This window comes from Brevibacillus aydinogluensis (assembly GCF_961514395.1).
Lineage (GTDB): Bacteria > Bacillota > Bacilli > Brevibacillales > Brevibacillaceae > Brevibacillus > Brevibacillus aydinogluensis.
On the sequence record NZ_OY569118.1, the window covers coordinates 1,756,049 to 1,813,719 of the forward strand.

Genomic DNA, 57,671 nt, shown 5'->3' on the forward strand with positions numbered 1-57,671 from the left:
AAATCAAACCAGACGGCGAATACCCTCAGGAATTTCACGATTGGCTCAGAGCCAACAAGGTGCCCAAGCGGGAGCGAAGGAACCCGGAAGCGCTGCAGAAGCACTTTCAGGAATGGAAGAAGATCAATGCGCCTCGCAGGCGATCCTTGTTTGCCTTTCCCAGACTCAACCTCGATTTGGGAACCATTGTCGATCAGGTGAGGACAGTCAGCGAACTGCTGCAGACGCTGCAACAGGCAGGCGAGTTGATTCGTCCTCAGAAAAAACATCACGATGATATGATGTAAAGGGGGCGTACGTCCCTCTTTTTTGTTGACGAGAGGGTTTTCGAAGTCCCCCTGCATGCACACGGACATGAATTCACCCCGCAGGTTGTCTATACTGCGTCACAGCGGAATCGGCGGCGCATGTCCGCTTTTTCGTTGGAACATACTACGAAAAAAGCCGGAAAGGTAGAGGGAGAATGAAGCGAACATGCGTCGTGTTCACGGCGTTTCTGCTCCTGTATCCTGGGCATGCCATTGCTTTCAGTCAGGCAATTTCTCCCATCCATGTGATCATTGATGCGGGACACGGGGGGATTGACGGAGGAACCTCTTACGGAGGCCTGTACGAAAAGGACATCAATTTGGAAATTGCGCGACGAGTGTATCATCAATTGTCCGCCGAAGGGTATCAGGTGATCCTCAATCGCACCGGGGATTATGCGCTGAGTGATGAAAATCGGTGGTCCAAAACGTCATCCCGTCACAAGCGCGACTTGGCGCAGCGGCGGGGCCTGGCTGCCGCATTGGACCCGCAAATCATGGTCAGCCTGCATGTGAACTGGTCTACAAACCCAAACACGCGCGGGGGACTTGTGCTGTATCAGCAAAACCATCAAAGTTTCCTGCTTGCGGACATCTTGCAGCATCACTTAAACGAACTGTATGGCAAAAAGGATGAACCAAAAGCGGGAAAGACGTATTATTTGCTGCGCCACTCCATATGTCCGACTGTGATTGTGGAAATGGGATACATCAGCAATGCGCGGGATCGGGAGCAGATGACGCGTCCGGAAAAGCAGGCCGAACTGTCGAGAGCGATTTGTTCCGGCATTCGCGAATACTTCCTGCTGGTGGGCAGCATGCAGAAGGACGACCTCGAGAAAGCGTCGTGGACTCAATTTTGGAAAGATGTGTGGCAGAAGGGAAAGCAGTTGTGGGAAAAAATTCAGGCGATGTAGCGGCGGACGCACAGCACCGTGGAACGTCAATCAGCAGAGGGAGAGCAGTTGCTCTCCCTTTCAGCGTGTAGACAAAGTCCGTGGCGCATGGGTGATCGGGCCCGCTCGCTCTCTTGACGACCAGCAAAGTAGTGGATATTGTTCGCTACAAAACGCGACGCGGGCAGGGGACAAACATCTGGGCATTTCGACGAAGTGAGACTTGTGTCCCCTGTATTCCCCGCGTCTAGCGTTTTTCCGCTGTGCAGGTCGTCAAAGGAGCTCGCTTGGCCCATCACTCCATGCCGTGTACTTTTTCTCCACCTTCGGTTTGATTAATCTGCAGGCCTTTCGGCCTGACAACGATGAAAGATGGTTTTACATTCGGAACTTCGATCAAAAAAATACAGTTTGTCATCAGTCTGAAAAGGAGAGCAGCTGCTCTCCCTTTGTTCGTTCCCCAGGACGTCGCGTCAACCAATGGCTGGCAGAAGTGAATGCGGACTGCCCATCAGCGAATCGTGGAGGAATATGTACGGATGTGATCTGGATTTTGTCCATGCTGTTTTCTGTATATTGTCCATGTTCATCAAGGGCTTTCGTCCTTAGAATTAGCAATGAGAATCATCCTCAATTACTAGAGAGGTTGCTGAAAGGAGATTTACTGCACATGAAAAAGGGATTAAAGCGTGCAGGGACGGGGTTCGTCGCCCTGCTCATGCTGTTGTTGGCGGCTTGCGGTTCTGCTGACAAGACTGCCACGACGAATGTGAACAACAGCGCGGGTAATGTGGTGCCCGCCGGAAATACGGCTGAACAAACGACGAGAACAGTCCGCTATCTGGACAAGGATTACACCGTCCCGGCCAAAGTGGAACGGATCGTCATCACCGGAAGCCTGGAAGCGATGGAGGACGCCGTCGTGCTTGGCGTGCAACCGGTCGGCGGTATTACCATCGGGGGAAAATTCCCGGACATATTCAAGGAGATTACCGGGTCGACGGTGTCGATCGGCGAGAAGACGCAGCCGAATTTTGAGACGATTCTCCAATTGAAGCCGGATGTCATCCTGGGCACCTCCAAGTTCAAGCCGGAAGTCATGGAAAAGCTGGTCAAAATTGCGCCGACGTTTCCGTACTCCCACATTTCCACCAACTGGGAGAACAATCTCCGCCTTCTCGCGGAGCTGACGGGCAAACAGGACCTGGCCGAACAGGCGCTTGAGAAATACAAGGCGGATGCGGAAGCGGCAAAGGCACAGCTGGGCGAGAAGCTGAAAGGCAAAAAGGTTGTGGTCATTCGCTACAGACAGGGCAACATCAACATCTACCCGGAGAATGTATACTTCAACGACACGCTGTACAAGGATTTGGGCCTGGAAGTGCCGGAACCGATCAAAGCGGCCAAGGCGCAGGAGACCATTTCCCTGGAAAGGTTCAGCGAAATGAACCCGGATTACGTGTTCGTACAGTTCTCCCTGGATGAAAACGCGCAGCATCCGAAAGCGCTGGAAGAGGTGCAGGCCAATCCGATCTGGCAGAGCATCAATGCAGTCAAAAACAACAGGGTGTATGTGAACGTCGTCGATCCGCTTGCCCAAGGCGGCACAGCGTGGAGCAAAATCAACTTTCTGAAAGCTGCCGTGGAGAAACTGTCCCAGTAATCTTGAACAAGGCGTGTAAACGGACATGAGACGAAACTTTCCACTGCCGGCCCTGATTTTGGGGCTGTCACCGATTGCGATTGCAATCGTCATCCTGACATCCATTCTCTACGGCGCACGGAATATAGAGGCACACGTGGTGTGGGAGGCGTTCGTTCATTTTGACGCGGGCAACGTGAATCATCAGATTGTCATGCACTCGCGGCTGCCGAGAGCAATTGGCGCCATCCTGATCGGCGCATTCCTCGCCATGTCGGGCGCACTCATGCAGGGGATGACAAGGAATTACCTGGCGTCCCCTTCCATTATGGGCGTGACGGACGGTTCGGCGTTCGTCATCACTCTTTGCATGATCCTGCTGCCGGACGCTACGTCCCTGGACATGATCGCGTTTTCGCTGATCGGCTCGGCACTGGGGACGGGGATGGTATTCGGCATGGCCTCCCTGGTGCCAAACGGCATGTCACCGGTGCGCATGGCGATTATCGGCACTGTCATCGGAACGTTTCTGAGCAGCACATCGGCGGCACTTGCGAGTTATTTTCAAGTCTCGCAAAACGTCAGCTTCTGGTACAACGCCCGGCTGCACCAGATCGACCCCAGCATGATCAAGGTGGCCGTGCCCTTTGCCATCGTCGGAATCGTGACGGCCCTGCTCATCTCCCGCTCGATTACCGTGCTTAGTCTGGGCGACGAAACGGCCATCAGCCTGGGACAGCGGACCACCTTGATCAAGGCGGTCGCTACCGCCGCCGTCGTCATCCTGACCGGCATTTCCGTCGCGTTGGCCGGAAAAATCGGATTTGTGGGACTCATCATTCCACACGTGGCCCGATTTCTGGTCGGATTGGACTATCGCTGGATCGTCCCGTGCTCCGGCGTGCTTGGCGCTGTCTTTTTGGGACTTGCCGATGTCATGAGCCGATTCCTGAATGACCCCTTTGAGACGCCGGTCGGCGTTGTCTGTGCGCTCTTTGGCGTTCCTTTCTTCCTCTACCTGATCCGCACGAGAGGGGGGAAGAAACATGCGTAGGAGCATGGAACGGCGCTATTGGATGACGCTCGTCGCCGGCGCAGTCCTTTTGCTTGCTGTCGTCTATGTCAGCCTGACAAACGGCGTATTCAATCTGACCGTCACCGATGTGATCAAAACGTTGCTGCGCATTGATCCGGTGCCGGAGCACGACATGGTCGTCTTCGAGTTTCGTCTGCCGCGCATTGTCATCGCTGCGTTTGTCGGCTTTGGTCTCGGGATCGCCGGAACCGTCGTTCAAGGGATTACGAAGAACGGGCTGGCCGATCCTGGCATTCTCGGCATCAATGCGGGAGCGGGATTTGCCGGCGTCCTGTTCATGCTTCTGTTTGAAGGAAAAATGATTGGAGCAAGCCTGCTTTCCATCATGGCGATGCCCATGTTTGGCCTGGCGGGCGGGTTGATGGCTGCCGGTTTCATCTACCTGTTCGCGTGGAGAAACGGCAGACTGGAACCGGGAACGCTGATCCTCGTCGGCATTGCCGTCGGTTCAGGGCTGTCCGCGGCGACGATTTATCTGTCGCTCAAGATGAATCCGCAGGATTACGAGATGGCGGCGGTGTGGTTGACAGGAAGCATCTGGAACGCCAACTGGAACTACGTGCTGTCCATGATTCCGTGGTTTCTTTTGCTCGTTCCGGTCGTTTTCCGCAAAGCGCCGATCCTGGACGTGCTTCAATTGGGAGAAGAGAGCGTGAAAGGTCTGGGCGTGCGAACGGAAAAAGAGAAAAGCGTGCTGTTGATCGCAAGCATAGGACTTGTCAGCGCGTGCGTTTCCGTATCCGGCAGTATCGGGTTTGTCGGACTGCTGTCTCCGCATATCGCCAAACGGCTGGTCGGCTTGCATCATCGGCGCGTGATGCCGATTAGCGGACTGGTCGGCATGCTGCTGGTCGTCATTTCCGATTTTATTGCCAAAACCGTCTTTTCCCCAGCCGAACTGCCGGTGGGAATCGTCATATCCATCGTGGGCGTGCCGTATTTCGTCTATTTGCTGTTCCGGGCAAAAATGTAGGAGGTAACCGCCGTGAAGGGCACAATCATCACTGATCATATCGGAGAGAGGGAACTTGCGATCTATCTGCCGCCCTCGTATCCGGACGGTGCTGCCTCGTTCCCGGTCGTCTACGTGCACGATGGCGGCGATTTGTTTGCAGAACAGGCGGATTCTTCTTTGCGTCCCGCTGCTTCTCTGCAGGAAATCGAGCGGAAGTTTGCCAGCGGAGAACTGGCCGAACTCATCATGGTCGGTATCGCACCGGTCGACCGGATTCATGAGTACACCCCCTGGTTTGCCAAGGCCTTGTCGGAGCGATTCGCTGACTTCGGCGGCAGAGGGGCGGAATACCTCGCGTTTATCGTCGAGCAGGTGAAACCGCATATCGACAGCAGGTACAAAACCAATCGCCGTCCCGATCAAACGGGAATCATCGGCAAATCGCTCGGGGGTCTCATCTCACTGTACGCCGCGTACCTGTACCCCGGTGTGTTCGGCAAAATTGGCTCCATTTCCGGTTCGTTCTGGTACGAAGGGTTTGCAGACTACATGCGCGAGCAAAAGATGGCGCAGACCGGGCTGAGACTCTATCTGGACGTAGGAAGTTTGGAAGGAGAAGGGAAGCAGACCGTGCAGCGGGAAATGGTCGCGCGCACAAAAGAAGCGTATGCCATACTGGCGGCCAGTGGGTTAAACGGGAAACAACTGCGGCTGCATGTGGAGGAGGGCGGACGGCACGAGCTTTCCTGCTTCCGCAGCCGATTCCCCCAAGCGCTGTCATGGCTGTTTCAGAAATAGAAGGGAGTGAGTGCTGTGTTCGTGGAAACCAAGAACCTGATCGTGAAAGAAGGCACCTCTGATCTGGTGGTCGAGCGGTTCAAAAGAGAAGGGGCCGTTGAAAAATCGGAAGGATTTATTGATCTGAGCGTGCTCGTCAAAAGCAGCAAAAAAGGGGAAGAAGAAGTTATCATCATGATCCGCTGGGAATCCAGAGAGGCATGGAAAAAATGGGAGCTGAGCGAAGCCCATCTGGAAGGCCACAGGCAGGCGAGAGGCAAGCCGAAGCCGGATTATATCATCAGCTCCAGCCATCATCTTTACGATGTGAAAGCATTCAAGAGCGGCAGGAAACAGTCGGATCAACAGTGATAGGAAATATTTACCATACAGGATGCAGATGTTATCATAACATCATCTGCATCCTATTTTTTACAGATGAGGAGGGGGAAAAATGAGACGCGTTCCGCTCGCAGTCATGCTGACCCTTGCCGCGATACTGCTTTCATCATGTGCGGATAACTCCCCATCGCCAGATACAGAAAATACAGCACATGAAGCGGCAAGCTGGCCGTACCCATTTGTGGTTGTCGAAAACCGTGTGTATGTCATTAAAAATGATGAAAACAACGACGAGCTGGTAGCAAAAGAAAAGATCGGGGAACAAATTGGAATCGTGCAGGAGAAATACGAATATCCACGGGATGTAGAACCATCTTCACTTATCATTCACTCAAATTATCTGGAGGAAGGGACAAAGCTGTTCACGATCAAGGACGTTGATCCGAGTGTTCAGATTGCCTTTGAAAAAAGTGAGGGGGTATTCGTCAAGGCCACGGAGAAAAGTGCTGTTCCAAAAACGAACGAATAGCTGGCATGGGCGCTGCTCGCTCTCTTTACGACCGGCAGAGCAGTGGATCGGGTCCGCTCCAAAACGCGGCCCGGGCAGGGGGCAAACATCAGGTTATCCAAGATGTGAGACGTGTGCCCCCTGTTTCCCCCGCGTCTGCGTCCTACGCTTTTTTCCGGAAGAGGCTGATCACCGAGATCAGCAGCGCCAACCCGGAGAGCACCAGCGGCAGCGTGCTGCCGGTCGAAGAAGAACTGTTCTGTGCCGCCGGAGCCGCAGCCTGACCAGCTTCGTTGTTCCCTGAGTTCCCTGCTGCTTTATGCTCATCGGCATGGTCATCGGCGGTTTGGGCCGCTTCCTTAACCGCGACGGTAGGGGCCGGCGTGTCAGACCCTGCGGCACCTGTCCACTCGACGACCGTGCCATCGGCGTACGTCTGAGTTGCATTCCAAGTCAGCGTGCCCGGTTCGGCGGGGTTTTTGGCGGAGAGGCCGAACTCCATGAATTCATGCGGCTTGATCCCGTCGGCGGTGGCTGTCCAGGTGATCGCCTTGAACCGGCCGTCCGCGTCTTTTTCCCATTCGTAGGTCCAGCCGGGGGCCGGCAGAACCGTACCCACTTTTACACCCGCCGGGAATTCCAGCCGCACCTTGATAGTATTGCTGTCCTTTTCCACCGGGACGCGAACGGTATAGCGTTCATACGAGTTCGCTTTCGTTTCCTTCGGCCAGACCGTGACGTGGGCGCTAGCCGTTCCCGCGAAGGTCAGAAGCGCTCCGGCGACAGCGAGCGAGCTTGCCCATTTATTCCAGTTCATCTTCATCGTGTTTCTCCTCCTCCTGGTATAAACAGCGTGTCGGTGAATGCTGCATGTGTCCCATCGTGGAAGGCGGCGTCAATCCGATAGGTCCACGTTCCGTACATGGAAAACGGAATGTCCGCCTGATAACGCCCCGTACCTGTCCGCTCAGCAGGGATGGGCTGCCTGTTTATCTCCGCATCCGGCTTGGATACCTGCACCTGGACTTGCCGCGGCTCGGTCATCGGTGCGGGGAACTCGATGGTCATGATCTGCGTGCCGGGTGCCACTCGCGGGATCTTGACCACCACTTGCGCGTCAGCGGCAGGAAAGGTTTTGGCGTAGGACGTCACCGGCAGGGGATAGGCCGACTGGCTCATCCAGACGCCGGCCAGCAGGGCCAGTGCACCCGCCCGCCACTCCCAGCGCAGCAGCGCGGGCGACGTCAGGCGGCCGTGCTTTCGCCACCGCAGGGTCTGCGAGATCGCAAGCGCCAGCATCACGCCGGTCAGCGCCAGCTTGAGGCCAAGCAGCACGCTCCACGTCTGCCCCTTCCACAAGACTGCCCAATCCGTTTGCTGGACGGTCAAGGCAGCGCCGGAGAGCAGGGCAGTGGCGGACGCGAGCAGCGCCAGCCGAACAAAGAACCGGCGGAGCGCCCCCCACTCGATCGCGTCACCGCTTTTCCTCGCCCGGCGCATCGCCAGGACCAGGCCGGTCAGCGCCCCCAGCCAGAGCGCCAGGCCGAACAGATGCAGGATTCGGAACGAGGCGGCCAGCCACACCGGCTGAATGCCCCACGCGTGCCCGCCAAAGGCCAGCGCTCCCACGGCCAGTGCCCACATGACTAGGTACCAGCCTTCCACCATGCCCGGGACGGCGGCGAGCAGCATGCACACAAGCTGCGCCCCGACCATCACGAGGAAGGGGGATTGTCCGAGGAGCGCCCACTGTCCTTTTGCAAACACCGATGTCAGAGCGTTCCCCGGCAGGGACGCCAGGTAGAGAAGCCCTTCGGCAATCAATCCGACGACGATGACGATCCACACCGCCAGCCGCCTGCCTCCGGTTGCGCGCATGTCTGCGGGCCAGCCGCGTCGTCGGCCGAGCCAGGAGATCCAGTGAAGGCCGGCTGCGATCAACAGCGTTCCTTCCACGACGTAGCGGATCACCGCCAGAATGCGGTCGAGCAGGGCGGAAGTTCCATCCGATACGGGGGCGATGGTTCCGGACGCGGAACGCCCGACGGAGAACGTGAAAGACCCGTTGACCGGATGACCGTCTTCGGAGACGACGGACCAGACTGCGGTGTACGTGCCATCGGGCAGCTTCGGCGGTTCAGCCCGCATCCGGGCGGCGTTGCCCGCTGTGAGATGGGGGCCTGTCAGCGCAATCGAACGGCCGTGTTCATCGTACAGCTTGAGGTCGATCAGCCCTTCTTCCAACGGCTCGCTGAACTCCAGCGCAATCTCCCCGGGGCTGGATTGCACGACTTGTCCGTCTTGGGGGATGGTAGCCAAGAGACTGGCATGGGCAAACACAGGGGGAGAGCCCGCGCAAAGCAGCATCAACAGGATAAACCAGCACACAACCATTCGTTTCATGAGATTCACCTGACTTGAAAGTGTGGTCACACCTTTTTTACCCTACCAAGAAAACAGACAGAGGAGAATGGCTCACTCGGGCTATTATGCAGGCATGGAAAATGGCTTTTTCATGAACAAAACGTACAGGGACTGCATATGATTGACGCTGCCATGAGAGAGGGTGAGTTTCCCCAAAGCCGGCTTTGAATTCGCGCTGGTCCAGACTCGCTTTGTGCCAGCTACGACGCGGAAAATCAGTTGGAAGCCATAACGCTTGCGTCCGCCCTTGCAGCCGTCACCCAAAAAATCAAACTCATTGCCGCTGTGCTGCCCGGATTATGGCATCCGGGATGGTGGCCAAGATGATTTCCACGCTGGATCAGATCAGCCATGGCCGGGCAGCGGTCAATGTGGTCAGCGGGTGGTTCAAAGGCGAATTCCACGCGTTCGGCGAACCGTGGCTGGATCACGATGAACGGTACAGGCGTTCGGAAGAATTCATCCGCGTTCTCAAACAGATGTGGTCCGAAGAAGAGACCGTGTTTCGCGGCGATTTCTACCGGATTAACGGCGGTGCGCTTTGCCGGTCAGGCGTCGCCGGAACGGCAGGGGATGTGGGCGAATTTCGATTTTGTGAATCTCGTGCAGTACAATGACGGGTTCAAGACAGGACTCATCGGAACGGCGGAACAGGTGGCCGATCGGACAATCGAGATGAAAAAGATTGGCGTCGATCTTTACAAAACCTCCCTTCTTTCGTCAAAGGATTCGACAGACGGGCTGTCGAAATGTTGATGCAGGAAACGCAGCGCAGCAAATGCAGCCCGGATTTTTATCACGACGGAGAAAGGGAGGAATCGGGGATGGGCTATGATCCTGTTTTTCTGGGAGAACGGCACGAAGTTCCTCTGCCTGTGCTGCTGGGAAAAACGGCGGAAGACGCGTTGGAAAACGGGAGGGTGTACGACTTTACCCACTTCTCCATTGTGATGAACAAACGGCGAAAGTTTGCGGTTTATTCTGCTGCATGCGTGGATAAAAGCCGATTCGTCAACATACCGCGCACCAACCGGTTGTGGCATCTGGATGACCGCATCGGGGCAATGAATCAGGTCGGGCCGGAATACTATGCACAAAATGACTATGACAAGGGGCATCTGACGCGCAGAAGAGACGTATGCTGGGGAGAGCGGCACGAAGCGGAAAAAGCCAACCGGGACTCGTTCTGCTATGCCAATATCGTCCTGCAGCACCACAACTTCAACACGGGGGTGTGGAACTGCCTGGAGGATTGGATTCTGAACCGTATGGAAAGCGAGAAAAAATTAATCGTGTTTACCGGGCCGATTTTCAGGGAGGACGACGAAGAGTACTGCGGCGTGCAGGGCCAACCGGGCTGCCAGGTGAAAATTCCCTTTGGCTTCTGGAAAAGCGTGTTTTTCGTGGATGGGCAGCACCGGTTGAAAAGTTTGTCGTTTCTCATTCGCCAAAGTCCGGAGCGGTTCAACGACGCCTGTGAGTATCGGCGACTGCAGACGTATCAGGTGCCGCTGACGACCATTACCAGAGAAACGGAGCTGCTGTTCAAACACACGCTCTATGAGGCAAATCCCCTGTACTTCTGGCCGTACCGTCTGGCTGCCGCCGGCTGCTTGGTCACACCGGAGAGACATCTGATTACCCAACCAGCCGACATCATTATGGATCGGGAGTAATCAGTGACGGATTGAATAAAACCGGTCGTTTGTGGACTGTCCCCTGCTCTCACAGGGGCCGGTTTTTTGTCTTCCCGCCAAGGTTATCATCGACACGGGACAGGACGTCAAGATGTCATCCGCTACAATTCCTCAAGGATGTCCGTTGCAATCAGCGAATACCCCGACGGCCGCTTGGCTGCCGCGCGATCACCGGCGGACCCGTGGAGCCAGACGGCGAGACATGCTGCGTGGTCGGCGGGAAGTCCTTGGGCGAGCAATCCGCCAATCATTCCGGCCAGGACATCGCCGGCGCCGCCGGTCGCCATTCCGGGGTTGCCGGTCGGGTTTATATACGCGCGGCCGTCCGGTGCAGCGACTACCGTACCGGCTCCTTTCAGCACCAGCGTCAGTCGGTGGCGACGGGCATAGGAGCGGGCCAGCTCGATCCGGTTTTGCTGTATCTTGCTTGTCGTCACGTTGGCAAGTCGGGCCATCTCTCCGGGATGAGGGGTCAGGATGGTGGGGGTTTCGCGCTTCGGCCAGGATGAGAGGTCAGCGTCAGCCAGAATGTTCAAGGCGTCGGCATCCAGGACCAGCGGACTGTTCGTCTCCTCCCACAGCATGCGCAGCCAGTCCGCATCGCCGGGAAAGCGTCCCAGCCCCGGGCCGATGACGGTGACGCTGCGGCTGCGGACCAGTGCGATCAGCTTTGCCCGGGCTTCCGGCAGATTCCACTTCCCGGGAAGCCCGGCCAGCATCACTTCGGGTACATGTCCGATCAGCGCGGGGAGGAGTGCGTCGGGCATTACCCAGGTCACCAGCCCGCTGCCTGCACGAAGCGCTGCTTTGCTGCAGAGCAGCCCGGCCCCGCTCATCTCTCGGCTGCCTGCCACGACAAGCACGTGTCCGTAGGTTCCCTTGTGGGTGTCGGCTTGACGCGGCAATCGCGGATCCAGCCGGAACCGTTCGCGAAACAATTGTTCGCCGAGCAGGAAGGTTTGGATGCCGAATGTGTCGGCAAGTGACGGCCAGATACCGATGGGGCGTACGACGACCTCTCCCGCCTTGTCCAGGCCGCCTGTCTGAACCAGCCCCCGTTTGAGAAAAGCGAGGGCCACCGTGCGCACTGCCCGAATGCAGGGATCGTGGGGCACGCCGGTATCCGCGTCCAGACCGCTGGGAATGTCGGCGGAAATGATCGGCAGCCCGCTCGCGTTCGCTTCCCGGATCAGATCCGCGTAGGGGCCGCGCGGCGCGCCTTTGCTGCCCGTCCCCAACAGCGCGTCGACGATTCCGTCAAATGATCTCCAATCAACAGGGGAAGTGCCGTACACGATGGAGGGTATCCCCAATCGCCGCGCGATTTCCTGCTGCCGCGCGGCTTCCCCTGTCAACTGTTCCGGCGATTGTGCAAAAAGGAGGGTGACGTCTACGCCGTTTTCCATCAGATGCCGCGCCGCCACCAGTCCGTCGCCACCGTTGTTCCCTTTTCCGACGAGGATCGCCCAGCGGGGGGGTCGTTTCCCTTTGTCAATCCCGTGAGTGCGGGAATACTCCTGAACGTCGCGGGCGATGGCGCTGCCCGCGTTTTCCATCAGTACGGCGGCAGGAATGCCGATAACGTCGATTACATGCCGGTCCATCTTTTGCATCTCTTCGGCGGTTACCACATACATGGATCGCGGACTCCTTTCCCAAAACGACTTCGTGTGACCTCATCATACCACAGGGAAGGGGATTTGATGGTCGATTTTGCCTGTGCGGCGGGTTCTCCTGCAATCGGACGTCAAGGCAAGATTAAATCAAAGGAGAGTGGATCATCCCCGGCGGAAATAGCTGAAGAAAAGGAAAAAAATTCATTGACAGCATCGTGCGAGGCCGATAGTATAAGTATTAACAGAAAATAAAGAATAGACTGAACTAAGAACATGGTTTTATATGATAAAACATGACTGATTCCGCCGCCTGTGCATGGCAAATTTTTTTCTTTGAAAGAATGACAGCGCTTTCCATCGTGCACTGACGGGTGTTTGTGGACATGATGCTGTGCCTGTGCTGTGCCGTTATTGTAAAACATAGTTTTATATTATAAAACAATAAATCCATTCCTGAGGAGGTTGTCCTATGCCATTCCTGTCGCCAAAAGCAGAACACTCCCTACAGGCCAGGCACAATGTTCGCTGGACGGTCGTGGTGTGGTTGTTGATCGGCGGAATCATCAATTACCTGGACAGGGCCAACTTGTCCATCGCCGCGCCGGAAATGATGAAGGAACTGGGGCTGAGCAAAACCGATATCGGGCTTCTGGGAACGGTGTTTTCCTGGTCGTACGCGCTGATGCAGCTTCCTTCGGGATGGCTGGTTGACCGCTTTGGAGCCAAAAAGGTGTATTCCATCGCCGTGATCTGGTGGAGTCTCGCAACGATGATGACAGGTGCCGTGAGCAAACTGTCTTCCCTGATCGGTACCCGCCTGCTGCTCGGCATCGGAGAAGCTCCCTGTTTCCCGACGGCGGCCAAGATCACGTCGTACTGGTTTCCGAAAAAGAACGCGGCCTGGCTACAGGGATTTGGGACTCCTCGTCCAAATGGGGTCCGGCGATTGCGCCGCCAATCCTCGTGTTCCTGCTGATCAGCTTCGGCTGGAGGGCGCTGTTTTACATCACAGGCTTGCTCGGCATCGTGTTTGTGATCTTCTTCCTCATCTTCTACAAAAATCCGGAGAACAGCCGCAAACTGTCCCCCGAAGAACGTGCCTACATTCAGTCCGACGGAGCCGGAACCGAGCAGGGCATTCAGCAGTCCGGCATCAAATGGCGCACCCTGTTTACATACCGAAGCGTATGGGGGATGATTCTCGGCTTTTTCTGCACCATCTGGATCTGGAACATCTTTCTCATTTTCCTCCCTCTCTATCTGGTAGAAGTTCACCACATCTCACTGACGGAGTTGGGGATATACGCCAGCATTCCATGGATCGGCGGAATCTTCGGCAATATCTTCGGCGGGTATCTGACGAAAAAACTGGCGGACAAGGGAATCGCCGAGCCGATGCACGCCAAACGGATGCTGATCGGCATTTGCGCCCTGGCTGCCGCCGCCGTCGTCGTGATCATTCCATTCGTGCACGGCATTGGGACAACGATTACGCTGATGACATTGGCTGTCTGCTTTATCTCGGCGATTACCGGCAGTGCGTGGGCGCTTGCCGGAGATATCGCTCCCCCGTCAATGGTGGCGTCGGTCGGTTCGATTCAAAACTTTGGCGGTTATTTTGGCGGCGCGTTCTCCCCGGTTGTTGCCGGAATGATCGTTGATACGACCGGTTCATATGCGCTCGCCTTTATATCGGGAGGCGTGATCGCCGGATGCGCAGCATTGTGTTACTGGTTGCTTGTCAAAAAACCGATTGGGGAAAAGCAGGCCTGATCGATCGTTTGCATACATCTGCATACATCGCGTGAGGAGGATGGATATGAAGCCGCATGTGTATGTAACTGTGCCGATTCCGCCGCAAGTGGAAGCGTATCTGGCGGAGCACTGCGAATACCGCAAGTGGGAGGGAGAGGCCCCGATTTCCCGCGAGGAGCTGCTGCGGGAGATTGCCGATGCGGAAGGGTTGCTGACAGTCGGCGGGCGGATCGACAGCGAACTGTTGGACCATGCGCCCAGGCTGAAAGTCGTCAGCAATATCTCCGTCGGCTACAACAATTTTGACCTGGCAGCGATGAAACGGCGCGGCGTGATGGGGACAAATACGCCGCATGTACTGGACGAGACGGTGGCAGATCTGGCGTTTGCGCTGATCCTGTCCGCTGCCCGCCGCATCCCCGAGCTGGACCGGCTCGTCAAGGACGGCAAATGGGAGAGGAAGCACGACGAGTGGCTCTTTGGGCTGGATGTGCACGGCAAAACGCTGGGCATCATCGGCCTGGGCCGGATCGGCGAAGCGATCGCCAGGCGGGCTGTACACGGCTTTCGCATGAATGTGCTGTACCACAATCGCCGCCGTAAACCGGAAGCGGAGCAAACGCTGGGGATCACCTACTGTTCCTTGGAAGACCTACTGCGGCAGTCCGATTTCGTCCTGCTGATGGTCCCGCTGACCGGGCAGACGAGGCGCATGATGGGCCGCGAACAGTTTGCGCTGATGAAACCGACCGCGATTTTCATCAACACGTCGCGCGGTGGGACGGTAGACGAGGCCGCCCTGATCGAAGCATTGCAGGAGAAACGGATCTGGGGTGCAGGACTCGACGTCTTTGAAGAAGAGCCGACGCCGCCTGACAATCCGCTGCTGCGCATGCCCAATGTCGTAACGCTGCCGCATATTGGCTCGGCTACACGCGAGACGCGGTTGGCCATGGCAAAGCTGGCGGCGCAAAATCTCGTTGCCGCACTGCTCGGGAAACGGCCGCCCAATCTCGTCACCGAATGAAGGTGTGGCTGCGAGCATGAAATAAAACTTGGTTTTGTCATATCAAACAAGCGATGCTAGGTGGGATGTCAAGTGAAAAAACGTCTGTTGTCCCTGTCCATCGCGGCGGCGGTGCTGCTCTCCGGCTGCGGAGCGCAGCAAACGACAGGCAGCGGTTCGCCGGGGGCAGGGAGCGGTGCCAAGACGCACACGTTGAAAGTGGCCAACTACTTCGCGACCGACCATCCGCAGAACGTGGCCCTGCGCGAAAAGTTCAAACCGATGGTGGAAGAAATGTCGGGCGGCACGCTGAAGGTGCAAATCTTCGACAACAGCCAGTTGGGGGCGGAGAAGGAATTTTACGACGGGGTGCGCAACGGCACCATCGAAATGGGAATCCCGGGCTTGATCATGCAGGCGGACATTCCCAAGCTGGCTGTGGGTGAGTGGCCGTTTTTGTTCAAGGATTTTGCCCATGCCAAAGCCGTCTTTACCGGCCCGATCGGCGAAGAGCTGACAGAAGAACTGGAGAGCAAACACGGCGTGCATCCGCTGGCGTGGAGCGCCAACGGTTTTCGGATGTTCTCCAGCAACCGGCCGATCAGCAAGCTGGATGATTTCAAAGGACTGCGTCTGCGCATGCCCAACATCCCCAACTACATTCGGCTGGGCCAACTGCTGGGGGCCAATGTGACGCCGATGCCCATCTCCGAAGTGTTTACGGCGCTGGAACAACGTGTAGTAGACGGACAGGACAACCCGATCGCCACCCTGAGAGCCTCAGGCTGGTACGAAGTTCAGTCGGATGTGCTGGAGTCCCGCCACATGTTCAGCCCCAACCTGTACATCATCAACGCGAAATTGTGGAACGAGCTGACGCCCGAGCAGCGGCAGATCATCGAGCAGGCCGCAAAAGCGTCGGCCGACTACGAGTGGGAGCTGATGGAAAAGAGCTACGAAGCGGACAAAGCCTTTCTCCAGGAACACGGCATCCGCTTCACGACGCCTGACGATTCGTTCCGGCAGGCGATGGAAGCCGCGGCTCAGCCGCTCTATGACGAAATCTATCAGACGTATCCGTGGGCAAAGGAAATGGTAGAAAAAATCAAGGCTGCGGCCAAGTAGGGCGGGCAGGCTGACAAGAGAGGGGGAGGTTTTGTGGAAAACGTCCTGCACTTCTTGAATCGGGTGCTGAATGGCGTCACTGCGGTTTCGCTGGCAGTGATGGCCATTCTCGTATTCGGCAACGTCGTGCTGCGGTATGTCTTTAATTCGGGCATTACCTGGTCCGAAGAAATGTCGCGCTTCCTGTTTGTCTGGATGACGTTTTTGGGGGCCATCAGTGCGTTGAAAGACAATGAACACTTAGGAGTAGACATATTCGTCAAGAAGCTGTCGCCCCGGATGAAAAAAGCGGTGTTTGTGCTGACCAACGGGATCCTGCTCTACGTGCTGTGGCTGGTATTGGACGGCAGTTGGAAAATGACGCTGATCAACATGGACAGTATGGCACCGGCGACGGGATTGCCGCTCGCGTGTGTGTACGGCATCGGGATTGTCACGAGCATCTCAATGGCGGCCATCATCGTGTGCAATCTGTACCGGGTGCTGTTTGGCAAGCGTTCCGTCGAAGAATTTATCCGCGCGCGGGAATCGGAAGAGGAGCTGTTGGTGTCGGGTCAACAGCAGGTGATGTCGGAGGTGTCTGGTAAATGACGCTGGGCGTGTTTCTCGGGTCACTGCTGGGAGTGATGGCACTGGGGATGCCGATTGCGTTTGCCCTGCTGTTCAGCGGCGTCGCCCTGATGATTTACCTCGACATCTTCGACAGCCAAATCATCGCGCAAAACCTGATCAACGGTGCGGACAACTTTCCGCTGATGGCGATTCCGTTTTTCATCCTCGCCGGAGAATTGATGAACGCCGGGGGCATCTCCAAGCGCATCATCCAGTTTGCGCTGGCGCTCGTCGGACACATCCGCGGCGGATTGGGCTATGTGGCGATCCTGGCAAGCATCATGTTTGCCGGGCTGTCCGGGTCCGCCGTGGCTGACACGGCCGCACTCGGCGCGATCCTGATCCCGATGATGGTGCAGGCGGGGTACGACCGCAACCGCTCCACCGGGTTGATCGCCGCCGGCGGGATTATCGCTCCTGTCATCCCGCCCAGCATTCCGATGATTATCTTTGGCGTGACCAGCGGCCTCTCCATTACAAAACTGTTCATGGCGGGCATTGTGCCGGGACTGCTCATCGGGGTCGGCTTGATGATCACCTGGTGGGTGATCGCCAGAAATGGCCGGTTTGAGACATACCCGCGCCGGTCGCTGAGAGAAATCCTGGCCGCGGCCAAAGGGGCAATCTGGGCACTCCTGCTGCCGGTGATCATCGTCGGGGGGCTTCGCGGTGGTGTGTTTACACCGACGGAAGCCGCGGTTGTCGCCGCTTTTTACGCCCTGCTCGTCGGCTTGGTCTTTTACCGGGAGTTGAAGCTGTCCCAACTGTACGACATTCTGGTATCCGCCGCCAAGACGACCAGCGTCGTGATGTTTCTCGCCGCAGCGGCGATGGTGTCCGCCTGGTTGATCACGGTCGCCAATATCCCGGCAGCGCTGACCGACTTCCTGGGACCGCTGGTTGACAATCCGCTGCTCCTGCTGATTGTGATCAACGCGGTGGTTCTGCTGGTGGGCACAGCCATGGATCTGACCCCGACCATTTTGATTTTGACGCCGGTGCTGATGCCTGTGATCGAACAGGCCGGGATTGATCCGATCTACTTTGGCGTCCTGTTTATCCTGAACAGTTGCATCGGCCTGCTGACCCCTCCCGTCGGCACCGTGCTCAATGTCGCCTGCGGCGTCGGGAAGATCGGCATCGAAGACATCATGAAAGGCTTCTGGCCGTTTTTGCTGGTCGAGGTCGTGATTCTCGTCCTGTTGATCCTGTTCCCTGCACTGGTGACGGTTCCATTAGAGTGGTTGACGTAAGGAGGAGCGAACATGCAAAAGTGGAAAGTCGTCGTGACCGATTGGGAGTACAGCGATTTGCGGTATGAAGAAAGCGTGCTGGACAGCGAGCGGTTCGAGCTGGTGCCGGCGCAATGCCGCACGGAGGAAGAGGTGATCGCGGCATGCCGCGATGCCGACGCGCTGATCAACCAGTACGCGCCGATTACGAGCAAGGTGATCGACAGCCTGCAGAAATGCCGGGTGATCACCCGGTACGGCGTAGGGGTCAATACGATTGATCTCGAGGCGGCGACAGACAGCGGGATTTGTGTCGCCAACGTGCCCGATTACTGCATGGACGAAGTGTCCGATCACGCCCTTGCCTTGCTGCTCGCCTGGACGCGCAAGGTGGTTGTCGCCAATTCGCATGTAAAAAGCGGCGTCTGGGATTACAAAGTGACGCAGCCGATCAACCGCCTGCGCGGCAAAGTGCTCGGCTTGATCGGGTTCGGAAAGATTCCGCAGGCGCTGGCGGAGAAAGTGAAGCCGCTCGGGCTGCGCGTGATCGCCCACGATCCGTATGTGCCGCAAACGCTGGCGCAGGCAAAGGGGGTGCAGCTCGTCTCCCTTGATGAGCTGTGCCGGCTGGCCGACTTCATCTCCGTCCATGCTCCGCTGACCAAAGAGACGAAAGGCATGGTGGGCAGCGAGCAGTTTGCCGCGATGAAACCGCACGCGGTCGTGATCAACACGTCGCGCGGGCCGGTCATTGACGAACGCGCGCTAATCGACGCCCTGCGCACAGGCCGGATTGCCGGAGCGGCACTTGACGTGGTCGAGCGGGAGCCGATCTCCCCGGACAATCCCCTGCTGACGATGGAACAGGTGATTCTCACCCCGCATGTCGCCTGGTATTCTGAGGAATCTGCCGCGGAAATGAGGACGAAGGCGGCGATGGGGGTCGTCGATGTTCTGCTGTATGGAAAATATCCGCAATACCTGGTCAACACGCAGGTAAAAGAGAAGGTCCGCTTGAACGAACACGGTCTGGCGAACCGCGATGCGGTTGAAGCGTAAGCGATGGATCAAATGGAAAGGGGAGAAATGGGCATGAAATCATGGATGAAACACGGGATTATCAGCTGTGTCGTGCCGGCGCTGCTGCTGTTGGCCGGGTGCGGCGGCGGCAGCACCGCCTCTTCTGGATCACCGGCGGCCGGCGGGATTCAGGAGCGGACGATCAAGGCGGGAATTGGATTGAACCAGGAACATCCCGAAGGAAAAGGATTGAAAAAATTCGCCGAGCTTGTCAGTCAGAAAAGCGGCGGGAAGCTGAAGGTGCAGCCCTTTTACGATGCCCAGCTCGGCGACGACAAAAAAATGACCGAGGCGCTGCAGGGCGGACTGCAGGAGATTACGATTCCGTCCACGTCGCCGCTGGTAGGCATGATCAAGGAATTCGGGATTTTTGACTTTCCGTTTGTGTTTCAAGACGAAAAGGAAGCGGACGCGGTGCTGGACGGTCCGCTCGGCCAAAAACTGCTGGAGAAATTGCCGGAACACAACCTGATCGGCTTGGGCTATTGGGAAAACGGGTTTCGCCACCTGACCAACAGCAAGCATCCGGTAAGGAAAGCAGAAGACTTCAAGGGTCTGAAGATTCGTACGATGCAAAACCAGGTTCACCTCGAAGCGTTTCAGGCGCTGGGCGCCAACCCCACGCCGATGGCGTTCTCGGAAGTATTCAGCGCACTGGAGAGCAAAACCGTGGACGGTCAGGAAAATCCGCTGGCGACCATCAAGACGAGCAAATACGACGAAGTGCAGCGGTACCTGAGCCTGACGAAGCACGTCTATACGCCGTTTGTTTTCCTGGTGAGCAAGAAGTTCTGGGATAAGCTGTCCCCGGAAGAGCAGCAGATTTTGAGGGAAGCGGCCGTCGAAGCCGGCACCTACCAGCGCGAGGTGAACCGGGAGGAAAACCGAAAAGCGTTGGAAGAGCTAAAGAATCTCGGGATGGAGGTCAATGAGGTGTCCGATGAAGAACGGGCCAACATGCAGGCGATCATCAAGCCAGTGATCGACAAGTTCGCCAAGGAATTTGGCGAGGATCTCGTCAAGGAGATGTACGACCAGGTGGAAAAGGCGAGACAGTAAAGGAGGAACGGCCATGGGCATCTTGGAAGAACTGCTCCGCGACATCCCGCTTCCCCGGATGGTCAAGGTTCGGCAGCACTTTCACGCGCCGGAGATTGACGATGTGGCGTCTGCGGTTCGCCGGGCGATCACGGAAGCGGGTGTGCTGCGGCGAATCGTGCCGGGGGATCGGGTGGCCATTGCCGTGGGCAGCAGAGGCGTGGCAGACATCCCCACGATCGTCAGGGAGGTGGTGAGGGCGATCGCGTCAGTCGGCGGGCAGCCGTTTCTCGTCCCGGCAATGGGCAGTCACGGGGGAGCGACGGCGGCAGGACAGCGGGAGGTGTTGGAATCCCTCGGCGTCACGGAAGCATTTGTCGGGGCTCCGATCATCTCCAGCATGGATGTGGTGGAAGTAGGCAGACTGCCCAACGGCCTGCCGGTCTACACCGACAAGCATGCGTATCACGCGGACAAGATTGTGGTGATCAACCGGATCAAGCCGCACACGGCGTTTCGCGGTCCAGTGGAGAGCGGTTTGCTGAAAATGATCACGATTGGTCTTGGCAAGCAAAAGGGAGCGGAGGCCGCTCACGCCTACAGCTTCAAGTACATGGCCGAGCACGTGCTGGAGATGGCCAAAATGGTGATCGCCAAAGCGCCGATCGTCTTCGGCGTCGGCACGATTGAGAACGCCTATGACCGTCCGGCGAAAATCGTGGCCATCCCGGCGGAAAAGCTGGTGGATGAGGAACCAAAGCTGCTGCTGGAGGCAAAGGCGCTGATGCCGAAAATTGCCTTCTCGCCGCTGGATGTGCTGGTGGTAGACGAGATCGGCAAAGACATTTCCGGGGACGGAATGGACCCGAACATCACCGGCCGGTATGCCACGCCATATGCCAGCGGCGGCGTGGAGGCGGCACGCACGGTCGTGCTCCGTCTGACCGAAAAAACGCACGGCAACGCCAACGGAATCGGATTGGCCGACATCACCACGCGGGCCGTGTTTGAGGCGATCGATTGGGAAAAAGGGTACGCCAACGCCTTGACCAGCACCGTTGTGGGGACGGTCAAACTGCCGATGTTTCTCGATACCGGCGAGCTTGCAGTCAAAGCGGCGATCAAAACGTGCAACGCTTTTGACCTGACCCGTGTCCGGCTCGTCCGCATCAAAAACACGCTGCATTTACAGGACATCTGGATTTCCGAAAGTCTGCTGCACGAGGCGGAGCAGCGGAACGATATCGAGGTCGTAAGCGAGCCGCTGCCGATGGACTTTTCGGCCGATTATCCGTGAAAGCAGGTGAACAGATTGAAGATCACGGCCTTCAAGCTGTATCGGGTGGAACCCCGATGGCTGTTTCTAAAGGTGGAAACCGACGAAGGCATCGTTGGCTGGGGAGAGCCAATTGTCGAAGGCAGGGCAGGTACGGTGCAAGCGTGCGTCCGCGAGCTGAGCGACTACTTGATCGGCCAATCGCCGCTGCGGATCGAAGACCATTGGCAGACGCTGTACCGGGGCGGCTTTTATCGCGGCGGACCGATCCTGACCAGCGCCATCTCCGGGATCGAGCAGGCGCTGTGGGACATCGCCGGCAAGTACTACAACATGCCCGTCTATCAAATGCTCGGTGGAGCCGCGCGTGACAAGGTACGCGTCTACTCGTGGATCGGAGGAGACCGCCCCCGCGACGTGGCAGCGGCGGCAAAGGAAAAAGTGGAGGCGGGTTATACCGCAGTCAAGATGAACGCCACCGAGGAAATGAACTACATCGACTCGCATGCCAAGGTGGAGGCGGTGGTTGACCGCATCGCCGCTGTGCGGGAAGCAGTCGGTAAGGACGTGGGCATCGGCATTGACTTTCACGGCCGCGTCCACAAGGCGATGGCGAAAGTGCTGGCCAAGGAACTGGAGCCGTACCGTCCGATGTTTTTGGAGGAACCGGTGCTGCCCGAAAACAATGAAGCACTTCGCGAAATCGCCCGCCACACCACCATTCCGATCGCCACAGGCGAACGTCAATACACCCGCTGGGGATTCAAGCAGCTTCTCATGGACGGCTGTGTGGACATCATTCAACCCGATCTGTCCCACGCCGGCGGCATTCTTGAGGTGAAAAAGATCGCCGCGATGGCGGAAGCGTTTGACGTAGCCGTCGCGCCGCACTGCCCGCTCGGTCCCATCGCGCTGGCCTCTTCGCTGCAGGTGGACGCGTGTACCCCAAATGCCATCATTCAGGAGCAAAGCCTGGGCATCCACTACAACCAAGGCAGCGATCTGCTCGATTATCTGCTCGATCCGAGCGTGTTTACGTACAAGGACGGCTATGTGGAAATTCCGCGCGGCCCCGGTTTGGGGATCGAGATCAACGAGGAAAAGGTGGAAGAGGCGGCGCGCAGGGGGCACAACTGGAAAAACCCGGTGTGGCGTCATGAGGACGGCAGTGTGGCCGAATGGTAGAATGATTGGAAGGAGGATATTCCATGTCACGTCGATTTCCGCCGATCAATAATCAAACCAACCCGTATCGGGACAATGTGCAAGGCAAAGCGAACGAGCCGATTTGCGTGGCGGGACTGCTCGACAGTTCAAAACAGATACTCGGTTCCGCCTACGACGGTCCGGCGCCGGACTGGACGTTGGAAGAAATCTACAACCGGCTGGAGGAAAACGCCCCCCGCATCGCGATTATCGGCGGTTCGCCCGATCACCCGGCCCATATCCTGGATCGGGTGACGATCGCCCGTGCCGCCATCCGCATCTGGCAGAATGGCGGCGTGCCGTTTGCCTTTTCCACGCCGGTGATGTGCGACGGCACCGCGCAGAGCAATCAAGGCATGAGCTATTCGCTGCAAAGCCGCAACGCGGTTACCCAGATGGTGGTCAATCAGATCGAGGCGCACAGCTACCATGGGGCGTTCGTCATCCAGGGCTGCGATAAACAGCCGCTTGGCGTAGTCAGTGCGCTGGCCCATCTCGACCGGATTCGCCGGTACCGCGGCGAGGCGCCGTTCTTTGCCACTTTTGCTCCTGCCCACGTCCTGAAAGGGGGGACGATCCCGGCCGAGCTGTATGCCGAATTGGAGCAGGTGGCCGCGGCGGCGGAAGAGCGGGGAGCGTCCGACATCGCGCACGATTTGCGCGATGCGATGGCCTACATTTTGCAGTGTTCCTCCAACACCGCGTTTCAGGGCGTGCTGGAACGCGCGGTGGACAGGGGGATCATCAGCAAGGCGGCGCACAAGGAGTACGAAAAGCGGCTGGCTGTGGCCACGTGTGACGCAAACGGCGGGGTCTGCGCCTTCAACGGCACGGGCAACAGTTCCCGCCATCTTGTCGCCGGCCTGGGATTGGTTCATCCGGCCGTGGAGCTGTTGACTGCTCCGCCCAGTCAGGAGCAGGTGAACCAGGCCGTGGACAGCCTTGCCCTGATGATCAACGATCCGGTGTTTGGCGTGGCCAATGTGATGGCAGCCAACATCAAAAACGCGATCCGCATACACAGCGCGTCGGGCGGATCAACCAACCTGATGATGCACCTGGTAGCGGCCATGTTGTATGGCGGCTACAGGTTCAGCCTGTGGGATCTGGACCGGATTCACCACGAATACCCTGTTCCCGACCTGTTTGATTACAGTCTGACGCAGGGACGCGACATTTACGCGCTGGCGGTGCAGTGCTGCAGCGGCAGTATCCGCGGGATGGAGACGCTGTTTTACGAGCTGATGCAAAACGGCGTGCCGATGGATGTGGACGCGCCTACGGTAACGGGAACGACGTGGCGTGAACGGTTGGCTGACCAGGCGCGCCTGCCTGCAGACCGCGTCAAGGACAATCCGATCATTCTCTCCCGGCCGCGCCGGCCGTTCAGCGGGGTGGATGTGCTCACCGGCAACTTTTTTGAATCAGCCGTCGTGAAAATCAGCGGCATGACGACGGCCCAACTTGACGAGTTTGACAAGAAAGTGGCCTTTGTCCTCTATTACGAAAACGAGGATGACGCCAACCGCAATTTGCTGGATTCACATTTGCTGGATACGGTGAAGCGAATGAAATGCTTCGCGGAGGAAAACCTGCGGGCCGTGCTCCGCCACAATGCGCCTCACCGTCTGGAAGATTGGCAGACGCTCGACTACGATGCGCTGTTTGACCGAATGGTGGAGGATGGGGTGCTGAAAATCGCCGTCGTTATCTCCGGGCAGGGGCCGGTCGCGTTCGGGATGCCCGAGATGTTTACGCCGATGCAGCACATCAACGCCAACCGCAGCCTGAAACGACTGGCCACGCTCATCAGCGACGGACGCTATTCCGGCGTCACCTACGGAGCGGCGATCGGGCACATGACTCCGGAAGCCAGTCTGGGCGGAGGCATCCTCTACCTGAAGACGGGCGATCTCCTGTACCTGAATCTGCGTGAGCGGCAGATCCAGTTTGTCAATCAAGCCGCTTTTCAAAGCGGCAAGCTCCAGTTTTCCTTTGAGCAGGTCAAAGCGGAGCGGGCGGCCCTGGCGGACAGGCGGCTTGCCACCATCCGGACGCGGCAAAGACAGGTGGCGGCCAGCAACCGCATGACGGGACACACCGATGCGGCACACGGCGTGGTTCCGCTCAGCGTGTTCGAGGAAGCCGTCCTGGACTACACCGCGGACGTTGCCGTTGAAACACGGAAGAAATAGAAGAGAAAGGGTGGAGGCAGAGTTGAAACAAACTCGTGCGGTGATCGAGAAATTGGGCTTTCCGGCAGGCGATTGTCACGATCTGCCCAGCTCTGCGAAAACATTTCCGGACGGAGCGCAGTACCGCGTGGAAATTCCCAGCGTGGAAGGGCCAGCCTCGTTTGAAGCGGTGCTGGAAGCGTGTGAAACGTACGGGGTGACGATTCACCGAATCTCGCAGGGCAGCGGCATCATGCTCCTGACCGATCGCGAGCTTGAGCAGATGGCGGCCATCGGTCGTCGGGAAAACCTGGAGGTGAGCCTGTTTGTCGGCCCGCGCGGCACCTGGGACATTACGCCGATGACCTGGGCCAGTGCAGGAAAAATTGCCGGACTGCGGGTGCAGGGTATGGATCAGCTGGCGTATGCGATCGAAGACATCAAGCGGGCCTGCCAGGCGGGCATCCGCAGCATTTTGGTGGCGGACGAGGGGCTCTTGTGGCTGGTCAACGAGTTCAAGAAACTGGGCGAGCTGCCCCCCGACCTGCTCGTAAAGATTTCCGTTCAGATGGGCCAGGCAAATCCCGTATCGATCCGGCTGATGGAACAAATCGGCGCCGGCACGTACAACGTGCCGACGGACCTTTCGCTGCCGCGCCTGGCGGCGATCCGGCAAGCAGTCGACATCCCGATTGACATTTACGTGGAAGCGCCGGACGACATGGGCGGGTTTATCCGCCACTACGACATCCCGGAAATCATCCGGGTGGCGGCTCCCGTCTACATCAAATTCGGCCTGCGCAACTCGCCAAACATCTACCCCTCCGGCAGCCATTTGGAACAGACGTCGATCAGTTTGTGCAGAGAGCGGGTACGCCGCGCCCGGATCGGTCTCGACATCATTCAACGGTACGCGCCCGATCTGAAGATTTCGGAAAAAGGTGCCGCCGGATTGGCCGTTCCTGCCCTGCCGATGAAAGGTGAACACGCATGGACGTAGTCACCTTTGGCGAGACGATGGTTCTGTTTACTCCGGTCTCGGCGGGACCGCTCCGCTCCGCAACCCACTTTGAAAAAACCATCGGCGGTGCCGAGTCCAACGTGGCAATCGCCCTCGCGCGGTTGGGCCATCACGTAAGCTGGGTGAGCCGACTCGGTGACGACGAGTTCGGCTTGTACATCCGCAATGTGATTCGCGGCGAGGGGGTCGATACGTCGCACGTCGTGTTTGACGCCGATCATCCCACGGCCGTCTTTTTCAAAGAGCGGCAAATTGCCCGCGAGTCCAACGTGTACTATTACCGCCGGGGATCGGCAGCCAGCTGCCTCCAGCCGGAGGACGTCCGCGAGGAGTTGATTGCCCGGGCGAAGTTTCTGCACGTCACCGGGATTACGCCGGCGCTCAGTCCATCGTGCCGGGATACCGTGTACATGGCGATTGAAAAAGCGAAACGGCATCGGGTAACCGTCGTATTCGACCCCAACATCCGGCTGAAGCTGTGGCCCGCTGACGAAGCGCGCAACGTGCTGATGGACATCGCCGGCCAATGCGACATCGTCCTGCCCGGATGGGAGGAAGGCCGGCTGCTGACGGGAGAAGACGCTCCCGAGCAAATCGCCGAACGATTGCGGAAAAACGGGGCAGCGGCCGTGGTGGTCAAGCTGGGCGAGCGCGGCGCTTACTATGCGACCGCAGACGAACGCGCGTACGTCGACGGATTTCCCGTCCCACAGATCGTGGACCCGATTGGGGCCGGAGACGGTTTTGCCGCCGGTTTCCTGTCGGGATTGATCAGAGGCTGGTCGTACCGGGACGCCGTCAGACTGGGTAACCGCGTCGGAGCTTATGCGCTGACGGTTGTCGGAGACGTCGAAGGATATCCGTACTGGTCGCAGATCGCGGATGAGAAGCCGCACATTCATCGTTGACCAGTAAACATACAAGGAGGGGAGAGAGCCAACCGTGCTGCCGAAAGTCAAGTTGCTGGAACGATTGGTGGAAAGCGGTGTGATCGCCGTGATCCGCCGGATTCCCGAAGACAGGATCGAACAAGTGGCGGACAGTCTGGTGCGGGGAGGCGTTACGGCGCTTGAGATTACGGTGGATTCGGAGAGCGCGTACGCGTCCATCGCCACGCTCAGCAGCCGCTATCAGGGGCGCGCGATAGTCGGAGCGGGAACGGTGATCGACAGCGAATCCGCCGTGATGGCGATCAAAAGCGGAGCCGATTTCATCTTCAGCCCCAGCCTGCATCAAGGCGTGATTCGTGCCGCCTTGCGTTACGGGAAGATCGCCGTACCGGGCGTGATGACGCCGACCGAAATGATTACGGCGGTGGAGTGGGGGGCCGATTTGGTCAAGCTATTCCCCGCGGCCGCGCTCGGGGTGCAGTATCTACAAGATGTCAAAGCGCCGTTTCCACACATTCCGATCATTCCTACCGGAGGCATTGACGAGCACAATGTCGCCGCGTTTATCGAGGCGGGAGCGGCAGCAGTCGGTATTGGCGGAAAACTGCTAAATCGCCGGGCGATTGCCGCCGGTGACTTTGCCGCCGTGGAACAAACGGCCCGAACAATTGTGGACGCCGTTCGCCGTGCCCGTGTTGATTGCGGAAAATCAGCGTAAAGAGTCTCGTTCATAGGTCCCGATTCTATGGTAATATATCTCCAACATCATTTCCGCAATCACATGGGTAAAGGGAGGATACAATGCCGATCATTCAAGCTGTGGAACGTGCTCTGAAAATACTCGACCTTTTTGATGAACAGGTAACCGAACTGAAAATCACCGAAATCAGCGAACGTATGCAGTTGCACAAGAGTACGGTTCATTCCCTGTTAAAGACGCTACAGGTACACGGCTACATTGACCAAAACCCGGAAAACGGCAAATATCGGTTGGGGATGAAGCTGTTTGAACGAGGGCATTATGTCATCCATGGTCTGGATATTCGGAAAATAGCGAAAAGATACCTCGTCGACTTGTCCATGAAGACCGGGCAAACAACGCATCTTGTCATCCTGGACGACAAAGAGGGCGTGTATATCGATAAGGTGGAAGGTCCGATGGCGACGATTTTGTACTCGCGCATCGGCAGGAGAATTCCCGTACATTCCAGCGCGGTGGGCAAGGTGCTGGTCGCCTTCTTGCCGGAGGAAGAACTTCGATACATCTTGGATGGATATCAGTACGTGCCGCAGACGCCAAACACGATCACCAATGAACAGGCGTTTCGGCAGGAACTGGAGAAGGTGCGGCAGGCTGGTTATGCAGTAGACAATCAGGAGAACGAGCCGGGCGTTCGCTGCATCGCTGTTCCCATCCGCAATCACAAGGGGCAGGTGGTGGCTGCTGTCAGCATCTCCACGCTGGTCTCCCGCGTAGATGACCACATGTTGATGGAGTTCCTCGGCATGTTGAAGCCGGCAGCAGAGGAAATGTCGCAGCAGATGGGGTACGGTATCGCCTCACAGCATTCGTAACAAATCGTCTCGCAACTTTCGTGACAAGGAAGTGCACCCGTGGGTGTCAGCATAATTTAAAACATAGTTTTACAATACAAAACAAATGGGAGGGTACCATATGCGGATTATTCGATTCTTGATGGGGGACTCTGTTCCGGTGCTTGCAGCTGTCCTCGATGATTCCCGGGTATATGTGCTGCCGCAGCGCGATTTTCTCGAGCTGGTGAGGGAGGCGGATGAGCGCGGGATCAGCCCGCTTGCCGTGGTGCAGGAAGCCATCGCCGATGCGCAGCCGATTCCGCAGCGAATGGAAGAACTGCCGCTCTTGGTGCCGGTGGAAGCGCCGGAGGTCTGGGCCTGCGGCGTGACGTACGAGCGAAGCCGGGATGCGAGAAACTACGAGGCTACCGGCGGAAAGCTGGACGTCACGACGTTTTACGACAAAGTATATGAGGCGAAACGGCCGGAGATCTTCTTTAAATCGACCGCAGCCCGAACGGTCGGCCCCAATCGGGAATTGTACCTGCGCAGTGACTCCAATTGGCAGATCCCGGAGCCGGAACTTGGCCTGGTTCTCGCCAGTGACGGCAGAATACTCGGATATACGGTCGGCAACGACATGAGCTGCCGTGACATCGAGGGAGAAAACCCGCTTTATCTGCCCCAGGCGAAAGTGTGGCGGGGCTCCTGCTCAATTGGCCCGGCGATACGTCTGGCGGAAACGGTGGATGATCCGTACGCCTTCCAGATCACCTGCCGCATCAGCCGGAACGGAACCAAAGTGGTGGAAGGTACAGCAAGCACCGGACAGTTGAAGCGGCGGTACGATGATCTGGTCGCGTATCTGCTGCGGGACAACCAGATTTTTGACGGCACCGTGTTGTTGACCGGCACGTGCATCGTCCCGCCGGATGAGTTCACGCTGGCCGACGGTGATCGGATCGAGATTGAGATATCCGGCATCGGCGTGCTGGTCAATCCCGTCAAGAGCCAGGCAGTGAAAAGTGTTACCGTGTAAAACCAGATTCAACCGACAAAAACGGAGCCGGTCATCCGGCTCCGTTCGTGACGCATCCCTACACTTTTCTGCTGTCGGCTACCCTCGCGTCTTTGTCCTGCTGTAACGTTTTCTTGTATTCGACGAGGCCAATCTCGCAGCCGGGGCCGATCGTTACGTTGTTTCCGCGCACGACGCTGGCCTTCGTGTACTCCAGATAGATGTCGTCGCCCTCGATCGTGCCGGCTGTAAGTGAACCGGCGGACGGAGAGAACAATGACTGAAACATTGCGCCAAGGCCCGACCCGAACCCTCTGCGGACACAGATCTGGTCGCCGCCGATTTCCTTGGCTGTGGAATCACCGTACAGGCGGACGTCGACCCTGCCCGCATTCAACAGCCCGCCGACGGTAAAGCTGCCGGTGGCCAAAAACCTCTCAGCCTGGCAGTCGCCTTTTGCCTTGAGCATCCCTTTGATTTCCAGTTCCTCTCCGCTGATATGGCCGTCTACTCGTAACTCTCCGCGAAGCAGGACTTCCTGCAGTTCGGCATTGCCGTGAATGTCCAGATTGCCGGTGATCTTTGCCTTTGCCGCCTGCATGTTTTGTGAAACGATGGCATCCCCGGTGATCTTCGCCGTTTCTGCTTTCAAGCTGCCATAAAACTCGCATCTCCCCATGCAGGTAAATGTGCGGCAGTCCACATCGCCGTCCACTCGGCCTTCTCCGCGCACTTTTACGTCATGATAGACCCCGCCGGACGCGCTCACTGTACCGGTGATGGTCAAGTCTGATCTGATATTGCCTGGTTCCATTTGTATCCCTCCTTGACACAGCTTGCTTGACACAGCTTGGGCCGTGCGGTCATGGATGCCAGTGGTCAACGGACATGTCTCAGGTCTCCTTCGACGATTACACCTGTTGATGACGGGTCACCTTGGCCTCGGGAGACTGCTCGTATTTGTTGCGGTACTCGACCAGTTCGATGTCGCAGCCCGGACCGATCCGCACGTTGTTTCCGCGAACCACGCCGGCTTGCGTGTATTCCAGATAGATGTCATCACCCTCGATGCTGTCTGCGCTCAGTTTGGACGCAAACGGGGGAAAGAGAAACGCCAGAAATCTGGAAAGGTCGTTTGTCTCTCTGCGAACCGATATCGTTTTGCCGCCCATTTCCCGGATGCGGCTGTGTCCGTACAGCCTGACATCAATCGTTTCCGCGTTGACCAGTCCGTCGATGCGGATACCGCCCTTGATGGTGAGGGTTTCCACCTCGCAGTTTCCGGTGATGTTCGGCATTCCGCTCAGCTCCGCCCGCTCACCGACAATGTCGCCGCGGACGGTCGCCTTGCCGTTTATGACGACGTGCTCCGCCTTGAGAAAGCCGGCGATGGTGGCCAGCCCGTTTACTTCGATGCTGTCGTCAGCTGTTACGCTGCCGTTAATGTCTGCCTTGCCGTTGCAGAGAAACCTGACGCATGACAGATCGCCGTTTACCTTGCTCATTCCGTCGATTCTGACGTTGTTGAAAACCCCGCCCGACGCGCTTCCCATCCCGCTGATCAGCAGGTTGTGCCGCTTTTCCCTGTCCATAGGCGATTCCTCCCTTACGATAGTTTCAATTTCAGTGTTTCAATAACGTCGGCGATATTGAGCCGTTCCACGATGTTGACGCTCTGCTCGAAGTAGACGTCGCTCGGGCTTGAGACGAGCAGAAAAGCGGACACGCCCATTTTGCGCACGAAGATCAGTTCGCAATTTTTTCCTGCGAATTTGCCGTAGTGTCGGAGCAGCGTGCCGAGCAGGTTTTTGCCTTCGTCGAGGCTGATGACGCCCTGCTGGAGCAGCTTTTCCAGGATGAAGACAGCCAGGATGTAATCGAACGGAAACACCGGTGCATCCCCGAACTGTTCCGTAAACAAGTCCAGTGCCACTTTTGAAACAATGTTACGTTTCAGTAAGTCCTGTTTGCTCAAGGATATGTCCGCAGGCGCGGGCGAGAACATATCGGCCAGTTCGTCGAGCGACAAGTCGTCCTTCATGTTTTTGATCTTGTCAATGCGAGCGAGGATCATTTCGCGGGGAAAAAACGTCTCCTGACCGGTGAAGGTGGATTTGCGGATGAACCACTCTTCGGGAATGAGCTTTTTCGCTTCCAGCGGTACAGTTGGCCGTATGAGATGCCTGTCAGTTCCAGCAGTTCCTTCTTGGAGATGAGATCCTGTTCCACAGCGGGCCCCCCTTTCGCACAATCAGTGTAACATAACAATGTTACGTTGTAAAGACGGCAGCCGCCTGTTCGGGAAACAAGCAGGCGGAAATAGGCATATCACGTAACTGCGCTGCTGTGTCCCGATTTCATGATCGTGCTGTTATGAAATTAATATTGCAATAACTAAAATGTGGTGCAATAATTATTTCATAAACGACGTGGGGGGAGTCACCATGAATCTTTCTTCCTTTCAGCAGCACTACCGTGAAAAACGTCCGAAATCAGCGGCGTTTTTTGAGCAGGCACAAATGTTGATTGCCGGTGGAGTGAACGGCAATCTGCGATACTATCAACCCTTTCCCATTACCTTTGCGCAGGCGCGTGATGCCTGGCTGTATGACCTGGACGGCCATGCGTACGTCGACTACTTGCTGTCTTATGGCGCTTTGCTTTTGGGGCATGGTCATCCGGTTGTACAGAAGGCGATTCAACAAGTATGGGAACAGCAGGGGACCAGCAGTTTTGGCGCAACTCATCCGCTGGAGCTGGAAATGGCACAAGAACTGGCCGGTCTGTATCCCAGCTTTGAGGAAGTGCGGTTTACCAATTCCGGTTTGGAAGCGACGCTGTTTGCTCTGCGTCTGGCAATGGCTTACACGGGGAAAACGCATATCGCCAAATTTGAGGGCCATTATCACGGGGCGCACGATCATGTGCTGGTCAGCGTAAATCCGACCTTTGACCGCTTCGGGGATCAAACATCGCCGGCGTCCGTTCCGGAATCCCTAGGGACACCGGATTACTATCTGCAGCATACCGTCGTGCTTCCGTTCAACGATTGGGATGCTTGCGAAAAAATTATGACAGAGAAAAAGGATCAGCTCGCCGCTGTCATCGTGGAACCGATGCAATCCGGATATATCCCGGCCGACCGCCAGTTTATGAAAAATCTGCGGCAGCTGACTGACAACCTCGGAATTATCCTCATTTTTGATGAAGTCAAGACGGGATTTCGCGTTTCCTTGGGGGGCGCCCAGGATTACTATGGCGTAACGCCCGATTTAAGCGCATTGGGGAAAGTGGTGGGAGGAGGGTTCCCGATCGGCGTCGTCGGGGGAAAACGCCGCCTTCTCGAGATGTGTTCGCCTCTGCGCTCCCGCAATCGTCAGGAAGTCGTCTTTCACAGCGGCACCTTCAACGGAAATCCCATCTCCCTTGCGGCAGGCCTGGCTACGATTCGGTATTTGCAGGAGCCTGGCCGTTTTGCATCGCTGGTGCAGCGCACACATCAGCTGCGCGACGGAATTCACGAGCTTGCCCGGCAGTATCGTGTCCCCGTAAAAACAATGGGCGTCGGGACCATTTTCAACGTCCTGACTACGGAGGCTGAAGTGCGGAATTATCGCGATCTGGGGGCGAACCGCCACGAGCTTCGTCTTGCGCTCGACTATCTGCTGATGGATCACGGTGTCTATTCAAAACCGCTCAATCGCTTTTCGCTCTCAGACGCGCACGGCCCGGCGGAGATTCAGGCGACGCTGGACGCGTTTGAAAAAAGTTTTGCCGCGCTGGGCCAACATGTGACCGCATAGTCGTGTCCCGCTGCGTTGTCGCCGCTTCTATCCTTTCGTATACTTAACGGTATTGGATGTACGGGACAACGTATTGAGGTGATCACGATGGAATACGGACCTTCCATTCTCCAGAAGGTGTCACAGTTGTACGCACAGATGAGTCCCTCACAGCAGCGGATTGCCGACGTAATACTGCGGGACCCTGAATCGGCCGCCTTTTACAACGTCGCCGAAATGTCCCGCAAGGCCGGTGTCAGCGAATCGACCGTTACCCGCTTTGCCTCGTTTATCGGCTGTTCGGGCTATCCGGCCCTCTCGCGGGAACTGCAGGAACTGGTCCGATCAAAGTTGACCACCGGCGAGCGCTTCCAGCTCTCGCGCGTGGTGGAAAGCGCCGAGCAGCGAACAGTCCTGCAGTATTTCGAAGAGGATGTGCAAAACCTGACGCTGATGATGGAACGAATCGATTTGGAGGCGTTTGGAAGGATCGTCAAACGTCTCGTCGCGGCTCCGCGCATCGGAATCGTTTGTGCGCGAAGCACGCTGTCCATCGGGCTTTTCTTCGAGTTTTACCTGCGTTTTCTGAGCAAGGAGACCGTCTTGCTTACCGGAGAGCCGCGCACGGTTGATCAGCTGCAACGCTTTGGCGCAGACGATGTGATTGTGGGCATCGGCTTTGCGCGATACTCCCGTTTTACGGTCGACTGTCTGGCCTACGGGAAGAAAAAAGGGGTTCATGTCGCAGCCATTACTGACTATCCCTCTTCGCCGCTGGTTCGCCATGCCGACGAGGTGCTCTATACGCCGACAGGAATTGCTTCACACATGGATTCCCTGGTAGCGCCGCTTTCGGTCGTCACTGCCCTGCTGCGAGCGATGACCCAGGCGTCTGCCGAACAGGCCAAGGATGTCCTGCTGGAATTGGAAGAGGTTTGGAGGCACTTTGACAGTTACGTGGAACCCAGGAAATAGACATGTGCGTGACCCTATCAAACTGCACGTGCAAAACACCCTGCCGGCATCGGTAGGGTGTTTTTGCATAATGCAGGATTTTCTACACATACAAACGTTGTTCATGGGAAATGTATGGATATGAAACTGGGGGTTTATGGCGAACACGATGTCTGAGCGCTTACGAACAAGGAGGGATTCATTTGAATCACAGAGAGCATCAAGAAGAGAATCCGTTTTTCAATCTGGTCGAGAACAAGCTCGAGGAGCCCGGGAATGACCAACAGAAGAAGCAGCAGAACGACGAACGACAGCATGGGCAGCAGGACGTACAGCAGGCAATTGAGCAGAAGCGGCAGCAGATAGCGCCGCCAGCCGCGCCTTGTCAGCGGGAGGAGCAGCAGAATCAGGTGAACCATCAAAAAATCAATCAATTTATCCAGGAATCCAAACAAGAACTGCAAGAAGGAGCACTTGGCGATATCTGGCAACAGGAGCAACAGGAGCAACCGCAGCAACAACAAGAACAGCAACAACAGCAACAACAGCAACAACAGCAACCGCAACATCAACTGCAAGAATCGAAACCTGCATCCGGTATGCAGCAGGGGAGTGCCAGCCAAGGTGCTGTCGGCACGGTGTGAAAAAACGTTTGCAACCGAACAGCTGCCCCAACCGTAATAATAGTAGGAATACGAACTTGATTCATGGGGAGGCAATCACATGCTCATCTCAACCACCAACACCTTGCAGGGCAAAGAAGTTGTGGAGTATCTGGGCATTGTCAGCGGTGAAGTGATTATGGGGGCCAACGTGGTTCGCGATTTTCTGGCAGGGATCACTGACATCATCGGCGGCCGCAGCGGTGCCTATGAGAACAAGCTCGCCGAAGGCAGGGAACTGGCGATCCAGGAAATGAAGGAGAAAGCGAGAGCCCTGGGGGCAAATGCCGTCATCGGCGTGGATTTGGACTTCGAGACGCTGCGCGAAGGCATGATGATGGTAATCGCTACGGGAACAGCGGTACGGGTGAAGTGACAGTCGGGCATCTGCCCGGCTTTCTCTTTGATGCGATCGGGTAGGACAAAACAAGCGGAGCAAAAAATGCTTTACTCCGAATGGGAAGCAATACTATTCTAACAAGTGAACAAGTATTTTCTAAATTGTCAGCAAATAACATACGCTGCCGGCATCCCATTAGGGAGAACGGACTTCCGTAGACGCAGCAGCTCACCCTGCCAAAGAACCAGTAAAAAATAACTACTATAATACATGGCGGCGGCGAGGCCGTTCCCCCAAAACGCCGAAAGCGCGAGATACAAACCTTCATCTGCGGGCATTGCGACAATAATTCCCGCTCTGTCGACCATGGTAGAAAAAACTGGTCAAGACTTGGAGTCCTGCGATAAAATAAGACCTGCGAACTACTGTCTCCATAATGAGGGACCGCTCGTGTACCTTTTTGGCTGTTATCAAAAAGCTGGAAGACCACACCGTGCACGTTGACTTCTACCACCTGTCGAAGCAGCCTCAGCCGTGCGCCTGATGCTGAAGGCAAACGCCAGATTCGTGAAAAAAGACGGGATAATTTCGTCGCGGCCGCCTTCGACGAGGCGGGCGCAGAACCAGTTTGCGGATTGGACAAGCGCGGTGACAAATGCGTCGCGATCCGCACTGTCGATTGGGGCTGTTGCAGGGATGTCTGACAAGCCAGCGATCACGATGGGAGGATACCTGCATGAAAAGGACCTTGCGTGCGTATGTGTTTCCGGTACTGATGGCCGGTCTGTTGCTGGCCGGCTGCTCCGAGGGCGTCAAAGATGCGGAGTCCGACATGAAAAAGCAGTTGGACGCCGATCTGAGAGCCGTGGAAAAGGTAACCGTGCTCTCCACGGACGGTCAGGAAGTTCCTCTTGCTCTCGACGAATTTCTCAAGGAACTTCCCGAGCAGGGAAAAGACCTGCAGGTTTCCCCGCAGCCGCTGAAGCGGGACGAGATTCGCTATACGCTGGTGCTCTACCGGCAGAAGCTGGCCCCGTTGGTGGTGGAAGTGGGCAAGCAAGCAAGCCAGTACGGAGAGAATACATATCGCGGACCGGGTGCCGACCGCTTTTACCAGTGGATCCATCGGAAGGCGGGAAAAGGGCTGCTGCCGACAGCAGTCCAGACGGCGGTGGTCACTGCTGAAGACTTGGGTCAAACGGTTACGCTTGGCACAACCCAGGCGAAATTTCTCCAGGGGGTGCTTGCGGCTGCCACCCCGCTGAGCGACGAGAAGATCGATCAGTACCCGCTGTATCCCAATTACCTGCTGCGCATCGATGCAGGGGATCGTTCCCTGCACGTTTCCATGCTAACGCCGACGCTGGTGTCCATTCCGTTCGGCCGGGAAACGCATTACTACAGCATCCAGGGTTCGCTGTTTTCGCAGCTCACCCAATGGCTGCCGCCGCGGCGGACGGAGGGTGATGCGTTGGACAGGCTGTTTCAAGCGTCGAAAATCCGCATCGAGCCGTCCGGGGATGTAAGCGTGGCGTCTGTCGAGCAAAGCGCGACGGAAACGACGGTGGAGCAGGGGAAAGCACATCAGTGTGTCCGGCTGCTGAAAGGCGGCGTGGCGATTGCCGGTCAGCCAAAGTCGCCGGGCAATGAGCGCTATCGCCTGATCTTTTCCGTCGAACAGGGCGACGTGACCGTGCACGTCTACGATCGCCACATTCGCGTGAACGACACCTGGTATGTCCACGAGCATCTGGACGACAAGCTGCTGACCCTGTTTGGGGGAAAAAAGTAAGCGGAATTCTCATGAAATGTTCGACTTCTGGTCACGATAGTAGAGAACATGTCAATTCCACTACCACTTTTGCGATTTTTGTCGTAGAATAGTTACGTTGCACTGATAAAGGCAGTTTTGTGTCTGGCGGAACAAACTTTGGGCCGGTGCGAACCTGCCGATCTTTATTTGCCATTAGGAGGATGGAGAATGAACATTCACGAGTATCAAGGCAAAGAGATACTGAAGCAGTACGGTGTAAAGGTTCCCGAAGGACGCGTGGCGTTCACCGTGGATGAAGCGGTGGAAGCGGCCAAGGAACTGGGCACCCAGGTAGTCGTCGTGAAGGCGCAAATCCATGCCGGCGGACGCGGTAAGGCAGGCGGGGTAAAAGTGGCGAAAAGCCTCGACGAAGTCCGTACATATGCGCAAGAGCTGCTTGGCAAGGTTCTGGTTACTCACCAAACCGGTCCGGAAGGCAAAGAAGTAAAACGCCTCCTGATTGAGCAGGGCTGCGACATCAAGAAGGAATACTACGTCGGTCTTGTGGTTGACCGTTCGACAGGCCGTGTCGTTATGATGGCCTCCGAAGAGGGCGGTACTGAAATCGAAGAAGTGGCAGCACGCACCCCGGAAAAAATCTTCAAGGAAGTCATCGATCCGGTTACCGGCCTGACTCCATTCCAAGCGCGCAAGCTGGCGTTTGCGATCAATATTCCGAACGAATTGGTAAACAAAGCCGTCAAGTTCATGATGGGCCTGTACCAAGCATTTGTCGACAAAGATTGCTCCATCGCCGAAATCAACCCGCTCGTGGTTACCGGTGACGGCGAAGTCATGGCGCTTGACGCCAAGCTGAACTTCGACAGCAACGCCCTGTTCCGCCACCCTGAGATCGTGGAACTGCGCGACCTGGATGAAGAGGACGAAAAAGAGATCGAAGCATCCAAATTTGACCTCTCCTACATCGCCCTGGATGGCAACATCGGCTGCATGGTAAACGGTGCCGGCCTGGCCATGGCGACCATGGACATCATCAAATTCTACGGCGGCGAACCTGCCAACTTCCTCGATGTAGGCGGCGGCGCTACCGAAGAAAAAGTAACCGAAGCGTTCAAGATCATCCTGAAAGACCCGAAAGTAAAAGGGATCTTTGTCAACATATTCGGCGGCATCATGAGATGCGACGTTATCGCAAACGGCGTTGTTGCTGCTGCGAAACAAGTGAAACTGGATCGTCCGCTGGTTGTCCGTCTGGAAGGCACCAACGTGGACCTCGGCAAGAAAATCCTCAGCGAATCCGGGCTCAACATCGTTGCGGCTGACTCCATGGCGGATGGCGCTGAGAAGATCGTAGCGCTGGTTCAATAAGGCAGAGTCTCGGACGCACCGGAGAAAAGGCTTTTCGAGAAGTATCTATACGCGATGAAAAAGGTGGGACAATTACGCGATGAGTATTCTCGTGAACAAACATACAAAGGTAATCACCCAGAACATGACTGGTAAAACCGGTATGTTCCATACCAAAGGCGGTCTGGAGTACGGCACGCAAATGGTTGCAGGTGCAGTACCCGGCAAAGGCGGCACCGTAGTCGATTTCACGCTGGACAACGGCAGCACTGTATCGGTTCCGGTATTCAACACGGTAGCAGAAGCAAAAGAAGCGACCGGTGCCAACACATCGGTTATCTACGTTCCGCCGGCGTTTGCGGCTGACGCCATCATGGAAGCGGTTGATGCCGAACTGGATCTGGTCATCTGCATCACCGAAGGCATCCCGGTTCTCGACATGGTGAAAGTAAAACGCTACATGGAAGGCAAAAAGACCAAATTGATCGGCCCCAACTGCCCTGGTATCATCACGCCGGGTGAGTGCAAAATCGGCATCATGCCGGGCTACATTCACACCCCGGGTAAAGTGGGCATCGTATCCCGCTCCGGCACCCTGACCTACGAGGCGGTTCATCAAACCACGACCCGCGGTATCGGTCAGTCCACCGCAGTCGGTATCGGTGGTGACCCGGTAAAAGGCATGGAATTCATCGACGTGCTGAAACTGTTCAACGAAGACCCGGATACCGAAGCGGTTATCATGATCGGGGAAATCGGCGGTACGGCTGAGGAAGAAGCGGCTGAATGGATCGCTGCCAACATGAAGAAGCCGGTCGTAGGCTTTATCGGCGGTCAAACTGCTCCTCCGGGAAAACGTATGGGCCACGCTGGTGCAATCATCTCCGGCGGCAAAGGTACGGCAGCCGAGAAGATCGCCAAGCTGGAAGCGTGCGGCGTGCGCGTGGCAAAAACGCCGGCAGTCATCGGCGAAACGCTGGTGGAAGTGCTCAAAGAGCGCGGTCTGCTGGAAAAAGTAATGAACAAGTAATTCAATCTGGTCGCAGTTTGCGTGCCGAAAGAGGACAAGCATGGACGCTTGCCCTCTTTCTTTTTTTGTGCCCGCCGCTGTCTCCGTGTACAATAGCAGGCGAAACGTCGCGGCAGATGCCGCCGGACAACCACGCACAGATCGGAGGCGGTCGGGTGAAGGTCGGAAGTGATCGATTGGAAGAGCGGGATTGGCTGTATGCGATGATCAAGATGAACGGTCTGGGACGAAAAAAACTTTGGGAGCTGTACGGGCGCTGGGGATCATTCGCGCAAGCTGCCGTCAACTGGAAGACCGTTTTGGAAGAGGGGAACGTACGGGTGAGAACTGTGCAGACCTGGACGGACGCGCTTGCGCCATCCGCTGTGCTGGCAGTGAAGCAGGAACGAATCCGCGCCGGCATCTCGTTCGTATGTTTCTGGGAAGAGGCATTTCCCCCGCTGCTCAGGAACATTCCAGACCCGCCATTAGCCTTGTTTTACAGAGGGGATGTGTCGCTGCTGAAGCAGCCTGCGATCGGTGTCGTGGGCGCCCGCAAGCCGACTGCATATGGACGGGCGGCGTGCCGCCACCTGGTCAAACAGTTGGCCCAAACAGGCATGGTAATCGTCTCCGGGCTGGCGTACGGAATTGACGCTGAAGCGCACAGGGCGGCACTTGACGCCGGAGCGCCTACTGTCGGGGTGATGGGCTGCGGAATCGACCAGGTGTATCCCGTGTTTCATCGGCGTCTCTACGCGGAGATTGGGTCAAGCGGCCTGCTTCTTTCGGAATATCCGCCGGGGACGCCCGCAAAGCCGGGCCTGTTTCCCGAGCGCAACCGGATCATCAGCGGGCTGAGTCTCGGCGTGCTGGTCGTCGAAGCGGCGGAACGCAGCGGATCGCTGATTACGGCCGATTGTGCGCTGGAGCAGGGGCGGGAAGTGTTTGCCGTCCCCGGGCCGATATTTTCCGAGGTGAGCGCGGGTCCGCATAACTTGCTGAAACAAGGTGCAAAGCTAGTAACGAATGCGGCCGACGTGCTGGATGAATTGGGGGTATGGCCTAAGACGCCTGTTGCGGACGATCAGCCAGCCTGTGGAGATGGGGGCAGGCTGGGCGAAACGGAGAGCAAAGTATACGCGCTGATCGGCTGCGAGCCCGTCCACACTGACCAGCTGGCCGAAGCGCTCCCGCCGCGGGAACGGCAGCGGCTGCACCAGACCCTGCTTATGCTGGAAACAGGAGGATTCATTGTCAGCTTGCCCGGAGGCTATTTTGCCAGAAAGTGACCTCGTCCGATTTCCTCTAAGCAATATCAAGCCTTGCAGGTGTTTGACAAATCGGATGAGCATATTTAATAATAGGGGAGATTCCTTACAGAAAGGGGAGGAAATAAGTGGCTGACACGCTTGTGATTGTCGAATCCCCAGCAAAAGCAAAAACGATTGGAAAATATCTGGGAAGCAAATATATGGTGAAAGCGTCCATGGGCCATGTGCGCGACCTCCCAAAAAGCCAAATGGGTGTTGACGTATCGAAAGGATTTGAACCGAAATACATAACCATTCGCGGCAAGGGGGATGTGCTGAAAACCCTTAAGGACGCCGCCAAGAAAGTAAAAAAGGTATACCTGGCGGCGGACCCGGACCGCGAAGGGGAGGCGATTGCCTGGCACTTGGCGCAGTATCTCGGGTTGGACATGAGCCAGCCGCTGCGCGTGGTGTTCAACGAGATTACCAAAGACGCCATCAAGGAGGCGTTCAAACACCCCCGTCACATTAACATGGACCTGGTGAACGCCCAGCAGGCGCGGCGAATCCTGGACCGCCTGGTCGGTTACAACATCAGCCCGATCTTGTGGAAAAAGGTGCGCAAAGGGCTGAGTGCCGGGCGCGTTCAGACGGTGACGGTCAAGCTGATCATTGACCGCGAGCGGGAAATCCAGCGGTTTGTGCCGGAGGAGTACTGGACGATCAGCAGTACGCTCTTGAGCAACGGCAAGCCGTTTGAGGCCAAATTCTACGGATACGGCGACGAAAAAAGGGATCTGAAGTCAGAGGCGGACGTCAATGCGGTGCTGGACCGCATTCAGGGACAGCCGTACGTGGTGCAGAAGGTGACCAAACGGGAGCGCAAGCGCAATCCCGCACCACCGTTTATCACCAGCTCGCTGCAGCAGGAAGCGGCACGCAAGCTGAACTTCCGGGCGGCCAAGACGATGCGGATTGCGCAGGAGCTGTATGAAGGGATTGATCTGGGCGGCAAGGAAGGAACGGTCGGTCTGATCACCTACATGCGTACCGACTCCACGCGCGTTTCCGTGACGGCCCAAGAGGAAGCCAAAGCCTACATCGTGGAACACTTCGGGGCTGATTACGTCCCGGCCGAGCCGCGTGCCCAGGTGAAAAAGGAAAATGCCCAGGATGCCCACGAAGCGATTCGCCCGACGTCGGTCATGCGCACGCCGGACCAGCTCAAGGATGTGCTGAGCCGCGACCAGCTTCGCCTGTACCGGCTGATCTGGGAGCGCTTCCTTGCCAGTCAGATGGCGTCTGCTGTGCTGGACACGATGAGCGTGGACATCGCGGCAGGTGAAGTGACGTTCCGGGCGACCGGTTCCAAGGTAAAGTTCCCCGGCTTCATGAAGGTATATATTGAAGGAAGCGACGACGGCAAGGAAGAGGAAACATTCCTGCCGCCGATTGAAGAGGGACAGACGCTGGAATTGAAGGAAATCGAACCGACCCAGCACTTTACGCAGCCGCCGCCCCGCTACACCGAAGCGCGGCTGGTCAAGACGCTGGAGGAACTGGGGATTGGACGCCCCTCTACTTATGCGCCGACATTGGACACGATCCAGAAACGGGGCTACGTGGCTCTGGAGGAGAAGCGGTTCGTCCCGACCGAACTGGGGGAGATCGTCATTTCCCTGATCGAAGAGTTCTTCCCCGAAATCCTGGATGTGGAGTTTACCGCCCACATGGAATCCGACCTGGACAACATCGAGGAAGGGATTGTCGATTGGGTGAAGGTGCTCGACGCCTTCTACCAGGATTTTTCCAAGCGGCTCGCCGTTGCCGAGGAGCAGATGGAACAAGTAGAGCTGAAGGACGAAGAATCCGACGAGACGTGCGAACTGTGCGGCCGGGTGATGGTGTACAAACTGGGGCGTTTCGGGAAGTTTCTCGCCTGCTCCGGATTTCCCGAATGCCGCAACACCAAACCGATCGTCAAGGAACTCGGCATCCCCTGCCCGCAGTGTGAAACCGGATCGATCATTGAACGTAAATCTAAGAGGAACCGTATTTTTTACGGATGCAACCGTTATCCGGAATGCGATTTTGTTTCCTGGGACAAACCAATTGCGCGTCCTTGTCCGAAGTGCGGCGGGATGCTCGTCGAAAAGAAACGGAAAAAGCAGGGCGTCAGCATTGTCTGCACCAAATGCGATTACCAGGAAGAAGCCGATTCCTGAGGACGTGTGGAGGATACCAGCATGAATGAACAACCGTACGTAACCGTGGTGGGGGCCGGGTTGGCAGGCAGTGAAGCGGCCTGGCAGATCGCCCAATCCGGCGTCCGCGTCAAACTGTATGAAATGCGGCCGAAGACACAGACGCCCGCTCACCATACCGACAAATTTGCGGAGCTGGTCTGCAGCAATTCACTGCGGGCCAATTCGCTGACCAACGCGGTAGGGGTATTAAAGGAAGAAATGCGCCGCTTTGACTCGGTCATCATCGGCGCAGCGGACAAGTGCGCTGTTCCGGCCGGCGGTGCGCTGGCCGTGGATCGGCACGAGTTTGCCCAATATGTGACCGATGCCGTGCGCAACCACCCGCTGATCGAAGTGATCAACGAGGAAGTGACGGAGATTCCCGAGGGCATCGTGGTGATTGCCACCGGCCCGCTCACTTCGCCGGCGCTGTCGGAGAAGCTGAAGGAGTTGACTGGTGAAGAGTACCTGTACTTCTATGACGCGGCGGCGCCCATCATCGAAAAGGACTCCATCGACATGGACAAGGTGTTTGTCGCGTCGCGCTACGACAAGGGAGAAGCAGCCTACCTCAACTGCCCGATGACGGAAGAGGAGTTCAACCGCTTTTACGACGCGCTGATCACGGCGGAGGAAGCCCCGCTCAAGGAGTTTGAGAAGGAGATCTATTTCGAAGGCTGCATGCCGATTGAAGTGATGGCCAAACGGGGACGGCAGACGATGCTGTTCGGTCCGCTGAAACCGGTGGGCTTGATTGATCCGCGCACCGGCAAGCAGCCGTTTGCCGTCGTGCAGCTTCGCCAGGACAACGGAGCGGCCACCCTGTACAACATGGTCGGCTTCCAGACACATCTCAAGTGGCCGGAACAAAAACGGGTCTTTTCGCTCATCCCTGGCTTGGAAAACTGCGAAATCGTCCGCTACGGCGTGATGCATCGCAATACGTTCATCAATTCGCCCAGGCTGCTTCGTCCCACCTATCAGTACAAGGGGCGGGACACGCTGTTTTTCGCCGGACAGATGACCGGCGTGGAAGGATACGTGGAGTCGGCCGCATCGGGATTGCTGGCGGGCATAAACGCGGCCCGGCTGGCCAAGGGAGAGGAACTGCTTGTCCTTCCACCGGAGACGGTGATAGGCAGCATGGCGCGGTACATTACGACCGCAGACCCAAACAACTTTCAACCGATGAATGCCAACTTCGGGCTTGTTCCCGAGCTGCCGAAACGCATTCGCAACAAGCGGGAGAAGAACGAAAAACTCGCTGAGCGGGCGCTAGACACAATTCAGAATTTTACACAAAAAAGACACAAATTAAGTTGATATACGATTTTCGGCTGTGTTACTATATAGGTGCCTTTGAGGAGGGTGCATGCCAGATGGACAAATCGCAGCAGATATCCATAGACATTGAGCTGTTCACCCGTTACTTGCGCGTCGAAAAAAATGCCTCTCCTCATACGGTGAAGCAGTACGTGGCTGATATTAACGAATTCGTCGCCTTTATGGAACAGCACCAAATCCCCGTATTTGCTGCTGTTTCTTATTTACACGGCCGCTCTTTTCTCGCTCATTTGGCGAAAAGGGGGCTGTCACGGCGCAGTATCGCCCGCAAGCTGTCCAGTTTGCGCAGTCTGTACCGTTTTTTGCTGAGGGAAGGCCGGTTGGAGCAAAATCCGTTTCAACTGGTGTCCACGCCCAAGGTGGAAAAAAAGCTCCCTTCGTTCCTATATCCGCATGAACTGCAACCATTTTTTGACCTGCCTGACACACAGACCCCGCTCGGCATGCGCGATCGGCTCATTTTCGAGCTGCTGTATGCGAGCGGGATTCGCGTGTCCGAGCTGGTGACGCTGACGCTGGATGCGGTCCATGTCTCCAGGGGAATCGCCTTGGTGTACGGAAAAGGGGCCAAGGAGCGATATGTGCCGATCGGCAGTTATGCTTGTGACATTCTCCGGCAATACCTAGAATATGGAAGACCAAAACTGCTATCCGGTAACAGCGACCACGGCTATCTGCTGCTCAACTACAGGGGGGAACCGCTGTCCGACCGGAGCGTCCGCCGCATCGTCGACAAATACGTGGAGCAGCACGCCCTGAACCTGCGCGTGTCGCCGCATACGTTCCGCCACACCTTTGCCACCCATCTGCTGAACGCGGGAGCCGATCTGCGGACCGTTCAGGAGCTGTTGGGCCACGTCAACGTTTCGACGACGCAGGTGTATACGCATGTGACCAAGGAACGGCTGCGCCATGTCTATGACGCGGCCCATCCGCGTGCGACCGCGCGTCATTCCGGGTCCGCCGGAAGTACATAAGCGGGAGGAATCTGCAATGGAACAGTTTCATGCAACGACGATTTTTGCCATACATCACAACGGCGAAGCGGCCATGGCCGGCGACGGACAGGTCACGTTCGGCAACAGCATGGTGATGAAGCACGGGGCAAAAAAAGTGCGCCGACTGTACCGCGGTGAGGTGCTGGCGGGTTTTGCTGGGTCTGTCGCGGATGCGATCACCCTTTTTGAAAAGTTTGAAGGCAAACTGGAAGAGTTCCACGGCAACCTGCAGCGGGCGGCTGTGGAGTTGGCGAAAGAATGGCGCATGGATAAGATCCTGCGCCGCTTGGAAGCGATGATGATCGTGATGAACAAGGAGCATCTGCTGCTCATTTCCGGCAACGGCGAAATCATCGAACCGGATGACGGCATTCTCGCGATCGGCTCGGGAGGCAGTTTCGCATTGGCGGCTGGCAGGGCGCTGAAACGGTACGCGCCTCATCTGAGCGCCAAGGAGATTGCCGAAGCCGCGCTGCGGACGGCTGCTGAGATTTGCGTGTTCACCAACGACAATCTGGTCGTGGATGAGATGAAATGAAAGGAAGGGAGGACTCCCTGTGCTGAACCTTGAGCAGTTAACCCCGCGCAAGATTGTAGAACATCTGGACGTGTACATCGTCGGGCAGGCCCAGGCGAAAAAAGCCATCGCAGTGGCGCTTCGCAACCGGTACCGGCGCAGCCGGCTGCCGGAACATCTGAGGGATGAAGTGGTGCCGAAAAACATCCTGATGATCGGGCCGACCGGCGTGGGGAAAACGGAGATCGCCCGCCGGATCGCCAAATTGACGGGGGCTCCGTTTGTCAAAGTGGAGGCCACCAAATTTACAGAAGTGGGGTATGTGGGCCGCGACGTGGAGTCGATGGTTCGCGACCTCGTCGAGGCGGCCATCCGCACCGTCAAGCAGGAAAAAATGGAGGAAGTCCGGGAGAAGGCGGAGAAGCTGGCAAACGACGCCATCGTCAACATCCTCGTCCCTTCACGCAAACAGCAGCATTCGTTCAAAAACCCGCTGGAGATGCTGTTCGGCGGTCAGCAGCAGCAGACTCAAACGTCCGATGCGGAAGATGCGTCGCTGGAACAGCAGCGCCGGCAGGTGGCCTGGCAGCTCGCGAATGGTCATCTGGAGGACCAGATGATTGAAATCGACGTGGAAGATCAATCCCCGTCCATGTTTGACCTGTTTCAGGTTCCGGGTACGGAGCAAATGGGGATGCAGATGCAGGACATGTTGGGCAACCTGCTCCCCAAGAGGACGAAGAAGCGAAAATTGCGAATAAAAGATGCGCGAAAGGTATTAATTCAACAAGAAGCGCAAAAACTGGTGGATATGGACGAAGTCACGCAGGAGTCGATTTACCGCGCCGAAAACCACGGCATCATCTTTATTGACGAGATCGACAAAATCGCCGGAAAGGACGGTCGGGGTCCCGACGTCTCGCGGGAAGGCGTTCAGCGCGACATCCTGCCAATCGTGGAAGGTTCGACAGTGATGACCAAGTACGGGCCGGTCAAGACCGACCACATCCTGTTCATTGCTGCCGGCGCATTTCACATGGCCAAACCGTCCGATCTGATTCCGGAACTGCAGGGGCGTTTCCCCATCCGTGTGGAGCTGACCAGCTTGCGGGCGGAGGACTTTGTCCGGATTTTGACAGAGCCAAAAAATGCGCTCTTGAAGCAGTACAGCGCGCTGCTGGAGACGGAAGGGGTCCGGGTGGAATTTACCCCGGAGGCAATCCAGGAAATCGCCCGTCTGGCAGCCGAGGTGAACCAGTCTACCGACAACATCGGTGCGCGTCGTCTGCACACGATGCTGGAAAAACTGCTGGAAGACCTCTCCTTTGAGGCGCCTGACATTCATTTGGATGTGGTGCAAATCACGCCGGAGTACGTCCGTGACAAACTCGGATCGATTGCCGGCAACAAGGATTTAAGCCAGTACATTCTCTAAATCCGAACGATCACTATTATTGGGAGGAACGTAACAATGGATTTGTTATCAAAAACCAGAAGAATTAACCGCCTGCTGCAAAAATCGGCGGGTCATGCCGTCAACTTCAACGAGATGGCGCAAGTGCTGAGTGATGTCATTGAGGCCAACATTTTCGTCGTCAGCCGCAAAGGCAAACTGCTCGGCTTTTCGATTCACCAGGAAGTGGACAACGATCGCATCCGCAAAATGCTGGAAGAGCGCCGTTTCCCCGAAGAGTACAGCACCGGTCTTCTGAAAGTGGAAGAGACGTCTGCCAACCTGGATGTAGACAGCCCGTACACCATTTTCCCGGTTGAGATGAAAGAAGTATTCCGCTCCGGGTGGACCACCATCGTGCCAATCATCGGCGGTGGCGACCGGCTGGGTACGCTGATTCTCGGCCGCGTCAACAACCAGTTTGTCGACGATGACCTGATCCTGGCCGAAGTGGGCGCGACCGTGGTCGGCATGGAAATCCTGCGGGAACGCTCCGAAGCGATCGAGGAGGAAGCGCGCAGCAAAGCGGTTGTGCAGATGGCCATCGGCTCCCTTTCCTACAGCGAACTGGAAGCCGTGGAGCACATCTTTGAAGAGCTGGAAGGCAAGGAAGGCCTGCTGGTCGCATCCAAAATCGCTGACCGCGTGGGCATTACCCGTTCCGTCATTGTAAACGCCCTGCGCAAACTGGAAAGTGCAGGTGTGATTGAATCTCGTTCACTCGGGATGAAAGGTACCTTCATCAAGGTGCTGAACGAAAAACTGCTGCCGGAACTGGAAAAACTGAAAACTTCATGACTTTTGAAGCCCCTGGAGTCAGGAGATAATGTCTCCAGATGGTGACAATTCTGTGAAGGAAAGGTGTAGCGACAGTGAAAAGCTACACCTTTTTTCATGGGCAAATAGTCCTGTTTATTGAGTGGGACTAACTGGTCTCACGAGCCTAAAATTGGCGAATCTCTGTAAAATTATTGAATTCTAGCAAGGATCGTACCAAAAACTTAGTAATATCAGGAAGGATAAGGGATTTAGTCCCATTGAATCATTTTGAGAAAAGTTGCCACAATAGGGCTTTTTTCGTTATACCAGTTTTGCTATGATGGAGTCGTATTCTTGTGTCGAATAAGCGAGAAATTCCGACATTTATGCGGAAAAAGAGCGGAATGAGGGGGTGGAAAGATGCTGGAAAGCGTTCATTTGCAGGTCCTAGAGCGGTCGTTGGACACCGCCATGCTTCGACAACGAACCATCGCGAACAATATCGCGAATGTAGATACCCCTCAGTTCAAAAGCAAGCGTGTCGTCTTTGAGGAGTTATTGCAGCAGGAACTTGCGGGGACTGCGGGTCTACAGAAGTTGGAGGCGTACCGTACCAATGAGCGGCACATCCCATTTAACCGAATGGGGACACTGCCGATGCCGCAAATCTTGTCGAATGTCGGGAACATGATGCAACACAACGGCAACGATGTAGATCTGGAGTTTGAGATGAATGAGTTGGCCAAGAACCAGATCTGGTACAATGGTCTGACGCAGCTCACGGCAGGATACTTCCAGAAGCTGCGCAGCGTGCTCGAAGGTGGAGGGAGATAGTAGATGAGCCTGTTTCAGGGAATGGATACAAGCGCCTCTGCGCTGACAGCCAACCGCCTGCGGTTGGATACGATCGCGGCGAACATCGCCAACGCCAATACGACCCGCGCCACATTCGTGAACGGGGCCTGGCAGCCGTACAAACGCAAAATGGTGGAACTGTCGCCGGTAAACGGGCAGTCGTTTGACAACCTGCTTCAGGCGGCGATTGGTACGGTGACCGGCCAGACTGAACAAGGCGTACGTGTGACGGCAATCCGCGAAGACAATACGCCGTTCAAACGAATGTACGATCCGACGCATCCGGATGCTGACGCAGAAGGATACGTACTGCTGCCAAACGTCGACGTGATGAAGGAAATGGTGGACATGATCTCTGCTTCGCGTTCCTACGAAGCCAACGTCACTGTCCTGAACGCAGCCAAAAGCATGATGATGAAAGCACTGGAGATCAAGTAAGAGGGGGCGTAAGGAATGGACATTAGCGTGCTTTCCCGAGTGGACGCGATACAGCCAAAATCCGTGACGAAGTCGTATACGCCTGCAGAGGTCACGAAGTCCTTTTCAGCCTATCTCGCGGATGCGCTGGATCAGGTCAATCAGGCACAGGTGGAATCAGCCGTGCTGGCGGACCGGTTTGCAGCCGGACAAGTCCAGGACGTGCATCAGGTCATGATCGCCGGTCAGAAATCCACGATCATGCTGCAAATGGCCTTGCAGGTGCGCAACAAGGTGATTGAGTCCTACCAGGAAATCATGCGCATGCCTATTTAACGTCGTCGGTATTCTTGGTGAGGTGAACCATGAACGAACGTCTTTTACAGTATAAAGAGCAAGTCTTGACGAAATGGAATCAGCTTTCGCCCAAGCGAAGGTGGATGATTTCCGGGATCGTGCTGTTTTTGCTCATCTCGCTCGGCCTATACATATACATTGCCTCACAGCCGGTCTACACGCCCCTCTACAACCAGAGGCTGAGTGAACAGGAAATCGGATTGATCAAGCAGGAACTGGAAAGCAAGAATATTCCATACCGCATCACGAATAACGGGACCAACATCGAGGTTCCGCAAAAGCTGGCTCAAGATGTCATCGTCGATCTGGCCGCTCAAGGAATTCCCAGCCAGGCAGGCATCAACACGGAGATCTTCTCCAACACGCTGGGTGTAACGGACCGTCAGTTTGACGTGATGAAAAAAGAGGCGCTGCAGCAAGAACTGCGCAAGATGCTGGAACGGGTAAACGGTGTCCGAAGCGCTCAGGTGATGATCAACCTGCCGGAGGAAAGCATCTGGATCACGGAAAAGCCTGAATCAGCAACCGCCTCCGTCATCGTAGACGTGGAACCGGGTACCCGGTTGGACCAAAAGCAAATCAACGCGCTGTACCTGTTGGTATCCCGCAGCGTACCCAAACTGCCGCCGGATAACATCACGATTTCCGACCAGTACTCCAATCTGCTGGAGTGGAAGGATGGCACCGAAACGGAAGGCTCGCTGACCAGCTTCGAGCAGCAGGAGAAAATCAGAGCCAACGTCGAGCGCGAGATTCAGCAAAACCTGTACCAACTCCTGGGCACGATGATGGGCAGGGATAAGGTCATCGTCCATACGTTTATCAAGATGAATTTCGACAAGGAAAACCGCGTGGAAAACCTGGTCGAAGCGCCGGATAAGGAAAACAACGAAGGACTTATCATCTCATCCCAAAAATCATCCAAAACGTTCTCCGGGCAGGGTGCTCCTCCTGGCGGAATAGCAGGAACTGGCGAAAATGCCGTCCCCGGTTATCCGGGAAGCTCGCCGCAGGGAAGCAACAGCCAGTACGAAGAACTGAGCGATACGATCAACCGCGAAGTAAACCGAATCACCCGCAACATCACGATGAGCCCGTACAAGATCGAGGACATCACGATCAACGTCGGCGTAGAGCCTCCGGAAGGCGGGCAGTTGGATGATCAGACCATCGAAAGCATCAAGCAGGTACTCCGCAACGTGGTGCGAGTCACGTTAAGCGACAGTGGCGTGCAGTTGACCCAGGAGGAACTGGACCAGCACATCTCTGTCTTGCCGCGTCAGTTCTCCGGCAAGGTGGCAGTTGACAGCTCCACCGACTTGACACCGTATTTGTACGGAGCAGGTGCAATCGCCCTGTTGGCTCTTGGTGCGGTCGCATTCCTTATCTATCGCCGCCGCCAAGCGAAGCTGCAAGAAGAAGAGGTTCCGGACCTGATGCCGCCGCAACCGATGGAGATTCCGGATTTGACCTACCAGGAAGACACGGATCAAGTGGTGGTGCGCAAGCAACTGGAAAAACTAGCGCGCAGCAAGCCGGACGAATTCGTTGTCTTGCTTCGCACGTGGTTAGCTGAAGACTAAGGAGTGAAAACAGTATGGCTCGCGGCGCCAAAGAGTTGACCGGACGACAGAAGGCAGCAATCCTCCTCATCTCGCTCGGGCCGGAAATCTCCGCCCAGGTGTTCAAGCACTTGCGCGAAGATGAGATTGAACAGCTTACGCTGGAAATTGCCAACGTCCGGAAGGTTGATTCCGATGAAAAAGACAAGATTCTTGCTGAGTTTCACCAGATAGCGGTCGCCAAGGAAGTCATTGCCCAAGGCGGAATCACATACGCAAAGGAAATTTTGCAAAAAGCGTTGGGCGAATCGAAAGCGATGGATATTATCAACCGTCTGACCGCCAATCTGCAGGTACGCCCGTTCGACTTTGCCCGCAAAGCGGACCCGGGCCAAATCCTGAACTTTATCCAGAACGAACATCCGCAAACAATTGCCCTGGTGCTCTCCTATCTGGAGCCGCAGCAGGCAGCGATGATTCTCTCCGCGCTGCCGCAGGACCGGCAGGCTGACGTGGCCAAGCGGATCGCGCTGATGGACAGCACGTCACCGGAGGTCATCGCCCAGGTGGAGCAGGTTCTGGAGCAAAAACTGTCCGCAACCGTCACCCAGGATTACACCCAGGCTGGCGGTATCGAAGCGATCGTCGCCGTTCTCAACGGCGTGGACCGCGCAACCGAGCGGACCATTTTGGACTCGCTGGAGATCCAGGACCCCGAACTGGCAGAAGAGATCAAGAAGCGCATGTTTGTCTTCGAAGACATCGCCACGTTGGACAACCGTTCCATCCAACGGGTTATCCGCGACGTGGAAAATACCGATCTTCAGCTCGCGCTCAAGGTGGCCAGCGAGGAAGTCCGCGAAGTCATCTTCCGGAACATGTCCAAACGGATGGCAGACACCTTCAAGGAAGAAATGGAGTTTATGGGTCCTGTTCGTCTGCGCGACGTCGAAGAAGCTCAATCCCGCATCGTCGCAATCATTCGCCGCTTAGAAGAGGCGGGTGAGATCATCATCGCCCGCGGTGGAGGGGATGATATCATTGTCTAGAATCATCAAGCTGTCCCACTACCAGGCTTCAGACGAATCGGTATTCCTTGAATTAAGGACTTCACCATTACAGACGGAGCAAACTTCCGAAAGGTTGCAAGAAAATCATCAATTGGTAAAAAATGCTGAGGAAGAAGCGAAAATTATCCTCCAGGATGCGGAAGAAACCGCGCAGGGCGTGCTTCGCGAGGCCATGGAGCAGGCCGAGGAAATCAAGCGGCAGGCGCTCGCGGAAGTGGAACGCTGGTGGGAGGAAAAACGGCGCGAAGCAGAAGCTCTGTTTCAGGAAACGCGGGAACAGGCGAGCCGGGAAGGATATGACGCCGGTTACGCAGATGGAAAGCGGCAGGCGTTGGAAGAAGAGACCGCTTGTGTGGAACAAGCCCGTTCCCTTCTGGAGCAGGCGTACGCCGAAAAGGAACGGATCATCGCCGAAGCGGAACCGTTCCTGGTAGAGCTAAGTGTGGACGTAGCACAAAAAGTGATTGGGACGGAGCTGCACAGCTCGCCGGAAACGGTTTTGGAGATGGTGAAAAAATTGTTGCGCCGCTCTCGGGTGCACGGCCACGTGGCCGTCTGCGTCAATCACCGCCACTACGCATTTGTCCAGGAGCAGCGCGCCCAACTGCTTGCCCTCCTGGACGGACAGGCGGAGCTCTCCATTTACCCGGATCACACCGTCCAGGACGACGGCTGCGTGATTCGGACGCCGCTGGGAAGTATCGATGCCCGAATTGATACGCAATTGCATGAAATCAAACAGTGTTTGCTGGACATCGCCAGGGGGAGTGAAGTGACATGACGATCCTCGACCTGGGGAAATACAGGCAGGCGCTGGAGGGTATCGACCCGGTGCGGGTCAACGGAAAGGTTACACAGGTGGTGGGTCTTACCATCGAGTCGCAGGGCCCGGAAGTGAAGCTGGGAGAAATCTGCCAGATCTTCCCGCAAAGCGGCGAGCCCATCATCGCGGAGGTAGTCGGCTTCCGGGACAACAAGGTGCTGCTGATGCCGCTTGGGGAGCTGACGTCCATCGGGCCGGGCAGTGACGTCGTAGCCACCGGCAGCGCGCTGTCCGTCAAGGTGGGGCCGGAAATCCTCGGCAAGGTGCTGGACGGATTGGGGCGCCCGCTGCAGGGAAGCATCCCGCCTGGCCTTGCCTCCTATCCGACCAACAATGCACCGCCCAATCCGCTGCTTAGGCCGCGCATCAGAGAACCGCTGAGCGTGGGCGTGCGGGCCATCGACGGGCTCTTGACGGTCGGAAAAGGACAGCGTGTGGGGATTTTCGCCGGTTCCGGCGTCGGAAAGAGCACGCTCCTGGGAATGATCGCCCGCAACACGACGGCGGACATCAACGTCATCGCCCTGATCGGGGAACGCGGCCGCGAGGTGATGGAGTTTATCGAGCGGGATCTCGGGGAAGAAGGACTAAAACGGTCGGTCGTCGTTGTCGCCACTTCCGACCAGCCCGCCATGATCCGGATCAAAGGGGCGATGATCGCCACCTCGATCGCCGAGTACTTTCGGGACCGCGGCCTGAACGTCATGTTGATGATGGATTCGGTTACCCGATTTGCCATGGCGCAGCGGGAAATCGGCCTGGCGATCGGCGAACCGCCGGCGACACGCGGTTACACCCCGTCAGTGTTTGCGCTGTTGCCCAAGCTGTTGGAGCGGGCCGGTACGGCGGACAAAGGAAGCATCACCGGTTTTTACACCGTTTTGGTCGATTCTGACGACATGAATGATCCGATCGCGGACGCGGTGCGCGGGATTTTGGACGGGCATATCGTCCTCGACCGAAAAATCGCGCAAAAGGGACACTTTCCGGCGATTGACGTGCTTGCCAGCGTCAGCCGGGTAATGAACGAGATCTGCACCGAACGTCATCTTGAAGCGGCCCGCCAGGTGAAGCGTCATCTCGCCACATTCCGGGAAGCGGAGGACCTGATCAACATCGGCGCCTACAAGCCGGGGACCAACCGGGAGATCGATGCGGCGATTCGCTACAAGGACATTATCCGCGATTTTACGGCGCAGGGAACGCACGAACCGTCCGATCTGGACACCACGATTCAGGCGTTAACCGCCCATTTCGGAGGGGTGAACTAGCGTGAACGTGTTCCGGTTTCAACTGCAAAAAGTGCTGGATGTAAAAGAAAAGGAAAAAGAGCAGGCCGAGTGGGCGTTTGGCAAGTCCGTGCAGCGAAAGAACGAAGAGGAGCTCAAGCTGTTTCGACTGACGGAGCGGCATGAGGCAGTGACGAACATGCTGCACGAGGCGCAAAGCCAAACCTGCAGCGCAGCCCAGTTGATCGAACTCAGCCAGTACCGTCAGGCGGTCGAACAGTCCATTGTCAACCAGCGACGGACGCTGTACGGGTGTGAACAGGAAGTGGAGCGCTGCCAGCGCAGACTGGCGGAACGGATGCAGGAGACGCAACTGTGGCAGCGGCTGCGGGAAAAGGCGCTCGGGCAGTTTCTCTACGCGGAAAGACTCAAAGAGCAGAAAGAATTGGACGAGATTGGCACGCAGCTCTATCTTCGCAGGAGCAACTGAGGGAGGTTCACGATGGAAGAGATCCAAGAAGAACGGGAGTACAGCAGGTGGGAATGGTTTTTCTACATGATTGCAATCCCCGCTCTGTTTGCCACTCTCCTCGGAGGCGTGCTTCTCAGCCTGTTGGGATACAACGTGTTGGGCAGCGTGCTCAGTTGGGCCAACACGATTCCGATCGTGGAAAAAATCGTGCCTGACCAGTACGCGATGTCCGATGCGGAAGAGAAGTCAGTCGACATTGGCAAACAGGTGAGCAGCTTGCAGGAGGAGCAGGCGAAAAACAAGCAGACAATCGCCAACCTGCAGAGTGAAACGGCGAAAAAGGACGCCACCATTCAGGCGTTGGAAAAACAGGTGCTGGATCTGCAAAAGCTGCTTGAGGACAAGCGCACCAGCGAGGAAGAGCGGCAAAAGCAGTATCAGGACCTGGCCAAATTGTACGCGACGATGTCGCCGAAAAACGCAGCAGCCATCGTCGAAAACCTCAGCATGAGCGAAGCGGTTTCGGTCATGAGCAAGATGAAAGCGGAGCAGCAGGCGAACATACTGGCCAAGATGGACCCGAAAAAAGCGGCCGACATCTCCATTCAATTAAAGGATACGGTGGTAAACAAGGACGATGACATCGCCGCGCTGCAGGAACGGGTGCAAATCTTGACCAAGGCGCTGAGCGAGACGCGAAAGGATACGACCAGCATCGATTCGCTGATCCAGACCTTCTCGCAAATGCCGGCTGCGGATGCCGCTACCGTCATTCGTACGCTGATGGGTACCGACCGCAACCGGGCCATCTCGATTATGGCCGGCCTGTCTCATGACAAACGGGCGCAAATCCTGGCGGCAATCGCCCAGCAGGACAGCCAGCGGAAAGAAAACGTGGCTGCGCGCATCACGAGCGAGTTGCTTCGATAGGCGACGGGCCATACAAGCACCGCGTCTGTCGTTTTCATAAGCAACAATACAATCCGAGGAGGTGAATGAGATGAATGTAGCCAATGTGAAGGGAGCTCCGGCGGCGTCCGCCATCACAGTCGGCGTCTCTGCACAGCCGAATCCGGAGGGTGGAGATCTGTTTGCTGCACAGATTGGCAGCGTGCTGCAAAATGTGCAGGCGGGGGAACCGTCTCAGTCCCTGCCAGGCGAAGCAGGCGCCGAAGACATGGCGCTGCTGGCTGATCTGCTGGCACTGATCCAACAGCTTTTCCCGACGCTTCACATGCAGGATCCCGAAGAGGTTGCCGCTACGTTCACTCAGCGGGGCATCCCGCAGGCGACGGCAGAAAAACTGGCCGAAGCCATCGTATCGTTCGCACGTGCCGAAGGAGGCGCGAAGGTGATCGAATGGCAGCAGGTGGACAAGCAGGTGGAGGCTCTGCTGAAGCAGTTCGGCGAGGAGCTGCGGGCAGCAGCCGGCAAACAGGAAAGTGACACCAGAAAGCAGCCGCTTGTCCTGATCCATGGAAAAGGCGGCATCCGGAGCGCGGAACCATCTGTCGTTCCCATCCGGCACGCGGAAAAGGAACTCACCATGCAGTCCCTTCGCGTCACCCAGGCCCTGTCCAGCTACCAGGCGGAAGCCGCCGTGCAGGTGCGCAGCAGCAGCACACCCGTTCAGCAGACGCTGAATGTGCAGGCTTCGCCGCTGGCGGAATCGGAATCAGTCATCTTGCCTGAGCACGCGGTTGCTCTTCCGTTCCACCAAGTGGTGAATCACGGCAGAATTCCGCAGCAAACGGTGACAGCTCATCCCGTACACGCCCAGCAGTTTGCGCAGCAAGTCACGCAGCTGTTTGTCCAACAGATGAAAATCACCCAGGGGAACGGCGTGCACGAGGCCAAACTGATTCTCCACCCGCAGTCGCTGGGCCAAGTGGACGTGATCATCACCGCTCGTGACGGGGTGATTACGGCTCAGTTTTCCGCGGAAACGGCAGCCGGCAAGGAATTGCTGGACAACCAGCTTCCGCAGCTTCGCGCAGCGTTGACCCAACAAGGTCTGCAGGTGGATCGCCTGGAAGTCAATCAGCATCAGGCAAGTTCGTTTGCCTTCCAGCAGCAGCGGGAGCAGGCACGTCAGCAAGGCGATGGGCGCCAGCGACAGGAACAGCAGGAAGATCAGGTGGAATTTTCGCTGGAAGGACTGCTGGAGGATAGTGATTTTGCCGCGGTTGGGCGGGAATTGGGCCGTGCTGCCTTTACTGGCATTCGCTAGCCGGGCTAGCTGTTCGTGAAAGGGGGGACCGCCATGCACACGTTTTACGTGGGGCAGACCTACTTTCCCAACAAGCCAAAGCGACCAGCTGCTGTTAGCACGACCGGTGCGGAACCGGCAGGCAAATCGTTTCGCCACTACCTCGCCGAGTCTGTTGACAAAGCGAAAGGCCCCAAGCCCCTCACGTTCAGTCAGCACGCACTGATGCGTCTGCGCGAACGGGGGATTTCGCTCAACGAAGCCGAGCTGAACCGACTGCAGTCGGCTGTGCAAAAAGCGGCTGACAAAGGGGCGAAAGAATCGCTGATCTTGATGGACAACGTCGCCTACGTCGTCAGCATCATCAACCGAAAAGTGATTACCGCCGTCGACGACGTCAGCATGAAGGAAAACGTGTTTACCAACATCGACAGCGCGGTCTTTGCATGAATGGATCAGAGGGCTGGACCTCTCGGAGGAAGCCCGTCGGCTGCCGAATGACCGAGGCAGTCGCCAATAGACCCGATACCTGTTTGTGAAGGAGGAATTGTTAATGCTTCGTTCCATGTACTCCGGCATTTCCGGTCTGCGCGGTTTTCAAACCAAACTGGACGTAATCGGCAACAACATTGCCAACGTGAACACGGTAGGATTCAAGAAAGGCCGCGCGATGTTTCAGGACATTCTCAGCCAAAACATTGCCGGTGCGACTGCACCAACCGATGACGGCAAGGGCGGTTCCAACCCGATGCAAGTCGGACTGGGGACGCAGATCGGTTCCATTGACACGGTGTTTACGGCCGGCAGCCCGATGACCACCAACGTGATCACGGATTTGGCGATCGAAGGGGAAGCGTTTTTCATGGTTACGCCGGATGGCGGCGAGACGTACTACTACACCCGTGCCGGCAACTTTACCCGTGACGCGCTTGGTTATTTGGTAAACCCGCAAGGTTTGAAACTGGTAGACGTGAATGGCGAACCGATTCAAATCTCGCGGAACGATGGT

General features: G+C 56.7%; 55 protein-coding genes and 2 pseudogenes (2 of these 57 running past the window's edge). 51 read left to right on the forward strand and 6 right to left on the reverse strand.

Annotation, left to right across the window (positions count from 1 at the left end; translation table 11 throughout):
- From Q7F15_RS08585 to Q7F15_RS08620, 8 genes are all read left to right on the forward strand, one after another.
- On the forward strand, window positions 1-287 hold the 3' portion of the coding sequence (locus Q7F15_RS08585; RefSeq protein ID WP_171564594.1) for a hypothetical protein. 7 nt of this gene lie to the left of the window's left edge; the window shows 287 of its 294 coding nt (coding positions 8-294); its start codon lies beyond the left edge, outside the window; its stop codon occupies window positions 285-287.
- 176 nt (window positions 288-463) lie between these two features.
- The gene (locus Q7F15_RS08590) at window positions 464-1,225 is read left to right on the forward strand and encodes an N-acetylmuramoyl-L-alanine amidase family protein (RefSeq protein ID WP_171564595.1); all 762 of its coding nucleotides are present in this window, start codon (window positions 464-466) and stop codon (window positions 1,223-1,225) included.
- A gap of 649 nt (window positions 1,226-1,874) precedes the next feature.
- Window positions 1,875-2,867: an iron-hydroxamate ABC transporter substrate-binding protein gene (locus Q7F15_RS08595; protein WP_304415427.1), complete on the forward strand. Its 993-nt coding sequence runs from the start codon at window positions 1,875-1,877 to the stop codon at window positions 2,865-2,867.
- A 25-nt stretch (window positions 2,868-2,892) separates the two neighbouring features.
- On the forward strand, window positions 2,893-3,900 hold the full coding sequence (locus Q7F15_RS08600) for a FecCD family ABC transporter permease (RefSeq protein ID WP_304415428.1): 1,008 nt from the start codon (window positions 2,893-2,895) through the stop codon (window positions 3,898-3,900).
- Between the two features lie 4 nt (window positions 3,901-3,904).
- Window positions 3,905-4,915 (forward strand): FecCD family ABC transporter permease, encoded by a 1,011-nt coding sequence (locus Q7F15_RS08605; protein WP_438286239.1) that lies wholly within the window; start codon window positions 3,905-3,907, stop codon window positions 4,913-4,915.
- Window positions 4,916-4,927: 12 nt separating this feature from the next.
- Complete coding sequence (locus Q7F15_RS08610) at window positions 4,928-5,695, forward strand: alpha/beta hydrolase (RefSeq protein ID WP_171564599.1); 768 nt, start codon at window positions 4,928-4,930, stop codon at window positions 5,693-5,695.
- Window positions 5,696-5,710: 15 nt separating this feature from the next.
- The gene (locus Q7F15_RS08615) at window positions 5,711-6,046 is read left to right on the forward strand and encodes an antibiotic biosynthesis monooxygenase family protein (protein ID WP_304415430.1); all 336 of its coding nucleotides are present in this window, start codon (window positions 5,711-5,713) and stop codon (window positions 6,044-6,046) included.
- An 82-nt stretch (window positions 6,047-6,128) separates the two neighbouring features.
- Window positions 6,129-6,545, forward strand: a complete 417-nt coding sequence (locus tag Q7F15_RS08620; protein ID WP_171564601.1) for a hypothetical protein — start codon at window positions 6,129-6,131, stop codon at window positions 6,543-6,545.
- A gap of 142 nt (window positions 6,546-6,687) precedes the next feature.
- On the opposite strand, the gene Q7F15_RS08625 is transcribed toward Q7F15_RS08620, so the two are convergent.
- The gene (locus Q7F15_RS08625) at window positions 6,688-7,341 is read right to left on the reverse strand and encodes a YcnI family copper-binding membrane protein (RefSeq protein ID WP_304415527.1); all 654 of its coding nucleotides are present in this window, start codon (window positions 7,339-7,341) and stop codon (window positions 6,688-6,690) included.
- A gap of 2 nt (window positions 7,342-7,343) precedes the next feature.
- Window positions 7,344-8,927 carry a copper resistance CopC/CopD family protein gene (locus Q7F15_RS08630; protein ID WP_304415431.1) on the reverse strand — a complete coding sequence of 528 codons (1,584 nt, stop codon included), beginning with the start codon at window positions 8,925-8,927 and terminating at the stop codon, window positions 7,344-7,346.
- 344 nt (window positions 8,928-9,271) lie between these two features.
- On the opposite strand from Q7F15_RS08630, the gene Q7F15_RS20640 reads away from it, so the two are divergent.
- The gene (locus tag Q7F15_RS20640) at window positions 9,272-9,565 is read left to right on the forward strand and encodes an LLM class flavin-dependent oxidoreductase (protein ID WP_438286234.1); all 294 of its coding nucleotides are present in this window, start codon (window positions 9,272-9,274) and stop codon (window positions 9,563-9,565) included.
- 207 nt (window positions 9,566-9,772) lie between these two features.
- On the forward strand, window positions 9,773-10,624 hold the full coding sequence (locus Q7F15_RS08640; protein ID WP_304415432.1) for a DNA/RNA non-specific endonuclease: 852 nt from the start codon (window positions 9,773-9,775) through the stop codon (window positions 10,622-10,624).
- A gap of 122 nt (window positions 10,625-10,746) precedes the next feature.
- On the opposite strand, the gene Q7F15_RS08645 is transcribed toward Q7F15_RS08640, so the two are convergent.
- A complete protein-coding gene (locus Q7F15_RS08645; protein WP_304415433.1) occupies window positions 10,747-12,282 on the reverse strand; it encodes an NAD(P)H-hydrate dehydratase in 1,536 nt (511 codons plus the stop codon).
- A gap of 448 nt (window positions 12,283-12,730) precedes the next feature.
- On the opposite strand from Q7F15_RS08645, the pseudogene Q7F15_RS08650 reads away from it, so the two are divergent.
- From Q7F15_RS08650 to Q7F15_RS08720, 15 genes and pseudogenes are all read left to right on the forward strand, one after another.
- Window positions 12,731-14,034: pseudogene (locus Q7F15_RS08650) on the forward strand (MFS transporter).
- Between the two features lie 46 nt (window positions 14,035-14,080).
- On the forward strand, window positions 14,081-15,043 hold the full coding sequence (locus Q7F15_RS08655) for a 2-hydroxyacid dehydrogenase (protein WP_304415434.1): 963 nt from the start codon (window positions 14,081-14,083) through the stop codon (window positions 15,041-15,043).
- Window positions 15,044-15,115: 72 nt separating this feature from the next.
- Window positions 15,116-16,147 carry a TRAP transporter substrate-binding protein gene (locus Q7F15_RS08660; protein WP_304415435.1) on the forward strand — a complete coding sequence of 344 codons (1,032 nt, stop codon included), beginning with the start codon at window positions 15,116-15,118 and terminating at the stop codon, window positions 16,145-16,147.
- Between the two features lie 99 nt (window positions 16,148-16,246).
- A complete protein-coding gene (locus tag Q7F15_RS08665) occupies window positions 16,247-16,738 on the forward strand; it encodes a TRAP transporter small permease (protein WP_171564744.1) in 492 nt (163 codons plus the stop codon).
- The gene (locus Q7F15_RS08670) at window positions 16,735-18,012 is read left to right on the forward strand and encodes a TRAP transporter large permease (protein ID WP_304415436.1); all 1,278 of its coding nucleotides are present in this window, start codon (window positions 16,735-16,737) and stop codon (window positions 18,010-18,012) included. Before Q7F15_RS08665 ends, Q7F15_RS08670 begins: the two co-directional genes overlap by 4 nt.
- A 12-nt stretch (window positions 18,013-18,024) precedes the next feature.
- Window positions 18,025-19,050 (forward strand): C-terminal binding protein, encoded by a 1,026-nt coding sequence (locus tag Q7F15_RS08675; protein ID WP_171564609.1) that lies wholly within the window; start codon window positions 18,025-18,027, stop codon window positions 19,048-19,050.
- Between the two features lie 27 nt (window positions 19,051-19,077).
- Window positions 19,078-20,130 (forward strand): TRAP transporter substrate-binding protein, encoded by a 1,053-nt coding sequence (locus Q7F15_RS08680; RefSeq protein WP_304415528.1) that lies wholly within the window; start codon window positions 19,078-19,080, stop codon window positions 20,128-20,130.
- Window positions 20,131-20,143: 13 nt separating this feature from the next.
- The gene (locus Q7F15_RS08685; RefSeq protein WP_304415437.1) at window positions 20,144-21,406 is read left to right on the forward strand and encodes a nickel pincer cofactor-dependent isomerase, group 22; all 1,263 of its coding nucleotides are present in this window, start codon (window positions 20,144-20,146) and stop codon (window positions 21,404-21,406) included.
- A 15-nt stretch (window positions 21,407-21,421) separates the two neighbouring features.
- Window positions 21,422-22,570 (forward strand): galactonate dehydratase, encoded by a 1,149-nt coding sequence (gene dgoD, locus Q7F15_RS08690; protein ID WP_304415438.1) that lies wholly within the window; start codon window positions 21,422-21,424, stop codon window positions 22,568-22,570.
- A gap of 23 nt (window positions 22,571-22,593) precedes the next feature.
- Window positions 22,594-24,786, forward strand: coding sequence for a dihydroxy-acid dehydratase domain-containing protein (locus Q7F15_RS08695; protein ID WP_304415439.1), 2,193 nt, complete (start codon window positions 22,594-22,596; stop codon window positions 24,784-24,786).
- 22 nt (window positions 24,787-24,808) lie between these two features.
- Window positions 24,809-25,765: a U32 family peptidase gene (locus Q7F15_RS08700; protein WP_304415440.1), complete on the forward strand. Its 957-nt coding sequence runs from the start codon at window positions 24,809-24,811 to the stop codon at window positions 25,763-25,765.
- Window positions 25,756-26,694: a sugar kinase gene (locus Q7F15_RS08705; protein WP_171564614.1), complete on the forward strand. Its 939-nt coding sequence runs from the start codon at window positions 25,756-25,758 to the stop codon at window positions 26,692-26,694. The genes Q7F15_RS08700 and Q7F15_RS08705 overlap by 10 nt, the downstream gene beginning before the upstream one ends.
- A 34-nt stretch (window positions 26,695-26,728) precedes the next feature.
- The gene (locus Q7F15_RS08710; RefSeq protein ID WP_304415441.1) at window positions 26,729-27,394 is read left to right on the forward strand and encodes a bifunctional 4-hydroxy-2-oxoglutarate aldolase/2-dehydro-3-deoxy-phosphogluconate aldolase; all 666 of its coding nucleotides are present in this window, start codon (window positions 26,729-26,731) and stop codon (window positions 27,392-27,394) included.
- A gap of 83 nt (window positions 27,395-27,477) precedes the next feature.
- Window positions 27,478-28,251, forward strand: a complete 774-nt coding sequence (locus Q7F15_RS08715) for an IclR family transcriptional regulator (RefSeq protein WP_171564616.1) — start codon at window positions 27,478-27,480, stop codon at window positions 28,249-28,251.
- Between the two features lie 100 nt (window positions 28,252-28,351).
- Window positions 28,352-29,251, forward strand: a complete 900-nt coding sequence (locus tag Q7F15_RS08720; RefSeq protein WP_171564617.1) for a fumarylacetoacetate hydrolase family protein — start codon at window positions 28,352-28,354, stop codon at window positions 29,249-29,251.
- Window positions 29,252-29,309: 58 nt separating this feature from the next.
- On the opposite strand, the gene Q7F15_RS08725 is transcribed toward Q7F15_RS08720, so the two are convergent.
- From Q7F15_RS08725 to Q7F15_RS08735, 3 genes and pseudogenes are all read right to left on the reverse strand, one after another.
- Window positions 29,310-30,044 carry a polymer-forming cytoskeletal protein gene (locus Q7F15_RS08725; RefSeq protein WP_171564618.1) on the reverse strand — a complete coding sequence of 245 codons (735 nt, stop codon included), beginning with the start codon at window positions 30,042-30,044 and terminating at the stop codon, window positions 29,310-29,312.
- A 97-nt stretch (window positions 30,045-30,141) separates the two neighbouring features.
- Window positions 30,142-30,822 (reverse strand): polymer-forming cytoskeletal protein, encoded by a 681-nt coding sequence (locus tag Q7F15_RS08730; protein ID WP_171564619.1) that lies wholly within the window; start codon window positions 30,820-30,822, stop codon window positions 30,142-30,144.
- A gap of 14 nt (window positions 30,823-30,836) precedes the next feature.
- Window positions 30,837-31,459 (reverse strand): annotated as a pseudogene (locus tag Q7F15_RS08735) (YhbD family protein).
- A gap of 215 nt (window positions 31,460-31,674) precedes the next feature.
- Between Q7F15_RS08735 and Q7F15_RS08740 the strand changes: the two are divergent.
- The 26 genes from Q7F15_RS08740 to flgG all read left to right on the forward strand — a co-directional run.
- The gene (locus Q7F15_RS08740; protein WP_304415442.1) at window positions 31,675-33,033 is read left to right on the forward strand and encodes an aspartate aminotransferase family protein; all 1,359 of its coding nucleotides are present in this window, start codon (window positions 31,675-31,677) and stop codon (window positions 33,031-33,033) included.
- A gap of 87 nt (window positions 33,034-33,120) precedes the next feature.
- The gene (locus Q7F15_RS08745; protein WP_171564622.1) at window positions 33,121-33,987 is read left to right on the forward strand and encodes a MurR/RpiR family transcriptional regulator; all 867 of its coding nucleotides are present in this window, start codon (window positions 33,121-33,123) and stop codon (window positions 33,985-33,987) included.
- Window positions 33,988-34,169: 182 nt separating this feature from the next.
- The gene (locus tag Q7F15_RS08750; RefSeq protein ID WP_304415443.1) at window positions 34,170-34,610 is read left to right on the forward strand and encodes a hypothetical protein; all 441 of its coding nucleotides are present in this window, start codon (window positions 34,170-34,172) and stop codon (window positions 34,608-34,610) included.
- A gap of 79 nt (window positions 34,611-34,689) precedes the next feature.
- Window positions 34,690-35,004, forward strand: a complete 315-nt coding sequence (locus Q7F15_RS08755) for a YbjQ family protein (RefSeq protein WP_171564624.1) — start codon at window positions 34,690-34,692, stop codon at window positions 35,002-35,004.
- A 700-nt stretch (window positions 35,005-35,704) separates the two neighbouring features.
- Window positions 35,705-36,760, forward strand: coding sequence for a hypothetical protein (locus Q7F15_RS08760; protein WP_171564625.1), 1,056 nt, complete (start codon window positions 35,705-35,707; stop codon window positions 36,758-36,760).
- A gap of 189 nt (window positions 36,761-36,949) precedes the next feature.
- Window positions 36,950-38,110 (forward strand): ADP-forming succinate--CoA ligase subunit beta, encoded by a 1,161-nt coding sequence (sucC, locus tag Q7F15_RS08765; protein ID WP_171564626.1) that lies wholly within the window; start codon window positions 36,950-36,952, stop codon window positions 38,108-38,110.
- A 79-nt stretch (window positions 38,111-38,189) separates the two neighbouring features.
- A complete protein-coding gene (gene sucD, locus Q7F15_RS08770; RefSeq protein WP_029098935.1) occupies window positions 38,190-39,119 on the forward strand; it encodes a succinate--CoA ligase subunit alpha in 930 nt (309 codons plus the stop codon).
- Between the two features lie 155 nt (window positions 39,120-39,274).
- Complete coding sequence (gene dprA / locus Q7F15_RS08775; RefSeq protein WP_304415444.1) at window positions 39,275-40,390, forward strand: DNA-processing protein DprA; 1,116 nt, start codon at window positions 39,275-39,277, stop codon at window positions 40,388-40,390.
- Between the two features lie 107 nt (window positions 40,391-40,497).
- The gene (gene topA, locus Q7F15_RS08780) at window positions 40,498-42,576 is read left to right on the forward strand and encodes a type I DNA topoisomerase (protein ID WP_171564628.1); all 2,079 of its coding nucleotides are present in this window, start codon (window positions 40,498-40,500) and stop codon (window positions 42,574-42,576) included.
- A gap of 21 nt (window positions 42,577-42,597) precedes the next feature.
- Complete coding sequence (gene trmFO / locus Q7F15_RS08785) at window positions 42,598-43,920, forward strand: FADH(2)-oxidizing methylenetetrahydrofolate--tRNA-(uracil(54)-C(5))-methyltransferase TrmFO (RefSeq protein ID WP_171564629.1); 1,323 nt, start codon at window positions 42,598-42,600, stop codon at window positions 43,918-43,920.
- Window positions 43,921-43,976: 56 nt separating this feature from the next.
- Window positions 43,977-44,918, forward strand: a complete 942-nt coding sequence (xerC, locus tag Q7F15_RS08790; protein WP_171564630.1) for a tyrosine recombinase XerC — start codon at window positions 43,977-43,979, stop codon at window positions 44,916-44,918.
- 16 nt (window positions 44,919-44,934) lie between these two features.
- Window positions 44,935-45,477, forward strand: coding sequence for an ATP-dependent protease subunit HslV (gene hslV, locus Q7F15_RS08795; protein WP_212132470.1), 543 nt, complete (start codon window positions 44,935-44,937; stop codon window positions 45,475-45,477).
- Window positions 45,478-45,496: 19 nt separating this feature from the next.
- Window positions 45,497-46,891: an ATP-dependent protease ATPase subunit HslU gene (gene hslU / locus Q7F15_RS08800; RefSeq protein ID WP_304415445.1), complete on the forward strand. Its 1,395-nt coding sequence runs from the start codon at window positions 45,497-45,499 to the stop codon at window positions 46,889-46,891.
- 36 nt (window positions 46,892-46,927) lie between these two features.
- Window positions 46,928-47,707, forward strand: coding sequence for a GTP-sensing pleiotropic transcriptional regulator CodY (gene codY, locus Q7F15_RS08805; RefSeq protein WP_171564632.1), 780 nt, complete (start codon window positions 46,928-46,930; stop codon window positions 47,705-47,707).
- A gap of 381 nt (window positions 47,708-48,088) precedes the next feature.
- Window positions 48,089-48,502, forward strand: coding sequence for a flagellar basal body rod protein FlgB (gene flgB / locus Q7F15_RS08810; RefSeq protein ID WP_171564633.1), 414 nt, complete (start codon window positions 48,089-48,091; stop codon window positions 48,500-48,502).
- 3 nt (window positions 48,503-48,505) lie between these two features.
- Entirely contained in the window at window positions 48,506-48,961 is a 456-nt protein-coding gene (gene flgC, locus Q7F15_RS08815) for a flagellar basal body rod protein FlgC (RefSeq protein WP_171564634.1), read from the forward strand.
- 15 nt (window positions 48,962-48,976) lie between these two features.
- On the forward strand, window positions 48,977-49,276 hold the full coding sequence (fliE, locus tag Q7F15_RS08820) for a flagellar hook-basal body complex protein FliE (RefSeq protein ID WP_171564635.1): 300 nt from the start codon (window positions 48,977-48,979) through the stop codon (window positions 49,274-49,276).
- Window positions 49,277-49,305: 29 nt separating this feature from the next.
- A complete protein-coding gene (gene fliF / locus Q7F15_RS08825) occupies window positions 49,306-50,880 on the forward strand; it encodes a flagellar basal-body MS-ring/collar protein FliF (RefSeq protein ID WP_230077023.1) in 1,575 nt (524 codons plus the stop codon).
- 14 nt (window positions 50,881-50,894) lie between these two features.
- Window positions 50,895-51,908 carry a flagellar motor switch protein FliG gene (gene fliG, locus Q7F15_RS08830; protein ID WP_171564637.1) on the forward strand — a complete coding sequence of 338 codons (1,014 nt, stop codon included), beginning with the start codon at window positions 50,895-50,897 and terminating at the stop codon, window positions 51,906-51,908.
- Complete coding sequence (fliH, locus tag Q7F15_RS08835) at window positions 51,892-52,710, forward strand: flagellar assembly protein FliH (protein ID WP_304415446.1); 819 nt, start codon at window positions 51,892-51,894, stop codon at window positions 52,708-52,710. Before fliG ends, fliH begins: the two co-directional genes overlap by 17 nt.
- A complete protein-coding gene (gene fliI, locus Q7F15_RS08840) occupies window positions 52,707-54,023 on the forward strand; it encodes a flagellar protein export ATPase FliI (protein WP_212132465.1) in 1,317 nt (438 codons plus the stop codon). Before fliH ends, fliI begins: the two co-directional genes overlap by 4 nt.
- Window position 54,024: 1 nt before the next feature.
- Window positions 54,025-54,471 (forward strand): flagellar export protein FliJ, encoded by a 447-nt coding sequence (gene fliJ / locus Q7F15_RS08845; protein WP_212132464.1) that lies wholly within the window; start codon window positions 54,025-54,027, stop codon window positions 54,469-54,471.
- A 12-nt stretch (window positions 54,472-54,483) separates the two neighbouring features.
- Complete coding sequence (locus Q7F15_RS08850) at window positions 54,484-55,383, forward strand: MotE family protein (RefSeq protein WP_171564641.1); 900 nt, start codon at window positions 54,484-54,486, stop codon at window positions 55,381-55,383.
- Window positions 55,384-55,453: 70 nt separating this feature from the next.
- Complete coding sequence (locus Q7F15_RS08855; RefSeq protein ID WP_171564642.1) at window positions 55,454-56,683, forward strand: flagellar hook-length control protein FliK; 1,230 nt, start codon at window positions 55,454-55,456, stop codon at window positions 56,681-56,683.
- Between the two features lie 33 nt (window positions 56,684-56,716).
- On the forward strand, window positions 56,717-57,112 hold the full coding sequence (locus Q7F15_RS08860) for a TIGR02530 family flagellar biosynthesis protein (RefSeq protein WP_171564643.1): 396 nt from the start codon (window positions 56,717-56,719) through the stop codon (window positions 57,110-57,112).
- A gap of 103 nt (window positions 57,113-57,215) precedes the next feature.
- Window positions 57,216-57,671, forward strand: the 5' portion of a protein-coding gene (gene flgG / locus Q7F15_RS08865) for a flagellar basal body rod protein FlgG (protein WP_171564644.1). 363 nt of this gene lie beyond the right edge of the window; the window shows 456 of its 819 coding nt (coding positions 1-456); the start codon lies at window positions 57,216-57,218; the stop codon falls past the right edge of the window.

Coding starts and splice junctions, on each gene's coding strand:
- Q7F15_RS08590 (WP_171564595.1), top strand. CDS start 464: ATGAAGCGAACATGCGTCGTGTTCACGGCGTTTCTGCTCCTGTATCCT.
- Q7F15_RS08595 (WP_304415427.1), top strand. CDS start 1,875: ATGAAAAAGGGATTAAAGCGTGCAGGGACGGGGTTCGTCGCCCTGCTC.
- Q7F15_RS08600 (WP_304415428.1), top strand. CDS start 2,893: ATGAGACGAAACTTTCCACTGCCGGCCCTGATTTTGGGGCTGTCACCG.
- Q7F15_RS08605 (WP_438286239.1), top strand. CDS start 3,905: ATGGAACGGCGCTATTGGATGACGCTCGTCGCCGGCGCAGTCCTTTTG.
- Q7F15_RS08620 (WP_171564601.1), top strand. CDS start 6,129: ATGAGACGCGTTCCGCTCGCAGTCATGCTGACCCTTGCCGCGATACTG.
- Q7F15_RS08625 (WP_304415527.1), bottom strand. CDS start 7,341: ATGAACTGGAATAAATGGGCAAGCTCGCTCGCTGTCGCCGGAGCGCTT.
- Q7F15_RS08630 (WP_304415431.1), bottom strand. CDS start 8,927: ATGAAACGAATGGTTGTGTGCTGGTTTATCCTGTTGATGCTGCTTTGC.
- Q7F15_RS20640 (WP_438286234.1), top strand. CDS start 9,272: ATGATTTCCACGCTGGATCAGATCAGCCATGGCCGGGCAGCGGTCAAT.
- Q7F15_RS08640 (WP_304415432.1), top strand. CDS start 9,773: ATGGGCTATGATCCTGTTTTTCTGGGAGAACGGCACGAAGTTCCTCTG.
- Q7F15_RS08645 (WP_304415433.1), bottom strand. CDS start 12,282: ATGTATGTGGTAACCGCCGAAGAGATGCAAAAGATGGACCGGCATGTA.
- Q7F15_RS08655 (WP_304415434.1), top strand. CDS start 14,081: ATGAAGCCGCATGTGTATGTAACTGTGCCGATTCCGCCGCAAGTGGAA.
- Q7F15_RS08665 (WP_171564744.1), top strand. CDS start 16,247: ATGGCCATTCTCGTATTCGGCAACGTCGTGCTGCGGTATGTCTTTAAT.
- Q7F15_RS08670 (WP_304415436.1), top strand. CDS start 16,735: ATGACGCTGGGCGTGTTTCTCGGGTCACTGCTGGGAGTGATGGCACTG.
- Q7F15_RS08675 (WP_171564609.1), top strand. CDS start 18,025: ATGCAAAAGTGGAAAGTCGTCGTGACCGATTGGGAGTACAGCGATTTG.
- Q7F15_RS08680 (WP_304415528.1), top strand. CDS start 19,078: ATGGGCATGAAATCATGGATGAAACACGGGATTATCAGCTGTGTCGTG.
- Q7F15_RS08685 (WP_304415437.1), top strand. CDS start 20,144: ATGGGCATCTTGGAAGAACTGCTCCGCGACATCCCGCTTCCCCGGATG.
- Q7F15_RS08695 (WP_304415439.1), top strand. CDS start 22,594: ATGTCACGTCGATTTCCGCCGATCAATAATCAAACCAACCCGTATCGG.
- Q7F15_RS08705 (WP_171564614.1), top strand. CDS start 25,756: ATGGACGTAGTCACCTTTGGCGAGACGATGGTTCTGTTTACTCCGGTC.
- Q7F15_RS08715 (WP_171564616.1), top strand. CDS start 27,478: ATGCCGATCATTCAAGCTGTGGAACGTGCTCTGAAAATACTCGACCTT.
- Q7F15_RS08720 (WP_171564617.1), top strand. CDS start 28,352: ATGCGGATTATTCGATTCTTGATGGGGGACTCTGTTCCGGTGCTTGCA.
- Q7F15_RS08725 (WP_171564618.1), bottom strand. CDS start 30,044: ATGGAACCAGGCAATATCAGATCAGACTTGACCATCACCGGTACAGTG.
- Q7F15_RS08730 (WP_171564619.1), bottom strand. CDS start 30,822: ATGGACAGGGAAAAGCGGCACAACCTGCTGATCAGCGGGATGGGAAGC.
- Q7F15_RS08740 (WP_304415442.1), top strand. CDS start 31,675: ATGAATCTTTCTTCCTTTCAGCAGCACTACCGTGAAAAACGTCCGAAA.
- Q7F15_RS08745 (WP_171564622.1), top strand. CDS start 33,121: ATGGAATACGGACCTTCCATTCTCCAGAAGGTGTCACAGTTGTACGCA.
- Q7F15_RS08755 (WP_171564624.1), top strand. CDS start 34,690: ATGCTCATCTCAACCACCAACACCTTGCAGGGCAAAGAAGTTGTGGAG.
- Q7F15_RS08760 (WP_171564625.1), top strand. CDS start 35,705: ATGAAAAGGACCTTGCGTGCGTATGTGTTTCCGGTACTGATGGCCGGT.
- sucC (WP_171564626.1), top strand. CDS start 36,950: ATGAACATTCACGAGTATCAAGGCAAAGAGATACTGAAGCAGTACGGT.
- sucD (WP_029098935.1), top strand. CDS start 38,190: ATGAGTATTCTCGTGAACAAACATACAAAGGTAATCACCCAGAACATG.
- trmFO (WP_171564629.1), top strand. CDS start 42,598: ATGAATGAACAACCGTACGTAACCGTGGTGGGGGCCGGGTTGGCAGGC.
- xerC (WP_171564630.1), top strand. CDS start 43,977: ATGGACAAATCGCAGCAGATATCCATAGACATTGAGCTGTTCACCCGT.
- hslV (WP_212132470.1), top strand. CDS start 44,935: ATGGAACAGTTTCATGCAACGACGATTTTTGCCATACATCACAACGGC.
- codY (WP_171564632.1), top strand. CDS start 46,928: ATGGATTTGTTATCAAAAACCAGAAGAATTAACCGCCTGCTGCAAAAA.
- flgB (WP_171564633.1), top strand. CDS start 48,089: ATGCTGGAAAGCGTTCATTTGCAGGTCCTAGAGCGGTCGTTGGACACC.
- flgC (WP_171564634.1), top strand. CDS start 48,506: ATGAGCCTGTTTCAGGGAATGGATACAAGCGCCTCTGCGCTGACAGCC.
- fliE (WP_171564635.1), top strand. CDS start 48,977: ATGGACATTAGCGTGCTTTCCCGAGTGGACGCGATACAGCCAAAATCC.
- fliF (WP_230077023.1), top strand. CDS start 49,306: ATGAACGAACGTCTTTTACAGTATAAAGAGCAAGTCTTGACGAAATGG.
- fliG (WP_171564637.1), top strand. CDS start 50,895: ATGGCTCGCGGCGCCAAAGAGTTGACCGGACGACAGAAGGCAGCAATC.
- fliH (WP_304415446.1), top strand. CDS start 51,892: ATGATATCATTGTCTAGAATCATCAAGCTGTCCCACTACCAGGCTTCA.
- fliI (WP_212132465.1), top strand. CDS start 52,707: ATGACGATCCTCGACCTGGGGAAATACAGGCAGGCGCTGGAGGGTATC.
- Q7F15_RS08850 (WP_171564641.1), top strand. CDS start 54,484: ATGGAAGAGATCCAAGAAGAACGGGAGTACAGCAGGTGGGAATGGTTT.
- Q7F15_RS08855 (WP_171564642.1), top strand. CDS start 55,454: ATGAATGTAGCCAATGTGAAGGGAGCTCCGGCGGCGTCCGCCATCACA.
- Q7F15_RS08860 (WP_171564643.1), top strand. CDS start 56,717: ATGCACACGTTTTACGTGGGGCAGACCTACTTTCCCAACAAGCCAAAG.